This window comes from Vogesella sp. (genome assembly GCF_046297735.1).
GTDB lineage: Bacteria > Pseudomonadota > Gammaproteobacteria > Burkholderiales > Chromobacteriaceae > Vogesella > Vogesella urethralis.
This window is the reverse complement of sequence record NZ_JBKBHK010000004.1, coordinates 230687-285024: the sequence shown is the minus strand read 5'-3', so window position 1 is coordinate 285024 and position 54338 is coordinate 230687. Positions and strand designations below refer to the sequence as shown.

Sequence of the window (54338 nt, the reverse complement as noted above, 5' to 3'; positions counted from 1 at the left end):
CTGGCCGTAGAACATCTTGGGCCGGCCCTGGCGGTCCAGCTCCGGAATGCGGTCGAAGGTCACCATGTAGGTGATGACGGCGGCCATTACTTCCGGGATGGGCGGGCAGCCCGGCACCTTGATGATGGGCTTGTCCAGAATCACCTGGTGTACCGGCGTGGCGCGGGTGGGGTTGGGCTTGGCCGCTTGCACGCAGCCCCAGCTGGCACAGGAGCCCCAGGCGATCAGTGCCTTGGCGTCGGCCGATACGCGCTTCAGTTTTTCCACGAACGGCTCGCCGCCGGGGAAGCAGAACATGCCGTCTTCGTTCAGCGGCGGGTTGCCCTCGATGGCCACGATGTACTCGCCTTTGTGCTTGGCCATGATCTCTTCAAGGATGGCTTCGGCCTGGTGGCCGGCAGCGGCCATGATGGTGTCGTCGTAGTCCAGCGAGATCAGCGACAGGATGGCGTCCTTCGCCAGCGGGTGCGCCGAACGGATGAACGACTCGGTGCAACAGGTACATTCCAGCCCGTGCAGCCAGATCACCGGCGTGCGCGGTTTGGTTTCCAGCGCCTGGGCGATGCGCGGCACAAACGCCGAGCCCAGGCCCATCGAGGTGGCGGTGAGGCTGCAGAACTTCAGAAAGCTGCGGCGGGTAACACCCTGGCGCCGCATGGCCTGGTAGAAAGTCTCCATCGTGGTCTCTGCCTTATTCTGTTTTGTAGGGGGGTGGTAACAACATGGGTGGCGCCCTGTTACAAGAAGCGTGCCAGCTTGGCGGGGTGGGCAAGTGCTTGTTATGTAACGATTTTGTGGCGTGCCGAGTGGCGGGGTGGTAAGCGGCTTTGCAGTGGGTGCGGCCAACTGGTTGCCGGCTGTGCGGCGGGTGTGCTGGCGGGCAGGCAAAAAAATACCGGGCCGGCACAGGGGGGAGCCGGCCCGGTTGTTGTATGCGGTACAACCAGGTTTGGATGGAGGAGTGCGAGCGGCAATACCACTCGTGCAGCGCTCGCCGGGCAAGCGCTGCGCGCGGTGTACTGGCAGTTCCGGGTAGATAAGCCTATGCCGGCCGTTTTCAAGCCCGGCCGGCAACAGAATTACAGGCTGGACGCCAACAGCCAGGCGCCGCAGGCGGCAATGGCGGCACCGCCGGCACGCAGCCACAGGCTGGCGCGCGCCAGCACCGTGTTGCCGGCCAGCAAGCCGGCGCCGTGCAGCGTGGCGGTAGCCAGCACGAAACCGGCCATATAGCTGGCCAGGCTGCCGGCCGGGGCTTCGGCGCCGTGGGCGTGGCCGTGTACCAGCGCAAAGGCGGCAATCAGCGGCAAGCCGACGCTGGCCGGCACGCGGCTACCGGCGGCCACCATCAGGCCCAGCACCAGTACCGACAGCGCAATGCCCGGCTCTACCGCCGGCAGCGCCCCGCCGCCGGCACCCAGCAGGCAACCGGCCAGCATGGCCAGCACGAAGGTGGCCGGTGCCGCCAGACGCAGCTTGCCCGGCTGGCTGGCGGCCCACAGGCCGACGGCTACCATGGCCAGCAGATGGTCCAGCCCGCCTACCGGGTGTGCCATGCCGGTTAGCAGGTTGAAAGTATCGTTGTGGCCGGTGTGGGCCAGCGCGGGCAGGGCAGCGGCGCCCAGGGCGACGGCCAGCAGGCTGCGGGTGGGGGTCATCGGTGTCTCCGGTAGGTTGTCTTGTACCGCACGCGGCGGCTGGAGCTAGCCGCTTGCAGGAAACATGCCAGTTTGCCGCCGGCAGCGGCAAGTGGCTGATTCTTCAAGGGATGACGGCTGGCTGTAACGGGGGCGGTTACAGCGGCTGGCAAGCAGCTTTGCACTCTGGCCCGCCGGCTGGCAGCCGGCTTTGCTGGCGGGTGTCATCGCGCTGTCACGCCAGGGCGCTACAGTGGCAGCCGTTCTTCAGGTTTTGTCCCGATGCGTTTCTGCCTTGTGCGGCCTGCCATGCAGGCCGTTTTCTTTTGTTATGCCTGCGGTGGCAGCGGGCAGGCCAGCCCCAGCAAGACGCCGTCCTGGCGTACCACCTGAAAGCCCTCGCGCACATAGAAAGCAACCGCCCGGCTATCGTAGAAGGTACGCAGCCGCAGCTCGCGCCGCCCGGCGGCTTGCTGCCGTAGCCAGCCCAGCGCCTGCGCACCCAGGCCATGGCCTTGCCACGCGGGCAGCAGGTGCAGCTCGGCCACATAAACGGCGCCGGTTTCCAGCCGGTAGCCGATGATGCCGACGCGCGCGTCGCCCAATTGCAGCCAATGGAAGCGGGTGTCGGCGGCGCGCAGCCGGAAGGCGGCACTGTCCCAGGCCAGCTGGTGGCGCTGGTAGTGCTCGGCCATCGCGTTGCGGACAAGGCTTTCGATGGCAGTCAGGTCGTCGCTGCCGGCGGGCGGGAAGGTGAGTGATACGGGCATGGGGGTGGCGCCAGGGTTGGCCGCAATGGCAATAAAAACCGTCACGGTGATGTCATGTTGTGCATTTACAGTGCTGCCGAACAACAGCTTTGGCTGTTGCTGCTCTCCTTATCATCCTGGTCCTGATGCTGTAGACCCGCCCGCGCCAGCGGGCATTTTTTTTGCACGGGCTTTGATCTGGCAACTTGGCACACGGTTTGCCAGTGGTTATGTTAACGTGATTTTTCAGCCAAACAGAGGGAACGCCTGATGAATGCTGCCAAACGTATCAAGAAGCTGATGGATGCCGGCGCCGACCCGCATCAACTGGAAACCCTGAAGCACCTGGTACTGGCCCTGCAGCTGAAGCAGCCGTACGAGCTGCACCGCCTGTACGACATCGATTACCCGTTTTTCCAGATTGCCATGCAACTGCTGGAAGACTGGCGCCTGGGGCACCATATCGATGCCCGCAGCAAGCTGATGGAGCGCCTGTTTGGGGAGTACCCCGAGCTGATGCTGCCCAGCGAAGCCGAGCTGCACCCGGCCGCCACCGCGCCGGCTGTCGAGCCTGCAGCCGCACCGGTTGCCGCCCCGGCCACCGAGCCAGTAGCAGAAGCCGCCGTCACGGCAGAGAAACCGGCCGCCAAGCGCAGCCGCAGCAAGAAAGCCGCTGCCAAGCCGGCTAGCGAATAAGCGCCCTGCCATCCCCAAACGCCCCTGCATGCCCAGCGCCAGGGGCGTTTGTCATGCAGCCGGCAGCGTTAGCGTAAAGCAGGCACCGCCCTCAGCCAGGTTGGCCGCAGACAGCGTACCGCCGTGCTGTTCCACGATGCCGTAGCTGATCGACAAGCCCAGGCCGGTGCCTTTGCCCACCGGCTTGGTGGTAAAGAACGGGTCGAAGATGCGCGCCAGGTTGGCCGCCGCAATACCGGGGCCGTTGTCGGCCACGCTCAGCGCCACCCGGCCCTGCTCGCAGGCCAGCGTCAGCGTCAGCGCCGGGGCGGCTTGCGCTTCCACCGCGTCGTAGGCGTTCTGGATCAGGTTCACCAGCACTTGCTGCAGCTGGTTGGCGGAGCCGGTGACCCACTGTGCGTCGTCCAGCCCGTGGCAGTGCACGTTGACGCGGTGCGGCGCCGCCTGGCCCACCCAGTGCAGCGCGCGCTGCACCGCCTCGGCCAGGTTTACGCGCTGGCGGGTGTCGGTTTCGATGGCAGAAAAACGTTTCAGCGCGTCCACAATGGCGCTGCTGCGTTGCGCGCCTTCCATCAGCCCGTCCAGCAGCGACGGCAGGTCGGCCAGCAGGCGGTCGATCTTCAGCTGCTGGCGCAGCGCGGCGGCGTCGGGGTTGGCCGCGTGCACGGCGGCCAGGTACTGCTGCAGCTTGGCGGCGTAGCGCTGCATGGCGTGGGTGTTGCCGACGATGAAGCTGATCGGGTTGTTCAGCTCGTGCGCCACGCCGGCCACCAGCCGCCCCAGCGACGCCATCTTTTCGGCCTGCACCAGCTGCGCCTGCGCCGCCTTCAGTGCCTCGTGCGCCTGTTTCAGCTCGGCGTAGGCTTTCTTCAGTTCACCCACCGGGCGCCCCACGGCCACAAACCCGCTGTAGCGGCGTTCGCCGTCGTACAACGCGCTGACGTTCCAGGTGACGGGTATCGCCTCGCCGTTATGGGCGATCAGCGCGATTTCGATATCGCTACCCTCGGCGTTGCCGGCGGCCAACCGTTGCAGCAGCAGCTCGCGCTCGGCCTCGCCCGGCACCAGGTCGGTGAGCTTGCAGGCGGTGAGCAGGCTTTCGCTCAGCCCGGTTAGCGACACCATGGCGCGGTTCACCTGCCGTACCTGGCCCAGCGTGTCGCACACCACCATCACGTCGGTCATGGCTTCCAGCACGCCCTCGGTAAAGCGGTGCGCGTCGGCCAGCTCGCGGTGTTTGGCTTCCAGTGTTTCCTGCGATTGCACCAGCTCGGTGTACACCTGGTCCATGCGGCGTATCACGTCGATCCAGGCTTCTTCGGCCAGCTCGCCACCCAGACGGGTGGCTTCGGCGCTGCTGCTGAGTTTGTCGGGCATGGCTTTGCTCGTTTCTCTGTCTATCAGCTTGTTCTGTGAGCCGTGTGAATAGGGCCGGAGGGTGGACGGACGATAGTGAATCCGCGCTGCGGATGGTGATCAACATAGCCGGTTCCGCCCGGCGGACGGGGTACTTTCTTTTGCGTCGCCAAAAGAAAGTACCCAAAGAAAAGGCGACCCGGGGCTGCTCGAAACCCCGCGCCAAACGGCCCGCCCCAGGCGCCGCCGAACTCGCCCCTTGCTAACGGCGCGGGGCTCAAACAAATCGGCGTCTTAAAACCTGGGGCAAACCGTTTTGCCCGGCTCGCGCCAACGGGATGGGGCACGTGGCTAAGGTGTCTGTATTCGCTCATGGGGTAAAACCTGTCCTACTGCACCGTGCACACCTGGCACGGGTCGAAGCTGCGCACGATGTGCTGCACTGCCAGCGCCTGCGCGTCGTCGGCCACGGTGCCCAGCAGGGCGGCTTCCAGCGGGCCGGGCTGGCCGTCGCTGTCGCGCGGCGAGAAGTTCCAGGTGGTGGGGGCGATGATCTGGTAGCGCTGGATGCGGCTGCCGTCCAGCGTGACCCAATGGCCCAGCATGCCGCGTGCCGCTTCGGTCAGGCCTTCGCCACGGGCGTACAGCGGGTGCGCCGGCAGCGCAGTCTGGAACGGCGCGTCCAGCTCGATGGCGGCCAGCCACGCCTGCATCTGCAGCACCAGCAGCGCCATTTCGCGCACCCGGGCCAGTACGCGGGTGTACACGCTGCTGCCTTGCGCCTGCACCAGCGTGGTGGTCAGCCGGTCGCGGCGCAGCAGGGCGCGGGCGATGGCGCCGGTTTGCGCCGGCTGCCCGGCCAGACGCGGCGCCTTGCTCCAGCTGTAGGCGTCGGCTTTGTCCGGTACCGGCAGCGTGTCGTCGTCAAACGGGTGGGTGGGGCCGTAGTCCACCAGCCAGGCGTGGCGGCTGTGTTCGCGGATCTGCGCGGTATCCAGCACGTCAAGGCGGCCCTGCCGCCACACGCCGGCGGGCGCCCATGCGCTGCTGCCTTCGCCTTCCAGATAGGCCGGGCCGGCCAGCAGCGGTGCGTCGCAACGTCCCAGCGTGGCCAGGCCAAGGCTGTCGGCCAGCAGCAGAAAGCGCGCCAGGTCGGCCTGCGGCTGGTGGCCCACGTAGTCGGCCAGCGCCGCCGGGCTGTCCCAGGCGGCTACCTCTTGCAGCGGCACGCCGTAGGTGTGCTGTTCCAGAAAGCGGCGGAAGGCGGCCAGCCATTGCCCCAGCCGCACGCGTTCGGCGGCGCTGACGGTGCGGCTGACGCCGCCGGGCTGGATCACCATGGTGTGCGGCCAGTGCCCGGCCAGCGTGCCCATGAAGCGCATCAGCGTGGCGCGTGCGGCCAACATCGGCGCGTGGGCGCTGCCTTCCACTGCCTTGAAACGGGCGCGGATGTCGGCGTGCCAGCTATGGCCGGCGTAGGCGTCGCGGGCGAAGTCCGGCATGAAAAACAGGTAGAAGTGTGACAGGTGGTCGGCCACGTTTTCCACGGCGTGGATCAGGTTGGTGACGCGCTCGCCGTTGGCCGGTGGCGTCACGTGGTACAGCTGCGCCAGCGCGCGCGCGGCGGCCACCGACTGCGACACCGAGCAGATGCCGCAGATGCGCGGCACGATGGCCAGCGCGTCCATCGCCTGGCGGCCCACCAGAATGCGTTCGAAGCCGCGAAACAGCCCGCTGGTGGCTTCGGCGGCGGCTACCTTGCCGTTTTGCAGTTCCAGCGTCAGCGTCAGGTCGCCTTCCACACGGCCCAGCGGGCCCAGTATGCGTCGTGTCATGGGGTGTTTTTCTTGGGAAGCGAGGGCGGCATGGTCATGCGGTCCAGCGTGGCGTTGACCTTCACCCGCGTCGGCGTGGCCGACTTGGACAGCGTGGACAGCGCCACGAACCAGGCCTTGGGCATGTCGGTGGGCAGGCCCACCGGGAAGCCGGCAATCTTGGGCGTGTCGAAAAACGCGTGGCCGGGGTCGGCAAAGTCGGGTGCGGTGCAGTTGATGCACGGGTAGCCGCCGGTGAGGCAGGAGCCTTCGCCGTTCCACGGCCGGATGTTGCAGTCGGCGTGCGCCTGCGTGCCCTTGCAGCCGACAAACTCCATCAGGCAGCCTTGCTGGCCGGGCGCCTCGGCGCTGGCCTTGAATTCGTAAAACTCGTTCTTGTCGCAGCCGTGGTGTACCAGCTTGTCGGCGTAGAAGCGTGGCCGGCCCAGCGGGTCCAGGTCGCTGGCGGCCAGCGCGTCGGCGGCCAGCAGCGCCAGCGTTTCCAGCACCCAGCCCGGGTGGGTGGGGCAGCCGCTGATGTTGACGACCGGCAGGCCGCTGCTGCCGGCAAAACCCTCGCCCAGTAGGCCGCCCGGCTGGCTGCCCTGCCACGCCAGGCCGGTGGCGCCGGTGAGGTTGTCGCCGGCGGCGGTAATGCCGCCGTAAGCGGCGCAGGTGCCCACTGCCACTACGTAGCGGGCGCGGGTGGCCAGCGCGGCGATCTGCCGGTAATACGGCTGGTGTTCGCTACCACTGATGTGGAAGCGGCCGTCCGCCCCCAGCATCACCGAGCCTTCCAGGCACAGGATGTCGATGCCGTCTGCGGCCAACCCCGCCAGCAGCGGTGCCACCTCGTCGCCGCTGGCTTCGGTCAGCGACGGGTGATAGGCCAGGCGGATGCCGCTATCGGCCAGTGCGGTAAAGAAGTCGGGGCTTTCCGCGCACAGCGCCGACAGCGTACAGCCGCCGCAGCCGCCGCTTTGCAGCCAGACCAGGGTTTTGCTCGTCATGTCATTCCAGCCCGTAGCGCGTCAGCTTGCTGCGCAGGCCTACCCGCGACAGGCCCAGCTCTTCTGCCGCGCGGGTCTTGTTCCAGCGCTGGCGGGTGAGGGTTTCTTTCAGGATGCGCTTCTCCAGCGCCTCCAGCCGCGTTTTGAGGTCGCCCTCGATGCCGGCCAGAAACGCCAGCTCGGCCACCTGTTCTTCGGCAGCGGCCTGCAGCACCTCGGGTGACAGCAGCTCGGCGCCCAGCGCGTCGCCGTCGGCCAGCACCAGCATGCGGTTCAGCTCGTTGCGCAGCTGGCGCACATTGCCCGGCCAGCGGTACAGCCGCAGCGCGTCCTGCGCGTCGGCCAGCAGCGTCAGGCCGGGGCGCTGGTAGTGGCGGCGCGCTTCGTCCAGCAGTTTTTCGGCAATCAGCGGAATATCGGCCGGCCGTTCGCGTAGCGGCGGCACGGTGACGGCAAACGCCGACAGCCGGTAGTACAGGTCTTCGCGGAAGCGCCCCTCGCGCACCAGCTCGGCCAGCTTGCGGTTGGTGGCCGACACCACGCGCACGTCCACCTTCAGCGGGCGCGGGCTGCCCACCGGGCGGATTTCGCCTTCCTGCAGCACGCGCAGCAGTTTGGCCTGGAAGGCGGGCGAGGTTTCGCCGATTTCATCCAGAAAGATGGTGCCGCCGTCAGCCTGCTGGAACAGACCGATGTGGTCCTGATAGGCGCCGGTAAAGGCGCCGCGCTTGTGGCCGAACAGCTCGCTCTCCAGCAGCTGCTCCGGCATGGCGGCGCAGTTTTCCACTACGAAGGGGCGGTCGCGACGGTGGCTGGCGTAGTGCAGCGCCCGCGCCAGCAGCTCTTTGCCGACGCCGGATTCGCCCTCGATCAGCACCGCAATGTCGAAGCCGGCCACGCGCTCCAGCAGTTCGCACACTTTGTCCAGCGGGCTGCCGGCGGCGCGGGTGATGTTGGCCATCGCGTTACGGGCCTTCAGCTCGCGGCGCTTGCCATCCACCCGGCCTTGCAGCCACGGCGCCGAGGTTTTCAGCTCCACGTTCAACAGTTCGTTGTCCTGCTGCAGGCGGAACAGCTCGGCGGCGCCCTGTACGGTCAGCAGCAGGCTTTCCGGGTGCCAGGGTTTCAGCAGGTACTGGTAGATGCCGGCTTCGTTGACGGCGGCGATGATGTCGGCGTTGTCGGTGTAGCCGGACAGGATGATGCGCACCACCTGCGGGTGGCGCTCGCGCACGCGGCGCAGCAGCGCCACGCCGGTCATGTCCGGCATGCGCTGGTCGGTGACAATCACCTGGATGAATTCGCTTTCCAGGATGGCCAGCGCCTCGTCGGCACTGCTGGCGGTAAACAGCGTGAAGTCATCTTCCAGCGTGCGTTGCAGCGCTTCCAGCGAGCGGATTTCATCGTCCACCAGCAAAACGGTAGCTTGGGGGCTCATGGCGTGTCTTTCTGTAGCATGGGCGTATTGTAGCGGGGCCTAGCAAATGCGCGGCAGCATCTCGCCAGCCAGCCAGTCCAGCAGGCGCTCGCCGCCAAACGGCGTGCGCACGCGCACGAAGTGGTGCGGGTCGGCCACCACCTGGCCGATGTTGGCCGCATGGCGCCCCAGCGGGTGCGCCCGCAGCGCGGCCAGCGCGGCGTCGGCTTCGGCGGCGGGGCAGACGGCAATCAGCTTGCCCTCGTTGGCCACGTACAGCGGGTCCAGGCCCAGGAACTCGCAGGCGGCGCGCACCGCCGGTTGCAGCGGAATGGCGTCTTCCTGCAGCTGCATGCCCACGCCGGACTGGCGGGCGATCTCGTTCAGCGTGGTGGCCAGGCCGCCACGGGTGGGGTCGCGCATCAGGCGCAGGCCGGGGCTGGCCGCCATCAGCGCCGCCGCCAGCGTGTGCAGCGCGGCACTGTCGGACACGATGGGGCTGGCAAAGCCCAGGTTTTCGCGCTGGCTCATCACCGCCATGCCGTGCTCGCCCAGCGTGCCGGATACCAGAATCGCATCGCCCGGCCGCGCCTGGCTGCCGCACAGCTGTACGCCGTCGGCCACCACGCCAATGCCGGTGGTGCTGATGTACACGCCGTCGCCATGGCCGCGTTCCACCACCTTGGTGTCGCCGGTCACGATACGCACGCCGGCGTCCCGGGCGGCGGCGGCCATGCTGTCCACGATGCGCTTCAGGTCGGCCAGCGGCAGGCCTTCTTCCAGGATAAAGCCGGCGCTCAGGTACAGCGGCGTGGCGCCGCCCATGGCCAGGTCGTTCACCGTGCCGTGCACCGCCAGGCTGCCGATGTCGCCGCCGGGGAAAAACAGCGGCGAGATCACGTGGCTGTCGGTGGCGATGGCCAGGCGGCCGCCGGGCGGCGGCAGGATGGCCTGGTCGTTACCCTGCGCCAGGTAGTCGTTGCGAAAGGCCGGGGCGAACAGCTCGTCTACCAGCTGCGCCATGGCGCGGCCGCCGCTGCCGTGGGTCATGTCGATGCGGCCGTGGGCCAGGTCCAGCTTGCGGGGGTAGTGGCTCATGCCGGTTGCTCCTGCGGCGCGGTAAAGCGGCCGTAGTGGTAGTGGGCGGCGCAGGCGCCTTCGCTGGACACCATGCACGAACCCAGCGGGTTGTCGGGGGTACAGACAATGCCGAACACCTTGCAGTCCTGCGGCTGCTTTTGCCCGCGCAGGATGGCGGCGCACTCGCAGGCGCGGTGGTCCGGCACGTGGCGGTAGGGCAGGCCAAAGCGCAGCTCGGCGTCGAAGTCGGCGTAGTCGGGGTGGATGGCCAGCGCCGACTGCGGCACCTGGCCCAGGCCGCGCCATTCAAAGGTTGGCCGCAGCACCAGCGTTTCGGCCACCACGGCGCGGGCGGTGGCGTTGCCGTCGGTGGTAACGGCGCGGGTGAACTGGGTGGCCACGCCGGCCTCGCCACGGTTGATGCGCTCTACCAGCATCAGCACCGATTGCAGCACGTCCAGCGGCTCGAAACCGGCAATTACCACCGGCTTGGCGTAGGCGTCGGCCACCGCCTGGTACGGCGCGCTGCCGATCACGGTGCTGACGTGCGACGGGCCGATGAAGCCGTCCAGCTGCACCGCGTCGCCGGCAGCCAGCAGGTGCTGCATGGCAGGCGGGGTCAGCACGTGGTTGCAGAACACGCTGAAGTTGCGCAGCCCTTCGGCGCGGGCGGCTTTCAGTGCCAGCGCGGTGGGCGGGGTGGTGGTTTCAAAGCCGATGGCAAAGAACACCACCTGCCGCGCCGGGTTGTCGCGGGCGATCTGTAGCGCGTCGGCGGTGGAGTACACCATGCGCACGTCGCCGCCCAGCGCCCGCGCCTTGTACAGGCTGAGCTTGTTGCTGGCCGGTACCCGCAGGCAGTCGCCGTAGCTACAGACAATGGCGCCGTGCTGCAGCGCCAGCTCGATGGCGGAGTCGATACGACCGATCGGCAGCACGCACACCGGGCAGCCGGGGCCGTGGATCAGCTGCACCGCCGCTGGCAGCAGGCCGGTGAGGCCGTAGCGGGCAATGGCGTGGGTGTGGCCGCCGCAAAACTCCATCAGCCGGTAGTGGCGGCCGGGCTGTACCGCTTCGGCAATGCGGGCGGCCAGGCCGCGCGCCACGTCGCCGCAGCGGAATTCGTCTACGTATTTCATGGCTGGCCCTCCTGCGGCAGCGCGGCCAGCTCGTGCATCAGCGCCAGCGTTTTTTCGGCTTCGGCGGCGTCCAGCCGGCCGATGGCGTAACCCACGTGCAGGATCACGTAATCGCCGGGCTGCACGCCCGGCACCAGGGCGATGGATACGTCGCGCATCACGCCGTCCACCTCGACACGGGCGCTATCGCCCGCCAGTAGCTCTGTCACTTTCACCGGCATGGCCAGGCACATGGGTCAGTCTCCTTGTTGGCCAGTATCTGCCGTGCTACCCAGGCCTGGCCCACGGCCAGACCGCCGTCGCCGGCCGGCAAGGCCTGCGGGTGGTAGACGGCCAGTCCGGCCTGTTGTAATCGCGGTAGCAGCGCGGCCAGCAAGGTGCGGTTGGCAAAACAGCCGCCGCCCAGTGCCACCGTGCCGAGGTGGTGTTGTTGCGCGGCAGCCAGTACCCAGCTGGCCAGCGCCGCCGCCAGCGTGGCGTGCCACAGGCTGGCGAGGGCGGCGGCGTCGGGCTGGGCCAGCAGCTGCCGTAGCAGCGGCGCCAACTGCAACACGTTGGCCGCATCGGTATGCCAAGCCTCGGCCAGCGGCGCGCAGGGCTGCGCCAGCGCTTGCAGCCGCTGCGGCGCTTCGCCTTCGTAGCCTTGCTGCAGGCACACGCCGGCCAGTGCGGCGACCAGGTCGAAATAGCGGCCCATGCTGCTGCTGTACGGGGTGTTGATGCCGCGTGCCAGCTGCTGCTGTAGCAGCGGCCACGCCGGCTGGTGGCCAAAGCGGCGTTCGGCCTCGCTCGCCAAGCCTTGTTGTAGCAGCCAGGCGGCGGCCACGCGCCACGGTTCGCGCGCGGCGGTGTCGCCGCCGGGCAGCGCCAGCGGTGCCAGGTGGCCGATGCGCTGGCTGTGCGCGCCGTCTACCCGCAGCAGCTCGCCGCCCCAGGCGCCGCCGTCGTCGCCGACGCCGTGGCCGTCCAGCGCCAGGCCCAGTACCGGGCCGTGCAGCTGGTGTTCGGCGCACACGGCGCCGATGTGGGCGTGGTGGTGGCTAATGCGCAGCAGCGGCACCTTGGCCGCCGCGGCCAACTGCGCCGCCAGCTGGCTGGCAAAGTGCTCGCCGTTGTCGCAGGCGATGGCCTGAGGCGTGTGGCCGGCGTGCAGCTGCAGCGCGGCGATGGCGTGCTCCAGCGCCACGCAGGCGGCCGGGTGCGCCAGGTCGCCGACGTGGGCGCCAGGCAGCGCCGCGTTGCCGTATAGCAGCGCCGGCGCGTTTTTCAGGTAGCTGCCGGTGGCCAGCACGGTGGCGCCGTCGGCAGCCAGCGGTAGCACGTCCGGCACGTAGCCACGGCTGCGGCGCAGCGTGGCGCTGCCCAGCGCATCGACGCGCAGCACGCTGTCGTCGCTGCGAGCGTGGATGGCGCGATCGTGCAGCAAAAAGCCGTCGGCAATGCCGGCCAGCGCGGCGAGCGCTTCGTCGTTACTAATGGCCACCGGTGCGCCGCTGGCGTTGCCGCTGGTCATCACCAGCAGCATGGCTTGGGCGTTATCCAGCCAGCCGGTGCCGGCCGGGCGGCCGGCGGCCTCGTGCCACAGCAGCAGGTGCAGCGGCGTGGGCGGCAGCAGCACGCCCAGCTCGGCCAGGCCCGGCGCCAGCGCGTCCGGCAGAGGCGCGTCACCGCGCGGCAGCAGCACGATGGGGCGCGCCGGGCTGGCCAGTAGCGTGGCAGCGGCGGCATCCAGCTGCACCACGCCGTGCAGGCTGGCCAGGTTGGCCGCCATCAGCGCCAGCGGCTTGGCCGGGCGGTGCTTGCGCTGGCGCAGTCGGGCGATGGCGGCGGCGTTGCGCGCGTCGCAGGCCAGATGAAAGCCACCGCTGCTTTTTATCGCCACGATGCCGCCGCCTTGCAGCGTGGCCAGCGCCAGTGCCAGCGGGTCGCCGGCTTGCGGCGTACCCTCCGCGCCCAGGTAGTGCAGCTGCGGGCCGCAGGCCGGGCAGCAGGTGGGTTCGGCGTGAAAGCGGCGGCTGGCCGGCTGCTGGTAGTCGGCGTCGCAGGCCGCGCACAGCGCAAAGCCGGCCAGCGTGGTGGCGCTGCGGTCGTAGGGCAGGGCGCGGGTGACGCTGTAGCGCGGGCCGCACTGCGTGCAGTTGATGAAGGCGTGGCGCCAGTGGCGGCCAGCTGGCTGGCACAGCTCGGCCAGGCAAGCGGCGCACGGCGCGCTGTCGGCCGGTAGCCGCACCTGCGCCGTGTGGCCGCTGCTGGCAGCGATGACGAAATCCTGCCCGCCTTGTGGCGGCAGCGCGTGGCTGGTGAGGCTATCCACCTGCGCCTGCGGCGGCAGGCCGGCCAGCAGCTGCACGGCAAAGGCGTCCAGCTGCGCAGGCGGGCCTTCCACCTCGATCACCACCCCGCTGGCGTGGTTGGCCACGTGGCCGGCCAGCCCCAGCTTGCTGGCTACGCGCCACACGTGCGGGCGAAAGCCCACGCCTTGCACGCGGCCACGGGCGGTGAGGCAACGGCGTTGCAGCGTCATGCCTTAGCCCTGCGCCAGCCGGGCTTCCAGCGCGGCGACCTGGGCTTTCAGCTCGGCCAGCTGGTTTTGCTGGGCTACCCGCTCGGCGCGCAGGGCGCGGGCTTCGATCAGGCCACCGGCCAGCCACTGCAGCCAGGCGTCCATGCCGTCGCCGTTGCGGGCGCTCAGCTGCAGCACCTCGATGGCGGGGTTGACGCGGCGGGCGTAGGCGATGCAGGCATCGACGTTGAAATCCAGGTGCGGCAGCAGGTCGGTCTTGGTCAGCACCATCAGGCTGGCGGCGGCAAACATGTCCGGGTACTTCAGCGGTTTGTCCTCGCCCTCGGTGACCGACAGGATGGCCACCTTGTGCGCCTCGCCCAGGTCGAACGCCGCCGGGCACACCAGGTTGCCGACGTTTTCGATCAGCAGCAGGCTGTCGTCCTGCAGCGCCAGCGCGTCCAGCGCCTGGCCCACCATGTGCGCGTCCAGGTGGCAGCCCTTGCCGGTGTTGATCTGGATGGCCGGCGCGCCGGCGGCGCGGATGCGCTCCGCGTCGTGCGCGGTTTGCTGGTCGCCCTCGATCACCGCCAGCGGGGTGGAGGCGGCCAACCTTTGTACGGTTTCGGTCAGCAGCGTGGTCTTCCCGGAGCCAGGGCTGGACACCAGGTTCAGCGCGAAAATGCCGCGCTCGGCCAGGCGGCGGCGGTTGGCCGCCGCGTACTGGTTGTTCTTGCCCAGAATGTCCTGCTCGATCTTCACCATCCGCGCCTGGCTCAGCCCCGGTGCATGTGCGTGCGCCGGGCCGTGGCCGTAGTGGTGGCTGCCGTCGGCCAGCGTTACCGGCGTGCTGTCGGCGGCGTCGCTGGCCTCCGCGGCCGGCTGGGCGTGCGCGTGGGGGTGATCATGCTGGTGCGCGTGGCTGTGATCGTGGTCATGATGATGGTGATGGCCATGCGCGTGGGCGCCGGCGCGGCGCGGGCGGTACGGGTATTTGACGGCCGGTTTCTGGCCCTCGATGCTGACATTGCCTTCGGCGCAGCCACAGACGGTACACATGGGTGGGGTCCTTTCTTGTTCTGTTCGGTGTTGTGTTTTTCTTTGTGCGGGCGGTAACGGTGCTGGCAGGGCTTATTCCACCTCCAGCTCCGCCACGCGCAGTTCCTCGCCGCCGGTAACCTGTACCTGGTGGCGGCCACAGCTGGGGCAGGCGTCAAAGCGGGCGTGGATGGCGACTTCCTGGCTGCAGGCCAGGCACCAGCCACGGCCGGGTTCGCGCAGCAGGTGCACCTGCGCGCCGTCGGCCAGGCTGCCGCGCAGTACTACGTCCAGGCAGAAGGTGAGCGCTTCCGGCTCCACGCCGGCCAGCTCGCCCACTTGCAGCCAGATCTGTTTGACGCGGCGGAACTGCTGCGTTTGTGCGTGTTCTTCCAGCAGCTGCACGATGCCTTCGGCCAGCGACATTTCATGCATGGTGGCATTCCTTTTTATCGATATCTGCCAGTGTAAAGCCAACGCAGGGGTCGATCAGCAATAGCCTGCGGTGGATCTGCGCCGTGTCGCCCCCCGCTGCGGCCTGCGCCATGCAGCCTTGCGGATGGGCGTGCCACAGCGTGGGCGGCAGTACGCGGTAATGGCTGATGCGGCCATCGCCGCCCAGCGTGGCCAGGTGCAGCAGCGGGCCACGGGCGGTGTCCACCAGCGCCAGACCGCTGCCGGCCAGCGTACAGCTGTCGCTGCCCGGTTCGGTTTCGCCCAGCCAGGCGGCCAGTGCCAGCCAGCGCGCCAGCAGGCGGGCGGCGCTGACGTGGCCGGCGTCCAGCCACGCTTGCAGCAGCGGCTGGTAACGCGCCAACGCGCCGGTTTCCGCCGCCTGGCCGTACCAGGCCGGGGTGTGGCCGGCCAGCCAGTGCGGGTTGGCCGCCAGGTTGGCCGCGCTGTGCAGCCATTGCAGGGCGGGCACGGGTTCCGGCGCCGCCGCCAGCAGTTGCTGCAAGGCGCGGGCCGCGGCACTGTCGCCACTGGCCGCCCATTGCTGCCAGCCGGCCAGACCATACTGGCGCCAGATGCTGGGGTCGGTACCGAAGATACAGAACGCGGCCAACTGGCGGTAATCGTGCAGCGTGACAGCGCGGCCCAGCGCGGCGAGGGCGGCGGGGTCCACGGTTTGGCCGCAGGCCGGCGCCCAGTCCAGCAGCCAGCGGCGCAGCGTTTCGCGGATGGCTTCCAGCCGCACGGCGGCCAGCGCCTGCGTATCGGCCACGGCAGGCTGGCCGCTGGCAGCCGCCAGCGCCAGCGTAGCGGCCAGTTGCTGGGCGTGGCCGCACAGCGAAAACAATTGCGGCGCCAGCGCGATGGCCTCGGCTGGCGTGCGGCCGACAAACAGTTGCTCGGCGGCCAACCTGGGCCAGTGCACGCTCACCTGGCCGTGCCGGCGCTGCAAGGTGATGCCGTTCATGCGCCGCCCAGCCCGAACAAGCGGCGGCGGCTGAGGTCCGGCCCGGCCGGCGTGGCTGCTGGCGGTGCCGGAATCTCGAACAGCAGGCGCAGCACTTCGCTGGCGGTGTCGCGCGCCGATTGCTGGTCGGCAAACTGCGGCAGCGGCGAAAACAGCGAGCACATCAGGTAGGGGCCGATGCTGTCTTCGCTGCCGGGCAGGAACGGCATGATGCCCTCTGGCAGCGCCACCAGCCGTTCTTCACCGGCCGCGCCGTCCGGCAGCGGCGCGTCGGCGGGCAGCAGCATCAGGTTGATGAACCACGGCGTAATCAGCACGCCGGCCCACCAGCCCTGGTAGCGGCGGAAACCGACGCTTTCCACGCTGATGGCCGGGTTCAGGATGGGAATACCCTGCATGCGTGTGTGCTGGATGTGGCGGTAGGCCTGTTCCAGCGCGGCGCCGGGGTGCTGCAGCCAGCCGGCGCTGCTGTGGCGCGCGTTCATGGCAGCACCATGAACTGTTCGTGTGCGCCGTCGCATACCGGGCAGCGCCAATGCGCGGGCAGTGCGGCAAACGGCGTGCCTGGCGGTATCTGCCATACCGCGTCGCCTTGCGCCGGGTCGTACACCCACCAGCAGATCTTGCACTCCAGCCGCGCGTCGTCGGCCAGCTCGCCGGGCTTGCCCAGATAGCTGCCTTCAAAAGTGTTCATGCCACTTGCTCCCCGGTCAGCCAGTCCAGTGCCTCCTGCAGCCGGTCGATGGCGTCGGCCAGGTCGTCGGCGGCGGCCAGCGCTACCTCCGGCATGCGGGTGATTTCCAGCGTATCCAGCAGGATGCTGTTCATGCCGTTGAAGTACTGCACCCGCCACACGTTTTGCAGGCCGGTGGCCATCACCCGGCACTTGCCGTAGCCGCGCGAGAACACGCCGCTGTTGCCGCCGCCCAAGTTGGCGTCGATATAGGCCAGGTCTTCCGGCGTCATCGGCAGCAGGCTGAAGTTGATGACATGGTCTTCGTCGCCGTCCTGGTAGGCGGCAGCGCGCTCGGCTACCTCGGCCAGCACCGCCGGCGCGTTCATCAGCGCCACGCCGGCCGGGTCGAACGGCGTCAGTTCGCGGCGGCCGAAAGCGCGGGCCTGCTGCCACACGGCAGCGGGGATGGCGCAGGCTTCGATGCGGTCGGCCAGCGGCTGGCCGTCGGCGTCGGTTTCCAACACGCGCCACACGCCGGCAAATACCGATTCCTGGATCAGCAGCTCGTGGCCGTTGAGGCAGCGCACGCGGGCGCTGACTTCGCCTTCGCCCAGCAGCTGGCTGATCAGCGTACGGCCATCACTGTCCAGGCCGTTGAGCAGCAGCGACGGGTACGGTTCGCTCGTGCCGTCCCACGCCTGCATGCGGCGGATCAGCTCGGCCACCAGCGCCTTGGCGTCGCCCAGGTGGGCGGTTTCTTCGGCGGTGGGCAGGTAGGGCATGTCGAAGCCGTCCAGCTCGCGCGGCAGCGGCAGGTAGTTGAGGTCGGGGTCGACCGGCTGCGAGCCGGGGCCGATGCCGACCACCGGAATAGGGAAGGCTTTGGGCAGGATGAACTGGCTCATTGGCAAGCTCCGCTGGTGGGGCTGGTCACAGGAATGCCTACCGACGGCGGGCGGCGCGCCGGTGCGGCCAACAGTTCGGCAAAGCGGTGCACCACGTCGGGCCAGTCCATCAGGCCGACGATGACACCGGTGTACTGGCCGCCGCGCAGGAACACCAGCGCCGGGTACTTCAGCACGCCAAAGCGGCTGGCAAGCGTGCGGCTGGCGGCGGGGTCGGCCCAGCACACGTGCGGCGGGGCGCCGGGCAGGCTTTTCAGCACCTCGGGCACGATGATGGCGTTGTCGGCCACCTCGGGGTGCTGGTGCGGGTCGGCGTTCAGCATCAGCACCAGTTGCGGGTGTTCGGCGGCCAGCGCGTCCAGCTTGGCCGCGTCGGTCTGGCTGTAGCCCAGTGCGTCCAGGCGCAGGGCGACGCTGTCGAAAGTAGGGATATACGATTGCATGGTGGGTGGCCTTGCGTTGTCAGCTTGATGGGGTATCGGGTGTCAGCAGCGCCTGCAGGTGTGGCGGTAGCTGCGGCTCGCGGTGGTAGAGGTCGGCAAAGTGCTGCTCGGGCTGGTAGTTGCCGGCCAGCGCGGCTTCCAGCGCGGCGATGGCGGCCAGGATGTCGGCGGCGCGGGCGTCATCCAGCAGCTCGCGCGCGGCACCGGTGAATACCAGCAGCCACTGGCCGGTGGCCACCTCGCCCAGCAGGCGGGTGTCGATGTCGACCAGGCTGCCGTCGCGGTCGCGGCAGCGGGCGCTGAACCAGCCGGGGCTGACCACTTGCATCGGGGTGCCCATGCACATCAGTGTGGCTCCCCGTCGAACAGCACGCGGGCGTCACCGACGCGGCAGGCGCTGTCGGCGCTGGGGCGTTCGCTTTCGTAGCGCGTCATGTCCAGGCTGGCGTCGTTCAGGCGTGGGCCGTCACCGTTGGCGGGCTGTACCTGCACGCCCCATTCGGCCAAGGTTTGCACGGCAATGGCCAGGGCTTCCGGCAGCCGGGCGCGTACCGCCGGCGACAGGCTGCCGCCGTAGTCTTCCAGCTCGGCCGGCTGCACGCCGATCAGCGTGATGTTGGCCGGCAGTGCCCCCTTGAGCTCGGCCAGCGCTAGCACTTCGGAAAAACCGGTTTGGTGCAGGCTCATTTTCTTGGCAGTGAGGTAGGCGGGTACCGCGTCGTTGTGGAAGACGCGCAGCGTGGCCGGCGGCAGGCCGAAGTCGATGGCATCCAGGATCAGCAGATGGTCGGCCGCTTCCACATAGGGCAGCAGCAGCAGGCCCTGGGTGCCGCCGTCGATCACTTCCACGTTGGCGGGCAGGCTGTAGCCGGCGTACAGCGCCTCGGCACAGCGCACGCCGAAGCCTTCGTCGGCCCACAGCAGATTGCCTAGACCCAGTACCACGATGTGTGGCGTTGACATGTTTGCCTTCCCGGTGTGTTACGGAGGGCGTTACATATACAAAGGCCGTGCCAGCCAAGCACCGCATGTCGGGGCGCGCAGGGCCTTGATTTTATTGGCTTCTGGCGGCTGGCGCGGCAGGCGGGTTGGCAGGAATGGTTAGTTTGTTATCGTTTTGCTGTGGCTGAATGGAAGGAAGGTTTGCAGTGCCGGTCGGCAACTGCTGGTAGTGGCGCTGCTGGCGCGCCAGCCAGCCGCTGCGCTGCAACTGGCGAAAGCTGGCCTGGTAGCGGCGCACCAGTGCGCTGTCGCTGCCGGGGCTGAACGCCAGGTACAAGGGCTGTGCCAGCGCCGGCAGGCTGAAGGCCGGTTTGAGCGCGGCGAAGTCCAGCCCGGCCTGGGCGCTGCGGTATTGCAGTACCTGGCGGTGGCTGAACGGCAGCAGGTCGATGCGGCCGGCAAACAGCTTGCGGATATTGCTGAGGTCATCGCCGCTTTCCTGCAGGTTCTGCCCGATGACAAAACCCTGTTGCAGCAGGTACTGCATTTTCATGTCGCCGACGGTGGCGCCCAGCTGCCAGCGCCGTGCCTGCTCCAGCGTGCGGGCGTTCAGGTCGCGGCGTGCGGCCAACTGCCATACGGTAACGTCGCCGCTGGCGATCTGCCCCAGCCATTGGTAGCGGGGTTCGCGCTCGGCGGTGCGCGCCAGGCAGAAGATCAGCACGCCGGGGGTGGTTTCGGCGGTTTGGTAGGCGCGGGCCCATGGCAGGAACTGCACGTCCAGCGTGTCGCCGTTGCGGCGCGCCAGCTCGCGGGCGGTATCCAGCGCCAGGCCCAACGGTTGCGGGCTGGCACTCTGGAACGGGGGGAACTCGGTGGTGACGGCCAACACGCTGGCCGCCTGGCTCAGGGCAGGGCAACACAGCAGCAGGGCAAGCAGTGGTTTGGTCATCTGCGGGGCTATCAGCGCGGATCAGGGAGCAAGCATGGGCTAAAGTTTAAGTGCTATTTATCAATAAAGTACGTTTTCTTTTGCTTTTAATTGATGACATGTGCAGGCGGCGTAAGCTGCTGACGCAGGGTTGCCGTGGCAAGGGCATACTTCTAAGCTTTAGTCAGGTCTTTTTATAGGCGCGCGTCATGAATATTCCCTTGTCCGATTGCCTTTCCTTATTGCACCGCTGCCAGCACGGCGCGCTGGCTACCCACTCGCAGGCTTTGCCAGGGTACCCCTTTGTGACGTCGCTGCCATTTGCCATCGGCCCGGATCACAGCCCGTGGCTGTTGATGAGTGGTTTGGCCGAGCATTGCCGCAATGTACAGGCCGACCCGCGTGTCAGCTTGTTATTGCAGGCGCCTGCTGGCCAGGTGTGGGAGCAGGCGCGCATGACGCTCAGTGGTGAGCTTGTGCCGCAGCAGCCGTCCACGGCGCTGTTGGCCAGGCTGCTGCGCTATGCCCCGGCTTTCGAGCCGGTACTGGCGCTGGGCGATTTCCGCTTTTACCGCCTGCAGGTGCGCGCCATCCGTTATATCGGCGGGGTTGGGCGCATGGGCTGGGTCAGCACTACGGATTGGGATGCTTTACCGGTATTCGAGCTCGATACCGAAGCCACGCTGCTGCCGCAAGTTGCGGCCTGTAGCGGCGGCGTTAGCCTGCTGGGGGTGGACAGCTATGGTGTCGATTATTACCTGCACGATATGCGTCAGCGGCTGGATTTTGGTGTGCCAGTGGCACCAGCGCAGCTGCCGCAGCGGGTAGCCGATGCGCTGTCAGCCGGCGAGTTGCGCTGAAGCGGTGGCATTGGCATCGATGAAGCCGCACTGTGCCTGGATTGCTGCCATACTGAAAGTATGGTTGAAGATTGGTGTATTGATTTTGAAGTTAATCTGTAGCAAGGAGGCGCTTGATGACGGCAATAATGCGGCCGAATCACGTGTTATGGGGGCGTTTCAGCGCACCGTGCTGATTCCCTTGTCCTGCTGCAGGCGGGCTGCCGTTATGCCCAAGGCCATCACTGTTCATCGGCCGATGCTGCTGGCCGAGTTGTTTGTCTTGCTGGAGGCACCATGATGACTTTACCTGCAGACTGGCAGGCTGCGCTGCCGGTGCTGGACCGTCTTGGTACTGCCATCTGGCTGTACCAGTTCAGCCAGCAAACCATCATCTGGGCTAACCGTGCCGCTTTGCTGCTGTGGGATGCGCCCGATCTGCAAGCGCTGCAGCAGCGCGACTTCCGCATGAACAGCGAGGGTGACCGCCTGCGGCTGGCTAACTACCGGGATGCCTTTGCCCGCCAGCAAGTACGGCGTGAGACCTGGACCCTCTACCCGCGTGGTCGCCCGGTGCAGGTCAGTTGTTACTGTTCGCAGTTCTGCCCCGATTGTACTGATCTGATGCAAGTGGAAGCCAGCCAGCAAGACTTGACTACCGACACTTCGCGCGCACTGGAAATGTTGCGTCACGTGCGCGAGCTGGTGTCACTGTACGACATGCAGGGCCGCGTGCTGCTGCGCAACCCGGTGGCTAGCAACGTACTGCCTGGTGGCGATGATGCTTTTGCGGCCAACTTGAACGACTCGCGCCAGGCCGACGAGCTGCGCTCGGCAGTGTCGGAAAGCCGTGCCGTGCGCCGTATTGTCGAGGTGCGCCTGGCCGATGGCAGCCTGTCGCGCCATCAGATGCAGCTGTTGGAAGTCGCCGACCCCGCCACCGGTGAGCCGGCGCTGCTGGTAAGCCAGCACGATGTGGGCGACCGCGAAAAGCTGCTGCAATTGCAGCGCGAGCGCAGCGAGGAACTGCAAAGCATTCTGGATGCGTTGCCGTTGCCAATGGTGATTTCCGAGCTGGAAGGCGGCCGCGTGCGCTACGCCAACCGGCTGGCCATCGAGCTGTACGGTATCTGGCTGGGCAGTAGCGGCGAGCTGACGCCGGTTTCGGCTGCACTGTACGAGCAGCCGCAAGATCGCCAGCGCTTTCTGGACCTGCTGCTATTGCAGGGCATGGTGTCCGATTTCCAGACCGTGCTGCGTGACCGCATGGGGCAACGTTTTGAGGCCAGCCTGACCGGTTGCCTGGTGGACTATCGCGGCGTGCCCAGCGTACTGGCCAGCGTACTGAATATCTCGCATATCCGTGAACGCGAGCGTGCACTGGAAGATGCCCTGTTGCACGAGCACGAGTTGCTGGAAATGCAGCGCCGCTTCGTGTCGATGGTGTCGCACGAGTACCGCATGCCGCTGTCTGTCATCGATGGCATCGCGCAGCGCATCTTGCGTCACCCGGGGCAGTTCAGTCACGAAGCATTGCTGGCACGCATGCAGCGTACGCGCGACATGGTGAAGCATATGGTCACACTGACCGACAGTGTGCTGACGCTGAGCCGGCTGGAGTCCGGCCAGATCACGGTGGAGCAGCAGCCGGTGCGCTTGTTGCCGTTGTTGTCCGATCTGGTGGAACTGCATCGCGACATTTACCCGGCCGCCGACATTGCCTTGCAGGCGCAGGCGGAGTGCGTGCTGTGCGTGGATGGCGATACCGAATTGCTGCGCCTGATCTTTTCCAACCTCATCAACAATGCCATCAAGTACTCGCCCAACTGGCAGCGAGTGGAGATCGATGCATGCTGTCTTGGTCGCCGTGTCAGCATTAGCGTACGCGACTGGGGAGTAGGCATACCGGAAGACGAGCAAGGCCGTCTGTTCACCCGCTTTTTCCGGGCTAGCACTGCGCAAGGCATTCCCGGTATTGGTATTGGCCTTGTGCTGGTGAAGCAGCTGGTGCACATGCAGTGTGGTGACATCACGCTACAAAGCAGCGTCGGTAACGGCTCGGTATTTACCGTGACGCTGCCGCTCTCAAACAGTCTGGGGGAGCCTGATCCGTTGGCAAGCAGTAATGGGTGAGCGGGATAGTAGCGTGCCTGCATTATGGCAACAGGCCCGCCGGGTAAGGGCGGGCCTGTTGCGTGTTGACGGCAAGATTGGCCGCAGGCGGCCAGCCATTCTGCCTTACTGGGCCTTGGCGGCTTCCAGTGCGATGTTCAGTTTCACTTCATCGCTGATGGCCGGAATGTAGGTTTTCATGCCGAATTCGCTACGCTTGATGGTGGCGACGGCGTTAGCCCCCCAGTTTTCCACACCGGTCATCGGGTGTTTGGCCTTGGTCACGTTCACCAGTTTCAGGGTAACCGGCTTGGTTACGCCCAGCAGGGTCAGGTTGCCTTTTACTTCAGCCGGTTTGCCGTTCTTGAACTCGACGGCGGTGGATTTGTAAGTCAGGGTCGGGTACTTGGCCACGTTGAAGAAATCGGCGCTCTTCAGGTGCTTGTCGCGGTCGCCCAGGAAGGTTACCAGCGAGTCGGCGTCGATGGTGATGTCCACGCTACCGGTTTTGGCGGCTTCATCCACGGTCAATTTGCCGGCGATTTTGGTGAAAGTACCGGTCTGGGTAGACAGGCCAAGGTGGTTCACTTCGTAGCTGGCGTAGGTATGGGTGGGGTCAACGTTGTAAGTTACCGGGGCGGCAAAAGCGGCACCAGCGGTGGCAAACAGGGCGGCAAACAGGGTAGTACGCAACATGTTTCTCTCTCCAGAGTAGGGGTGGGGGTTACGGGTTGATCAGTACCAGACGGAACTTCAAGTCCACATTGTCGGCAACGGTGCCGGTATCGCTCCAGCTGCCTTCACCGATCTTGAATGCCAGGCGCGAAATCGGCAGCGTGCCGTCCACGGTCAGTGTCTTGCCCTGGGCGGTGGCGGTAAACGGGGCGCTGACGTCGCGGCTGATGCCTTTCAGCGTCAGCTTGCCGCTCACCTGGTAGCGGTTGTTACCCAGCGACTTGATGCTGGTGGACACAAAACGGGCCTGCGGAAACTGGGCGGCGTTGAACCATTCTTTCTTGCGCGCTTCGGCGCTGGCTTCGCCGGTGGGCAACGCGATGCTGCCCACGTCGATGCTGATGTCGGCTTTGCCGGCCTCTGCTTGCGCCGGGTTGAATACAACGTTGGCCGCAAACTTCTTGAAGCTGCCAGACATCGGCACGCCCATCTGTTTCAGGGTAAAGGCCAGTTGGCTCTTGGTCAGGTCGACGGGCTGGGCGAAGGCCGGGGCAGCCAGCAGGGCTGCCAGCGGCAGAAGCAATGCTTTTTTCATGGGTGGGTTCCTGTGTGTGCCACGCGGGGTTAGCCGCGCAGGCTCATGCGGCTCAGCAGGCCGTCCTTGTCGATAAAATGGTGTTTCAGCGCGGCGGCCACGTGGCCCAGTACCGCCAGCAGCAGCACGGTATTCAGCAGGCCGTGGATCTGGCCAAGCTGTGGCGCCAGCTCCGGGTTGGCCGCAATCAGGTCGGGCACTTGCCATACACCGAACATCACCACCGGAATGCCGTAAGCCGAGCTCATCAGCCAGCCGGACAGCGGAATGGCAATCATCAAGACGTACAGCAGCAGGTGACCGGCGTGCGCCACCAGGCGGGCGGCGGCGGACATGCTGTCCGGCAGCGCCGGGGCGCCTTTGGCCAGGCGCACCACGATGCGGATGGCTACCAGTAGCAGCACGGCCATGCCAGCCCACTTGTGGTAGCTGATCAGCTGGAACTTGGCCGGCGACAGCGGCAGGCTGTGTACGTATTTGCCGAAGGCGAAGGTACAGACGATCAACACGGCCATCAGGCCATGCAGCACGATCTGCGCGGAGTGGTAACGTGCGGCTTGCTTCATTCTGCTTGCTCCAGTTTCTTGCCGATGGCGGCCCGGAGGGCTGCCAGCAGCGTGATGTGGTGCGCCAGTTCGGCGTCGTCCAGATAATCCATGGCCGCCCCGCAGTGTTCAATCACGTCGGGGAAGGCTTCGTTGAATACGGCCTCGCCAGCCGGTGTCAGTGCCACGAACAGGCTGCGGCGGTCGTGCTCCGGTACGGTGCGCGTGATCAGGCCTTTTTCCAGCAAGCGGTCCAGCACACCGGTGAGGGTGCCCTTGGTGATCAGCGTGCGTTCCGACAGCTCGCGGCAGCTCATGCCTGCGGTGTTGCCCAGCGTGGCGATGACGTCGAATTGCGGGTGCGTCAGGCCGTGCAGGCGGATGCGTTGCGTACTCAGCTGCTCGAATGCCTGGTAAGTGCGAACCAGTTCGCGTACCAGCGGAATCGAGCGGTGCAGGGCGGTCTTTTGTGTCATCTGACGCGTCTCCGAGTAAGTTTTGTGTAGGATAGTTCCAGTTAGTACTAAAAAAAATCAATCTTTTCTGCAAAACAATTTCAGTAAAACTGAAGAAGCTTTGTCGGCTTTGGGCGAGGCAAGCGGGCAGCAAAAAGCCACCTTGCGGTGGCTTGCTTTGGGGGCGTTACGGCTAGGCGGCGGTGCCGCGTTGCGCGCGCTCTTCACGCGGGGTGATGCCGAAATGGCTGCGGTAGGTGCTGGAAAAGTGCGGGCCGCTGGAAAAGCCGCACGCCAGGCCGATCTGCACGATGGATTTGCTGGTTTGCTGCAGCAGCTGGCGGGCGCGGCTCAGGCGCAGCTCCAGATAGTACTTGGATGGCACGGTGCCCAGGTGCTGCTTGAACAGCCGCTCCAGTTGGCGGCGCGACACGCCGACGTAGTAGGCGATGTCGTCGGTGGTCAGCGGTTCTTCGATATTGGCTTCCATCAGGCTGACTGCCTCGGTCAGCTTGGGCTGGCTGCCGCCGATGCGGGTAGCCAGCGGAATGCGCTGCCGCTCGCTGCCCGGGCGCAGCCGCTCCATGCTGAACACTTCGGACAGCGTGGCTACAAATTCCTGGCCCAGGTTGGCCGCCACCAGCGCCATCATGAAATCGAAAGTGGCAGCGCCGCCGGCACAGCTTAAACGCTGGCCATCCTGTTCAAAAAGATTGGACGATACGATGACGTCGGGGAACTCGTCGGTCAGGCGGCTGATTTCCTGCCAGTGGATGGTGGCACGGTGCCCGGCCATCAGGCCGGCGCGCGCCAGCCAGTAGCTGCCGCAGCCCACGCCTGCCAGCAGCATGTGTTCGGTCAGCTGGCCGCCGATGGCCTTGGCCAGCTCGTCGGCAGACACGTCGATGCCTACCTCGTCGGCCAGCACCACCAGCACGTCCAGCTTGGGGGCGTGCGCCAGCGGCAGATCCACCGGCATGCGCATGCCGTTGCTCATGGTGACCATCTCGCCGGTCAGCGACAGCGGCAGGAATTCGTAGGCGCGCCGTTCGGCCAGCTGGTTGGCGCGGGTCAGCACCTCGGTGGCGATGGCCAGGTCGGCCATCGAGGCATGGGGCAGGAGCAGGAATCCGAAGCGGACCGGTTTGTTCTGGGCAGTATTGGTGGCCATATCCGTGAGCTGGGTACCGTGCCGGGGCAGCGGGGTGAATCAAGCGCGCATTGTGTCTTGCGCGCCGGTAGCAGGCAATACGCGCTGCGCAAAAAGCAGCCGGCGTGGCGCGATGCCATAAAAAAACGGCGCCATGCAGGTTTTGTAGCCTGCATGGCGCGGGGGAGGCAAGCCGGGCTTACTTCAGGCTGCCGGACAGGAACTGCGCCAGGCGCTCGCTCTTCGGTTGTGCCAGCACTTCGCGCGGATTGCCTTGCTCTTCGATACGGCCCTGGTGCAGGAAGATCACGTGGTTGGACACCTCGCGAGCAAAGCCCATTTCGTGGGTCACCACCACCATGGTGCGGCCTTCGCGGGCCAGGTCCTGCATCACGCGCAGCACTTCACCCACCAGCTCCGGGTCCAGCGCCGAGGTCGGCTCGTCGAACAGCATCACTTCCGGTTCCATCGCCAGTGCGCGGGCAATGGCCACCCGCTGCTGCTGGCCGCCGGACATGTGCGACGGGTACTTGTCTTCCACGCCTTTGAGGCCAACCTTGTCTAGGTACTTGCGGGCGCGGGCGATGGCTTCGTCCTTCGGCACGCCCAGCACATGGACCGGCGCTTCGATGATGTTTTCCAGCACCGTCATGTGCGCCCACAGGTTGAAGTGCTGGAACACCATGGCCAGCTTGGTGCGGATACGTGCCAGCTGTTTGGCGTCGGCGGCCTTCAGCGCGCCGTTGCGCTTGTCGGTGGTCAGCGCCAGTTGCTCGCCGGTGACGGCAATGCTGCCGCTGTTCGGCTGTTCCAGCATGTTGATACAGCGCAGGAAGGTACTCTTGCCGGAGCCGGAAGAGCCGATGATGCTGATCACGTCGCCGGCGTGGGCGGTCAGCGACACGCCTTTCAGGACTTCGTGGCTGCCGTAGCTTTTGTGCAGGTCCTGCACGTGCAGTTTGATGTTGGATGTCTGGTTCATGCTGAGAGCAACTTTCCGGTTTTGAAGGCTTCGGCGCTGGCAACTTTGGCCAGCCACTGTCCTGCAATGGCGTAATGACGGCTGTCGGTGGCGTACAGCATGCCGCCACGGTTGGCGCGCAGTGCGGTGACGCGGTCGTTGATCGGGTCGATCACTTCGGCCAGCAGCTGGCCGGGTGCCACCTCGGTGCCGGGGGCAACGTGGTAGTGCACCACGCCGGCGTGCGGTGCCAGCAGGCTTTCCGACCCGGCCAGCGGCGTGGCGGGGTACACCAGTGCCGGCAGCGGGGCGACGTCGCCGCGGATAATGCCGCGGTAGGTCAGGAAGGCCAGCAGCGCGTCGGCGTCCTGCGCTGCCAGCGCGTGGCTGACATCGGCCTGGCCGCGCAGCTCCACGGTCACCGACAGGCAGGCCATGTCGATGGCGGCGTCGAGCCCGGCTTCCTGCACCAGGTCGCGCAGCTGCCACCACAGCTGGCTGCAGGCTTCGTCGAACGGGTTGTCGCCGGAGTCTTCGGCCAGCAGCGTGGCCGCAGCGCCGGTGTAGCGCGCCAGCGGCTCGCACTGCGGCCACAGCGGGGTGCCGGTGTACAGGTGCAGCGCGGCGTCCAGATCGCAGTGCAGGTCCAGTACCACGTCGGCGTCGCAGGCCAGCAGCATCAGCGTCTTGCGCTGTGCCGCCAGCTCACTGGCCGGCTCGATGGCGGCCACCATGCTGCGCAGGTGCTGGCGCACCAGACGGGTGTTGGCCGCCGCGTCCGTGCCCAGTTGCTCGCGCAGCAGTTCGAACAGCTGGCGGGCGAAGGCCGGGTAGTAACGGTTGAAGTTCTGGCCACTGCCCAGCTCGAAGCGGCCCAGTGCCACGCCGTTCAGGTTCTGGTCCAGGCCGATGGGGTTGGCCACCGGCACCAGGATGATCTCGCCGGCCAGGCGGCCTTCGGCTTCCAGTGCGGCCAACCTTTGCTTCAGGTGCCAGGCGGTCATCATGCCCGGCAGTTCGTCGGCGTGCAGGCTGGCCTGGATGTAGACCTTCTGGCCGCTGCCCGGGGTGCCGAAATGGAAGCTGCTGATGCTGCGCTGCGTGGTCAGGCTGGGGGACAGCAGCGGGTGATCCTGTCGTTGCATGCCGGTCTCCTTAGTGCTTGCGCGGGGCCAGGTAGGCCAGCCAGCGTTTTTCGGCCAGCTTGAACAGCCAGACGAAGATGAAGGTCAGCACCAGATAGAAGCAGGCCGCCACGATGAACGGTTCAAACGGCATGTAGGTGTCGCTGAACACGCGGCGTGCCACGCCGGTGAGGTCGGCCAGCGTCACCAGGCCGGCAATGGAGGTGGACTGCATCATCATCACCACCTCGTTGCTGTAGGCGGGCAGGGCGCGGCGCAGCGCCGACGGGATGACGATGCGGCGCATCATCAGCCATTTGCTCATGCCCATTGCCTTGGCGGCTTCGATCTCGCCGTAGTGGGTATTGCGGATCTGGCCGGCAATGATCTCGGTAGTATAAGCGGCGGTGTTCAGCGTGAATGCCAGGATGGCGCAGGCGTAGGCTTCGCGCAGGTATTCCCACGCCCAGCTATCGCGCACCCAGTCAAACTGCGACAGGCCGTAATAGATGATGAACAGCTGCACCAGCAGCGGCGTGCCGCGGAACACATAGGTGTACAGCCATACCGCACCGGCAACAGCGCGGTTTTTCGATACGCGCATCAGCGCCAGCGGTACCGCCAGCAGCAGGCCGCAGGCCAGCGACAGGAACAGCAGCTCCAGTGTCAGTTGCAGGCCGTCGCTGGTGGACAGCATTGGCGCGCCGTCGGCGCCGCCCAGGAAGGCGGGGAATTTTTCCACGATCAGGTTGAAGTCGATCACAGTTCATTCTCCCGTACGCCCAGCGAGTAGCGCTTTTCCAGACGCTTGAGGGCAAAGTCGGACACGCTGGTGATGGCCAGGAAGATGGCACCCACCACGGCGTACACGGTAAACGGTTCCTGGGTAATCGATTTAGCGGTGTCGGCGCGGTACATCACGTCGTTCAGGCCGATGACCGATACCAGGGCGGTGGATTTCACCAGTACCAGCCAGTTGTTGGAAAAACTGGGCAGGGCAAAGCGCACCATCTGTGGGAAGGTAATGCGCAGAAACACACGCAGCGGGCTCATGCCGTAGGCCAGGCCGGCTTCCATCTGCCCCTTGGGTACCGCCATGATGGCGCCACGGAAGGTTTCGGTCATGTAGGCACCGAAGATGAAGCCGATGGTCATCACGCCGGCGAAGAAGGAGTTGATCTCCGGTGCCGGCCAGCCCATGCGGGTACAGAAATCGTTGATCAGCATCTGGCCGCCGAAGAACAGCAGCAGCATCCACACCAGGTCGGGCACGCCGCGTACCACGGTGGAGTACAGCTCGGCCAGCCAGACCAGCGGTTTGGACGGTGCCATCTTGAACATGGCACCAATCAGCCCCAGCACCACGGAAACCGCCAGCGACGCTACTGCAACCTGCAGCGTCAGCACGGTGCCTTCCAGAATGCTGGGAAGATAACCCTGTAGAAACATTGTCTTACTCCGTTGTTCCTGCCTGATGGGGCATGCGGCCAACCCGGGCAGGCCGGCCGCAGCGTTGGCTACGGTTGCCGCCTGTTATTTGCCGTAAATGTCGAAGCTGAAGTACTTCTTCTGGATCTTGTCGTAGCTGCCGTCGGCACGGATCTGCTTCAGCGCCTTGTTGATGCGCTCCAGCAGGGCTTTGTCACCCTTGCGTACCGCAATGCCGGCGCCGATGCCGAAGTATTTCGGATCGTTATACTCGGGGCCGACCAACGCAAAACCCTTGCCATTCGGCGTCTTGACGAAGTCCACGTCACCCACGGCCGCGTCCACGAACGCCGCGTCCACGCGACCGGCTTTCAGGTCGAGGAACGATTCCGGCGCCTTGCCGTAGTTCACCAGCTTGGCACCCCGCTTCACAAAGTGCTCGCGGGCGTATTTTTCCTGGATGGAAGAGCGCAGCACGCCGATCTTCTTGCCCTTGAACCAGGCGTCGTTGATCTGGGTACCGTCGCGCGCCACCAGGCGGCTCGCCATGTTGTAGTACTTGTCGGAGAAATCCACCGCTTTCTTGCGCTCTTCGGTGATGTTCATCGAGGCGATCACGGCGTCGAACTTCTTGGCGTTCAGCGCCGGGATGATGCCGTCGAAGTCTTGCGGCAGCACTTCGCACTGCACCTTCATCGCCGCGCACAGCGCCTGGGCGATGTCCGGATCAAAACCGGTCATCTTGCCGTCGGCCCCCTGTTTGGAGAACGGCGGGTAGCTGGCGTCGGTGGCAAAACGCAGGGTTTCTGCGTGGCTGGCAGTGGTCAGGGCGAGCGCAAGCGCACCCAGCACAAGCAAGGGCTTCTTCATGTTTCTCTCCGGCACGGTGATGTGTTTTTCTGGTTTTGGGGATGAAAAACCCTGCCTCGGGCAAGAGGCAGGGCGGGGCAGGCAGGGTTAATTGCCGTAAACGTTAAAGTTGAAGTACTTGTCTTGTACTTTCTTGTAGCTGCCATCCTTGCGGATTTGGTCGATGGCTTTGTTCAGGCGTTCGGTCAGGGCGGTATTGCCTTTTTTCACGGCAATGCCGGCACCGCGGCCGAAGTATTTCGGGTCGTTGTAGTCGGGGCCAACGAAAGCATAGCCCTTGCCCTGCGACGACTTCAGGAAGTCGGTATCGCCCACTACCGAGTCAACGAATACACCGTCGATACGGCCGGACTTCAGGTCCAGGAAGGCTTCCGGCACCTTGCCGTAGGCCACCAGGGTGGCACCGTTTTTGGCCCAGAAGTCTTTGGCAAATTTTTCCTGGATGGATGCGCGCAGCACGCCGATTTTCTTGCCCTTGAAGCTGCCCTGGTCAACCTTGGTACCTTCCTTGGCGATCATGCGGCTAGGGGTGTGGTAGTACTTCTTGGTGAAGTCCACCGCTTTCATGCGCTCTTCGGTAATCGACATCGACGACAGGATGGCGTCGAACTTGTTGGCGTTCAGCGCCGGAATCAGACCGTCCCAGTCTTGCGGCACGATCTGGCAGGTTACTTTCATCGCATTGCACAGCGCGTAGGCGATATCCACGTCGAAGCCTTGCAGCTTGCCATCGGCGCCTTGCTTGGCAAACGGCGGGTAGTTGCCGTCGATACCGAAGCGCAGGGTTTCAGCTTGTGCCGACATGCCGGCGGCGGACAGGGCCATGGCGGCCAGGAAGAGTACTTTTTTCATGCTGCTATAACTCACTTTGAAGATGGTTAACCCCGTTGGCCGGGCCCGGGTTGGGGTGCCGCTTGGCGACAGCCCAGCCGCGTCCGGCGCGGACCTTACCTTGGTTGCAATTTGTTGTTTTCGCGCCCTCTCTGGCGGAGGGACGGCGAAATCTTTGCATGCAAGCGGTAGCGGCACAATCCGCCCCGGCCGTGGTCTTAACCGTAAGCCCGAAGGGGGCGCATTCTACTGGCTTTTTCTTTTGGAGGGAAATGTGTTTAAAAACAAAATGTTAAGATGTTTTTATGACATATTGCCGTTTTTTTACGGCTGTTCATTTTGTAATTTGCCGTCGCATTGCTATAAGGCAAAAAGTGCAAGAATTGTCAAACCGGCATTTTAAATGCCTTTGGCATTGTGCGCTGCGGTTGGTGAATGTATACATTGATGTCGCAATAAGGAAATCCCTAGGGTGTGGGCACTCTTACAATGCGCTCACACAACACCTGTGTTCCCAAAACAAATACGAGAAGCAACATGTCGCTTACCAACAAGACCGAATTCCTGTGCCTGATCGAAGACATTCAGGCCATCGCAGAGCAGAAACTGTCCCAACAGGCCGCTGCCAGTCTGGGTACCTTTGTTCCGCTCTATTTTGAAGAATCCGAACACGAAGACCTGAGAAGCTTCTCGCCGCAGGACCTGTTCGGCGCGGCCATGGCGCATTTCGAGTTTGCCAGCAAGCGTGCGGCTGGCCAGGCCAAGGCCCGCATCTATAATCCTGATTTCGAACGTGACGGCTGGCAGAGCACCCACACCGTGATCGAGATCGTGAACGATGACATGCCGTTCCTGATCGATTCGGTTGCCATGTTGCTGGCACGCCATAACCTGAACCTGCACCTGCTGGTGCATCCGGTACTGTCGGTTGGCCGCGATGGCGCCGGTCAGATTGCCGAACTGAAGCGCACCGAAGACCGTAGCTTGCCGCTGGAATCGTTCATTCACGCCCAGGTAGACCGCGTTAGCGACGCGGCCGTACTGCGTGCGCTGCAAGATGACCTCAACCATGTGCTGTCGCTGCTGCGCCGTGTGGTGGACGACGAGCCGCAAATGCGCGAAGTGGTAGCAGGCCTGCGTGCCGATCTGGCCGCCATTAAGGGCGAGCGCGAACGCGAAGCTGCCGAGGCGGTGGTCTTCCTTGACTGGATGGCGGCCAACCATTTCATTTTCATGGGTTACTGCGACTACGACCTGGTGAAGCGCGACGGCAAGGACAGCCTGAAGATCGTCAAGAATACCGGCTTGGGTTTCCTGAAAGACCAGGGCAGCAAAGAGTACTCCGAGAGCTTCGAGGCGCTGCCGCAAGACCTGCGTGAGCTGGCGCACCAGCCGCAGCTGTTGATTCTGAACAAATCGCAGTCGCGCTCGGTGCTGCACCGTTCCGCCTACATGGATTTCGTTGGTATCAAGCGCTTCAACAGCAAAGGTGAGGTGATCGGCGAGCGCCGCTTCCTGGGCCTGTACACGGCCAGCGCTTACCAGCAGTCGCCGAAGGATATCCCGCTGCTGCGCGAAAAAGTGGCGCACGTCGTCACCACCTGCGATTACGTGGATAACAGCTACAAGGCCAAGACGTTGGGTTTCGTGCTGGAAAGCTACCCGCGTGACGAGCTGTTCGAGATCCCGGCCGAAACCCTGACCCCGATCGTGGAAGGCATCGTCAACTTGCAAGAGCGCCCGCGCGTGCGCCTGTTCACCCGCAACGACCGCTATCACCGCTATGTGAGCTGCCTGGTTTTCGTGCCGCGTGACAGCTTCAACACCGAAATCCGCCTCAAGATCGAACGTGTGCTGATGAACGCCTTCAATGGTGCATCCGCTGAATTCAGCGTGCAGATCAGCGATAGCACCCTGGCGCGCGTGCACTACATCATCCGCACCCAGGGCGGCCACCTGCCGCAGTACCGTACCCACGAGCTGGAAGCCGACATTGCCCGCGTGGTACGCGGCTGGCAGGAAGAGCTGCACCATCAGCTGATCGAAACCCACGGCGAAGAGAAGGGCAACCTGCTGTTCAACCGCTACCGTGGCGCGTTCCCGGTGGCCTACCGTGAAGAATTTGCCGCCCGCAATGCGGTGCTGGACATCCAGCTGATCGAAGACGCGGCTGCCAGCCAAGGTATTAGCATGAAGCTGTACCGCGCGTTTAACCGTGGCCAAGGTTACAACCTGAAACTGTTCCGTGGCGGCGAACCGCTGGGTCTGTCTGCCAGCCTGCCGATCCTGGAAAACATGGGCGTGCAGGTACGCGACGAGCACCCGTACCGTATCGAACTGAACGACACCACGGTGTGGATCAGCGACTTCGGCCTGGAGCTGGGCGGTGCTGCCGAATCGATGCAGGATGAAGCTATCCAGAAAAACTTCCAGGCCTTGTTGTCGCGCGTGTTTGCCAAGCACGTCGAGAACGACGGCTTCAACCGTCTAGCGGTAGTGGCTGGCCTGGACTGGCGTGAAATCACGCTGGTGCGCGCACTGGCCAAGTACCTGCGTCAGGGCGGCCTGACCTTCAGCCAGAGCTATATCGAAAACTGCGTAGCGCATTACCCGGAAATCACCCGTCGCCTGGTACAGCTGTTTGCTGCCCGCCTGCACCCCACCGCTTTTGACGACGCGCGTGCCGCAGCCTTGCAGGAAGAGCTGAAAGACCTGCTGGACGGCGTGGCCAACCTGGACGAAGACCGCATTCTGAACGGTTTCCTGCAGGTGATTCTGGCAACCCGCCGTACCAACTTCTGGCAGAAAGACAGCAGCGGCGAGTTCAAGTCGTACGCGTCGTTCAAGCTGGAATCCAACCTGATCTCCTTCCTGCCGCAACCGCGTCCGATGTTCGAGATCTGGGTGTACAGCCCGCGTGTGGAAGGCGTGCACCTGCGCGGCTCCAAAGTGGCCCGCGGCGGCCTGCGCTGGTCCGACCGCATGGAAGACTTCCGTACCGAAGTGTTGGGTCTGGTAAAAGCCCAGATGGTGAAAAACTCGGTGATCGTGCCGATGGGCTCCAAGGGCGGTTTCGTCGGCAAGCAACTGCCGGCGCCGAGCGACCGTGAAGCCTTCATGGCTGAAGGTATCGCCAGCTACAAGACCTTCATTTCCGCGCTGCTGGACGTGACCGACAACCTGGTGAACGGCCAGATCGTACCGCCGGTAGACGTGCGTCGCCTGGACCCGGACGATCCGTACCTGGTGGTGGCTGCCGACAAGGGCACCGCAACCTTCTCCGACATCGCCAACAGCATTTCCGAAGCCTACGGCTTCTGGCTGGGTGACGCGTTTGCGTCCGGTGGCTCTGCCGGTTACGACCACAAAGGCATGGGCATTACCGCCCGCGGCGCGTGGGAATCGGTAAAACGCCACTTCCGTCATTTGGGCATCAACACCCAGGAGCAGGACTTCAGCGTGATCGGTATCGGTGACATGGCCGGTGACGTATTCGGTAACGGCATGCTGCTGTCCGAGCACATCTGCCTGAAGGCCGCGTTCAACCACCTGCACATCTTCCTGGACCCGACGCCGAACGCTGCGGTGAGCTTTGCCGAGCGTGCCCGCCTGTTCAACCTGCCGCGTTCCAGCTGGGCGGACTACAACCGCGAGCTGATCTCGGAAGGCGGTGGCATCTTCGAACGCTCTGCCAAGTCCATCCCGCTGTCGCCGCAAGTGAAGGCATGGCTGGAAACCGACAAGGACAGCATGGCGCCGAACGAGCTGATCCACGAACTGCTGAAGGCCAAGGCCGACCTGCTGTACAACGGCGGTATCGGTACCTACGTGAAGGCGTCCACCCAGAGCCACGCCGACGCCCGCGACCGCGCGTGCGACCCGGTACGTGTCAACGGTAACCAGCTGCAGGTCAAAGTGGTAGCCGAAGGCGGCAACCTGACGTGCACCCAGCTGGGCCGTGTCGAGTTCGCGCTGGCCGGCGGCCGCATCTGCACCGACGCCATCGACAACTCGGCCGGTGTGGACTGCTCCGACCACGAAGTGAACATCAAGATTCTGGTAGGCGCCGTCATGCAGTCTGGCGACATGACGCTGAAGCAGCGTAACGACCTGCTGGCCGAGATGACCGAGGAAGTGGGCCATCTGGTACTGCGCAACAACTACCTGCAGACCCAGATCCTGGCCATCAACCGCAGCCATGCCGCGTCCATGCTGAGCACCCACGCCCGCATGATCACGCACATGGAAAAAACCGGCGAGCTGAACCGCGAGATCGAGTACCTGCCGACCGACACCCAGATCAACGAGCGTCGTCTGGCGCGTCAGGGCCTGACCCCGCCGGAAGTGGCCGTACTGCTGGCGTACAGCAAGATTTCGCTGGACCAGGCCATCCTGCGTAGCGATGTGCCGGACGATGCCGACTTCCTGCCGGTGCTGGTGAACTACTTCCCGCAGCCGCTGCAGCAACGCTTTGGCGAGCAGATGAAGCGCCACCACCTGAAGCGCGAGATCATCGCCAACCAGCTGGCCAACCTCATCATCAACCGCATGGGCACCACCTTCGTGTTCCGCCTGCAGGAAGAATCGTCGTTCTCGGCCGCCGACATCGCCCGCGCGTTCTGGATTGCCAGCCGCGTGTTCGACGCCGAAAGCCTGTGGACCCGCATCGAGCAGCTGGACAACCAGGTGTCTGCCGACCTGCAGGTAGAGATGATGGTGATGGTGCGTACCCTGGTAGAGCGCGTGGTGCGCTGGGTACTGCGTAACCGCCGCAACGCAGGCTCGGTCAATGCCGTCATCGAGCAATACGCGGCCAAGGTACAGGCGCTGCTGGCCAAGCTGCCGCAGCTGATCAGCGCCGATACCTACCCGCAAGTAGCCCGTCTGGAAAAACGCCTGAACCAGCCGAACGTACCGGCCGATCTGGCCAGCGTGCTGGCGCGTCTGGAGTTTGCCGTACCGATGATGGACATCATCGAAATCGGCGAGGGTAGTGCGCTGTCGCTGGACGACGTGGCGGCCAACTACCTGCAACTGGGCCGCGACCTGCAACTGGACTGGCTGCGCGCCGCCATTACCCAGCTGCCGCGCGACAACCGCTGGCAATCGCTGGCGCGCAGTGCGCTGCGTGACGACCTGTACCGCCAGCATCGTTCGCTCACCCAGAGCGCGATGGCGGTGTCGCAAGACGCTGATTTCGTGCCGCAATGGCTGAAACAGCGTGCGACCGACGTCGAGGCTTGCCAGCAGATGTTTGCCGAGCTGCAATCGTTTGAAGCGCTGGACCTGGCCATGTTGTCTGCCGGCATGCGCGAGCTAAACAACCACCTGCTCGCTTAAGTCACCCCGTTTCGTATTACTCCCTTACAAGCCGACCGCAAGGTCGGCTTTTTTTTGTTGTCAGTACGCGACAAACAAGCGTTTGACATGGCTGTGCACGTCTGCCGCGCTTTGGTGCACTTCGATGCCGAAGCGGCAATAAATACGGCAGATTCTTTTCGATAAATGCTTTATGCATGCACTTTAAATGTGCGTGCGACCTTGCTGCTATTTCGATGGCGCAGAATTTCGTAAAAAAGCTGCATCAGGTAGTTTGTTTTATTAAACGGGGCGATTAAATTAATGGACACCTGTACACAGAGACAGGGGGACAAACCAGCGCCGCAGTCAGTGTCTTGACGCTTTACTTCGTTATTGATGCTGGTTAATCTGATAAAAAACGAAACAACATTCCGCATGGCGGAACATCTCAGGAAGGACAAGATGAGCGAGAAACACATGGCCTCCGACACCCTGGTCAGCTTTCGCGGGGTGCAGAAGAGCTACGACGGCGAATCCCTGATCGTCAAAAATCTGGATCTGGATATTCGCAAAGGCGAATTCCTCACCATGCTTGGGCCGTCCGGCTCTGGCAAAACCACCTGCCTGATGATGCTGGCCGGTTTCGAAACCCCCACCCACGGCGAAATCCGCCTCGGCGACAAGCTGTTGAACCACGTGCCGCCGCACAAGCGCAACATCGGCATGGTGTTCCAGAACTACGCGCTGTTCCCGCACATGACCGTGGCCGAGAACCTGGCTTACCCGCTGACCATTCGCAAGATGAGCAAATCCGAGATTGCCGACCGCGTGAAGAAAGCGCTGGGCATGGTGAAGCTCGACGCGCTGGCCAACCGCTACCCCGGCCAGATGTCCGGCGGCCAGCAGCAACGCGTGGCGCTGGCCCGTGCGCTGGTATTCGAACCGCAGCTGGTGCTGATGGACGAGCCGCTGGGCGCACTGGACAAACAACTGCGCGAGCACATGCAGCTGGAAATCAAGCATATCCACGAGAACCTGGGCATTACCGTGGTGTACGTTACCCACGACCAGGGTGAGGCGCTGACCATGTCCGACCGCGTGGCGGTATTCAAGGACGGCATCATCCAGCAGATCGATGCGGCCAACGTGCTGTACGAAAAGCCGGTCAACTCTTTTGTGGCCAACTTCATTGGCGAGAACAACACCCTGCACGGCGAAGTGGTAGCAGTACAAGACCAGCACTGTACCGTGCGCCTGGGCAATGGCCAGACGGTACAAGCGTCGGCTATCTGCGTGAAGCAGGCCGGCGACGCTACCTCGATGTCCATCCGCCCCGAGCGCGTGCGCCTGAACCGCCACGCCGAAGCCTGCGAGAACCGCCTGCAAGCCAAGCTGGCCGAGTTCATCTACTTCGGCGATCACGTCCGCCTGCGGCTGGATGTGGCTGGCCAGACCGGTTTCATGGTGAAAGTGCCGGCCGGCGAGCTGGATAGCAGCTGGAAAGTAGGTGACAGCCTGGATATAGGCTGGATGGCGCGCGATATCCGTGCGCTGGATGCATCGGTTTACACACACTAAAAAAGCCCGACCACACGGGTATCTTCAACGTCCTGCAAAGCGATTTCCCCAGAGGAGAATGACCATGAATAAAAACACCCCGCGCCTGATTGCCCTGTCCGTCGTTGCTGCCTTGGCTGCGCCGGCCATGGCCAAAGACCTCACCGTGATTTCTTTTGGCGGTGCCAACAAGGATGCACAGGTCGTGGCCTACTACCAGACTTTCGAGAAAGCTACCGGCCACAAGATTACCGCTGGTGACTACAACGGCGAGATGGCCAAGATCAAGGCCATGGTCGACGCCAAGAAAGTGACCTGGGATGTGGTGGAAGTGGAATCGCCGGAGCTGCTGCGCGGTTGTGAGGAAGGCCTGTTCGAGAAAATCGACTGGTCCAAGGTGGGCAACAAAGCCGACTTTGTGAAGCCGGCCGTTTCTGAATGTGGCGTGGGCATTTTCGTGTGGTCCACTGCCATGGCCTACAACGCCGACAAGCTGAAAACCGCGCCGCAAACCTGGGCCGATTTCTGGGACGTGAAAAAGTTTCCGGGCAAACGTGGCCTGCGCAAGGGTGCCAAGTACACGCTGGAGTTTGCGCTGCAGGCTGACGGCGTGAAACCGGCTGACGTGTACAAAGTACTGGCTACCAAGGCCGGTGTAGATCGTGCCTTCAAGAAACTGGACCAACTGAAGCCGCACATCCAGTGGTGGGAAGCCGGTGCCCAGCCGCCGCAGTTCCTGGCCTCCGGTGACGTAGTGATGAGCTCGGCCTACAACGGCCGTATCGATACCGCACAGCGAGAAGGCAAAAACCTGAAAGTGGTGTGGACCGGTAGCGTGTACGACGTCGACTCTTGGGCCATTCCGAAAGGTTCGCCGAAGCTGAAAGAAGCGATGGAGTTCATCAAGCACGCCAGCCTGCCGCAACATCAGGCGGTGTATTCCAACAAGATCGCTTACGGCCCGACCAACCTGAAGGCTATTCAGCGCGTTGACCCGAAGTCGGCCTCCAACCTGCCGACCTGGCCTGCCAACCTGAAAAACGCGCTGGCCCTGGACGTGAACTTCTGGGTTGAGCACGGTGAAGAGCTGGAAGAGCGCTTCAACGCCTGGGCTGCCCGCTAAGCTGCTGCCTGTTGCCTGAACTATCCCGCCTAGCCCCACCGGGCTGGCGGGATTTTGCCGGAAGTGATACCCACCATGTCCCAAACCCTTTCCGTCAAAACACCGTTGACGGCGGCCGATGGCGAGCCGTTGACCGTGAAACTGGCGCGCGAGCGCCGCAACAAGCAGCTGAAAGCCGTTGCCTTGGTTGCCCCGCTTGCCATCTTTCTGCTGCTGACCTTTCTGGTCCCCATCTTCATGCTGCTTGGTCGCAGCGTGGATAACCCGGAGGTAGTGACCCATCTGCCGACAACCAGCAAGCTTATCGCCAGCTGGGATCGTCGCGCGCTGCCATCCGAAGAAGTGTTCCAGGCCATGGCCCGCGATCTGACCGCGGCCAAAGAAGCCAAAACCGTTTCCGAGGTGGCCAAGCGTCTGAACATGGATATCAGCGGTTTCCGTTCGCTGATCCAGAAAACCGCACGCAAGATGCCACTGGAGTTGGCCGCAGGCGAGAGCATGCGAGATCGCTTTATCCAGCTGGACGAACGCTGGGGCGACCCCGACCACTGGCACGTGATCGCCAAGAACGCCAAGCCCTGGACGCCGTACTACCTGTACAGCTCGCTGGACCTGCGTGAAACCAAGGCCGGTACGCCGGAACTGGTGCCGGAAGAAGAGCGCGCTTTTGTCAGCATTTTTGGCCGTACGCTGTGGATCAGCTTCTGGGTGACGGCATTTTGCCTGCTGCTGGGTTATCCGCTGGCCTATTGGCTGGCCAACCTGCCGGCACGCCAGAGCAACCTGCTGATGATTCTGGTATTGCTGCCGTTCTGGACCTCGGTGCTGGTGCGCGTGGCGTCGTGGATCGTGCTGCTGCAGCGCGAAGGCCTGATCAACAGCGCGCTGATCAATCTGGGCATTATTGGCGAGCCGCTACAGCTGGCATTTAACCGGGTTGGCGTTTACATCGCCATGGTGCACATCCTGTTGCCGTTTGTGATCCTGCCAGCTTACAGCGTGATGAAGAGTATTCCGCCTACCTATATGCGCGCTGCCATTTCGCTGGGTGATCATCCGTTTGCCGCTTTCTGGAAGATCTACTTCCCGCAGACGGTGGCCGGTGTGGCAGCTGGTGCCTTGCTGGTGTTCATCATGTGTATCGGCTACTACATCACCCCGGCGCTGCTGGGCAGCCCGGAAGAACAAATGGTGAGCTACTACGTGGCGTTCTACACCAACGTCACCATCAACTGGGGCATGGCCGCCGCGTTGGGCAGCCTGTTGCTGATCGCCACCATGACGCTGTACGCGGTGTACAGCAAGCTGGTGGGTGCCAACAAACTGAGTCTGGGGTAAGAAGACATGCTGCCAACTTATGCTTCGCCTATCGAGCGCATCTGGTACTGGAGCTTCCGCATTTTCTGCGTGCTGATCCTGATCTTCCTGGTGTCGCCACTGCTGGTGATCGTGCCGCTGTCGTTCTCGGCCGATACCTTCCTGCTGTACCCGATCAAGTCGTTCTCGCTGCGCTGGTACGAGGAATTCTTCGGCAACGAGGTATGGCTGACCTCGCTGAAGAACAGCTTCATCGTGGCGCCGGCTGCCACGCTGCTGGCGACCACGTTGGGCACGCTGGCCGCCGTGGGCCTGACTTCGTCAGACTTCCCCGGCAAGTCGGTACTGATGAGCGTACTGATCTCGCCGATGGTGGTGCCGGTGGTGATCGTCGGGGTAGGGGCCTACTTGTTCTTCGCCCCACTGGGCCTGTCCAACAGCTATCTGGCGTTGATTCTGGTCCACACCGCACTGGGCGTGCCCTTTGTGGTGATTACCGTGTCGGCCACGCTGCGCGGCTTCAACGCCAACCTGATCCGCGCCAGTGCCAGCCTGGGTGCCAACCCGATCACCACCTACCGTCGCATCGTGCTGCCGCTGATTGCACCGGGTGTGATTTCGGGTGCGCTGTTCGCTTTTGCCACCTCATTCGACGAAGTGGTGGTGACGCTGTTCCTCGCCGGCCCGGAGCAGACCACGCTGCCGCGCCAGATGTTTGGCGGTATCAAGGAAAACATCAGCCCGGCTATCGCCGCCGCGGCCACGGTGCTGATCCTGTTCTCCATCGCTTTGCTGCTGACCTTGGAATGGTTGCGTGGCCGCGCCGAGAAGACGCGCACCAGCGCAGCCTGATGCCAAGCCGGTGCCAAGCAAAAGCCCCTGCCGGTTGGCAGGGGCTTTTTTGTGGCTTCAGGGTTGGCCGCAGCAGCTTAGAAAAGTTCGATATCGCCTTCGTAGCTGGTGTGGGGCGCAATATTGCCCTGTTGCAGCAGCTGGTCGTAAGCGCATACCTGGTTGCGGCCGTGTTCCTTGGCGTAGTACAGCGCGCGGTCGGCCTGCTCCACCACATTGGCCGGCAGCATCTGGCCCAGGATGCCGACGTGACCGATGCTGATGGTGATGTGGCCAATCTGCGGGAAGATGAAGCCGGCAATGTCCAGTCGCAGTTGTTCCAACCGCATGTGGGCCAGTGCCGGTTCGCCGCGCAGGATAATGCCGAACTCCTCGCCACCGTAACGGTACAGTTGGGCGTAGGGACCCAGGATCTGTTCCATGTGATGCGCGACCAGTAGCAGCACCTCGTCGCCGACAATGTGGCCGTAGCGGTCGTTTACCAGCTTGAAGTGGTCGATGTCTACCAGCGCCAGCGTTTGTTGGCCGTTGCCTTGCTCCAGCAGTTCGTACAGACGGGCATCAAAGGAACGGCGGTTGAGCAGGCCGGTTAGCATGTCGCGCTCGGCGTCATACAGCAGGCGCAGATAGTTTTCGTGTATGCGGACCATGCCACTGAGAAAGCTGGCTTCTTCTTCCAGCAGCGGGCGGTGCTCTATCTGCAGCAACGCAATGATGCTGTTTTTCTGGTACACCACCTGCCACACGTGTCCGCCATATTGCCACGGAGCACGGTTGTCACGGCCAATGGCAATAGCCTTGCGAGCTTCGTCACCCGCTGCCAGCCACCCGCTGTCTTCTGGTGTGACCAGGCGATCGTTGCCGTCGTTGACTTGCAGCAGTTTCAGTTCCGGCTCGGTTTCGGGGTTGCGCACGCCGTACAGCGAGATGGTATTGCAGCCCAGAAAGTTGCCCAGCAGCTCCAACAAAGCCCGCTCCAGCTCGCGTAACTCGCGCTGCGAGGTCATCTTGGCCATTTGCTCCATCAAGGTCGCAATACTGGCGGGCGTGTAAGAGGCATTCATAAGCTTTTGGGGGTGTTACTGGCGTCCGGTGCTGCCAAAGCCGCCACTGCCACGTTCCGTATCGATAAATTCTTCTACGATATTAAACCCAACCTGGACCACTGGCACGATAATCATCTGAGCGATGCGCTCCATCGGCGCCAGGGTGAAGGCAGTATTGCCACGGTTCCATACCGACACGAACAACTGGCCCTGGTAGTCGGAGTCGATCAGGCCGGTGAGGTTGCCCAGTACGATGCCGTGTTTGTGGCCGAGGCCGGAGCGCGGCAGGATCATTGCAGCCAGGCCCGGGTCGGCCAGGTGGATGGCCATGCCGGTGGGCACCAGTACGGTTTCACCGGGCTGGATCACCATCTCGGCTTCGGTGGCAGCGCGCAGGTCCAGGCCGGCGGAACCGGAGGTGGCGTAAGCGGGCAGATTGTCTTTCAGGCGGGCGTCCATAATCTTGACGTCGATCACGGGTTTCATGCGTTTTTTATTCCTTGTGGGGTAAAAGCCGGGCCAGGTGCTGCACGATGGCGTGTGCCACCTCGGCCTTGGGCATGTCTGGCAGCGGATGGTGCCCGGCATCGTCCAGCAATGTCACGCTGTTACTGTCGGCACCCATCGCCTGCTGGGCCAGGTTGGCCACCAGCAGCGGCACCTTCTTGCGGCGGCGTTTCTGGTCGGCGTAAGCCAGCAGGTTCTGGCTTTCTGCGGCAAAGCCCACACAGAACGGTGCCGCCGGCAGGCCGGCCACCGTGGCCAGAATGTCCGGGTTTTCTTCCAGTTCGATTATCGGCAGGCCTTCACCCTTCTTGATTTTGTGCTCGGCGCGGTTCTTCACGCGGTAGTCGGCCACCGCCGCCACGCTGATGAAGATGTCGCTGCGGCCAACCTCGCCCAGTACGGCCTGGTACATGTCCTGCGCGCTCTGTACCGCGATGGTGCGCACCAGCGTTGGCGGAGTCAGGGCGGTGGGGCCGCTGACCAGCGTCACCTCGGCACCGGCGTCGCGGCAGGCGCGGGCCAGTGCGTAACCCATCTTGCCGGAGCTGATATTGGTGATGCCGCGCACGGTATCGATCGGTTCGTACGTCGGGCCGGCCGTCAGCAACACTTTCTTGCCTGCCAGCGGCTTGCTGCTGAATACACCGCCCAGCAGGTCGAACACTTCTTCCGGCTCCAGCATGCGGCCGGGGCCGGTCTCGCCGCAGGCCTGCACGCCGTGCGCCGGGCCCCACACCTGTACGCCGTCGGCCTGCAGCTGGGCCACATTGCGCAGGTTGGGCGGGTTTTCCCACATCTGCCGGTTCATTGCCGGCACTACCACCAGCGGGCAGGTACGGGCCGCGGCCATGGTGCTGATCAGGTCGTCACACGCACCGTGTGCCAGCTTGAAAATACAGTCGGCAGTGGCCGGTACGATCAGGAACACGTCGGCACGGCGCGACATCTCGATATGCGCCATCGCGTTGTGCGGGCGCGGATCCCAAATGTCGGTATAAACGGCGTTGCCAGACAGTGCCTGAAAGGTTGCGGGGGTGACAAAGCGTGTAGCCGCTTCGCTCATTACCACTTCGACGTGATGGCCAGCCTTGACCAGCAGCCGGGTCAGTTCGGCTGACTTGTAGGCTGCAATGCCGCCGGTAATGCCAAGAAGGATGCGTTTTTGTGCCATGTTGCGGCCTGCTTGTGGGGGTGCAAGGCGTGATTGTAGCCTAATGCTGCAGCTGCACCCAATGCTGCGCGTAGCGGGCAGATAAAAGCGTTTTTATCGAAGGCTGCTGCGGGCACACACTGCCTTGGTCGATATGCATAGGGGATTGCAATGCCGATCACCGACTGGCCCGCCGACGAGCGGCCACGCGAAAAACTGTTGTTGCATGGTGCCCATACCTTGTCAGATGCTGAGTTACTGGCGATATTCTTAAGAACAGGTATCAAGGGTTGCTCGGCTGTTGATATGGCCAGATTGATGATGCAACGCTTTGGCAGCTTGGGGCGCCTGCTCAGTGCCAGTCCGGATGCCTTTCAGCAGCAGGCTGGCCTCGGGCCTGCAAAGTACGTGCAATTCATGGCGATGCACGAGCTGGCGCGACGGTTGCTGGCTGAGCAGATGGCAGAGGCCGATGTGCTCGATAGCCCCGATGCCGTGCGTCGTTACTTGCGGCTGGCAATCGGACAGCGTGATGTTGAGGTGTTTTACGGGCTGTTCCTGTCGGCACAAAACCGTGTGCTGGCGGTCGAACAACTTGCATGCGGTTCGCTGACCGAAACCCGGGTCTACCCGCGGGAAGTGGTGCGGCGGGCTTTGTTTCATCATGCGGCGGCGGTGATCGTGGCGCACAATCATCCTTCCGGTGTGGCAGAACCGTCTGCGGCAGACCGGGCGCTGACAGACCGTCTCAAGCAGGCTTTGCAGTTGGTCGATATCAATTTGCTGGACCATTTGGTGGTAACGGGTGCGCACGCCGAATCGCTGGCGGAGCGTGGGTGGGTGTAGCGGTGGCCACGTGGCTGCCGTTGCGGTGGTGGTACGGTCAGCCGGTCTGGCCGCTGCACAAGGAGCAAGCCATGAACATCCTGCGTTTGATGAACCAGTCCGATTACATTCAGGTCAACAACCAACTGGTAAAACCCGAATTCATGTACGCCTCGGAAGACTATGCCGACGATGACGACATCGTGCTGGAAGCCCACCTCAGTGAAGCCGACATCGTGCTGACGGTGGCCGATCTGGAAGACGCCACGCCATTGGCAGACGGCGCGTACTGGATAGAAAGTGTTGGCTACATCCGTTTTCTGAGCCGGCAAGCGCTACATTGATATACCTGTGTTTCCCGCCGCAGCCGCCCATGCAGGGCGGTTTTTTTTGTTCACTTCGCATGCCAAATGCCTGCCTTGTATACAATCAATTAGCATTTGATCTGGCGCAAGTTGCTTTCGATAATCATTGCTACATTACCCCCTTCAAAGTGTGCCACTCTGCGGCACCGAGCGAGGATGGTCATGAACAAGATTCGAATTGCCATGGTGGGGGCGGGCGAAACAGCCACGCCGCTGTTGCGCCAATTGCTGGACGCACCGTTCGTGGAGCTGATCGGTGTAGCCGAATTGAATATGGCGTTGCCAGGTGTGGCGCTGGCGCGCGAACGCGGCATTCCGGTAACGGATAACTTCATCGAGCTGGCCGAGCAAGGCGAGCGCGTAGACATCATCATCGACCTGACCGGCTCGCGCAAAGTCCGCGAAGACCTGCGCCGTTTCATGCAGTTTGCCGGCAATGCGCATACCGTCATCATGCACGAGCGTATTGCGCTGCTGATGATGTCGCTGTCGGCCGGGCAACTGGTGGAAACCCGTCACGAGTCGTTGAGCTACTGAAGGCAGAGATCGATGCAGTGTCAGCCAGTGCGCTACCGTACCGGCTGAATTGAAGGGCGTGCGCAAGCACGCCCTTTTTTCGTGCGGCCAACCTTGGCGCCTGTTCAAAGTCTTTTCACGGCTGCGGCGGGTAGCCACCGGCCCCGCAGGGCGGGCTTGGCAAACCGCCATCTGCGGCCTTGGCCGCCTTGGCCTTGGCATGACCAAGGCCGGCAGCGTCCGCCTAGCATCTGGCCCTTTGCCAGGTCAGCGCAGTCGCTAAAAAACCTTGCACAGGCGCTTAGCCGAAACCGCGTTTTTTCAGCGCCAGGTACAGCATGCCGGCGGTGATGGCGTCGTTCAGCGCATCGTGGCGCGGCAAGGCCGGCACCTTCAGGTCGTCGATCAGCGTGGCCAGCTTCAGGTCGATATGGCTGTCCGGCTGCTGGCGCAGCTTGTAATCGTAATAGCGGCCCGATACCTCGATCTGGCGGTTGGGCAGCTTGATGCCGGTCAGCGGCTGTACGTACTTGTTCAGCACCGCCACGTCGTATTCCAGGTAATAGCCCAGCAGCGGGCGGCCACCGATGAAGTCCAGCAACTGCGCCACCGCTTCCTGCGGTGCCAGGCCTGCCGACACGTCGCGCGGGCGCAGGCCGTGGATGCGCACGCTGCCGGCGTCCGGTCTGCGTTCCGGCTTTACCAGCACGTAGAACGATTCGCTGCTGACAATACGTTGGCCGCGTATTTTCACCGCGCCGATGGACAGCAGCTCGGCCTCGCGCACGTTGAGGCTAGTGGTTTCGCAGTCCACGCTGACCAGTTCGTCTTCCTGTGGTTGCAGCAAGGCGGCAAAGCGCGGGTCTTTCAGACGCTGGGCGGCCCAATGCCGTTTCAGGGCGCCGATCATGCCACCGCTCCCAGGCGAAACTGGTGGCGCAGCAGGTTCTTGAACTTTTTCACCAGCCCCAGCGCGTCTTTCAGCAGGTCTTTTTCCAGTGTGGACAGCCGGTCCGGCCGGATCAGGTTGCTGGCAGCGCGGCCGTCGGCCAGGTCGGCCAGGCCGTGGCTCAGCCTCAAACCCAGCAGGAAGGCCAGCGTCTCGCTGATGTCGTTGGCAAAGTCGCGCTCCAGATGGCCCAGTTCGGCCAGCCGTTGCAGGCGGTCGAAGGTGTTGCAGGCGGCAATCCCGTGGCGCAGCGCCAGCGAGCGGATGCCGTGCACGATGGGGAAAATGCCGCCCTTTTTTATGTCCAGCGTGGCTTCGCCGTTTTTCTCCCGCGTCAGCAACTGGTCAAAGAAGCCTAAAGGCGTATCGAACTGTTCGATGGCGCGGGCAAAGCGGGCGTAGAAGCTTTCGTCATCCGACAGCAGGCTGTGCAGGTAGTGTTTGCACTGCGCCAGCAGCGCGTGGTCGCCGGCCACCGCTTCGGCGTCCACGAAGATGGCCAGGTTCATCAGCGAGTCGGCGTCCGGCAGGTACAGCCAGCGGTACAGCTGGTCGCGCATGCCTTGCTCCGGCTGGCACCATTGCGGGTTGTTCACCATGATGCGGCCCGGGCACGGCGGGTAGCCAAAGCGCGCCAGCGCGTCGCTGAAGGCCTGGCAGGCGCCTTGCAGCGTGGGGTGGTCGAAGCCGTCGCGGATGATCAGCGCGTTGTCCTGGTCGGTTTTCAGGATTTGTTCGCCGCGGCCTTCGGAGCCCATCACGATCAGGCAGCTGTTGTTCACTACTTCCGGCATGGCAATCAGCTGCCAGGTGCGCTCGAACAGGCGCGCGTTCAGCGCCTGCACCAGCCGCCCTAGCTGCGGCGCTTTCACGCCGTGGCTGGACAGCATGCCCACCAGGCGGGTGATCTGGCCGGCAATGTCGGCTAGCTCGTCCAGCGATTCAGCGCGCTCCAGCTTGTGCGCGATCAGGTGCGAGTGGTTGGAGAAGTAAGACAGGATGTCCACCTGCGCCAGAATGCCCACCGGCTCGCCCTTGTCCATCACCACCAAGCGGCGGATGTTGCGCTGGGTCATGGTAAGCAGGGCATCGAACAGGAAGCCGTCGATGTCGGTGGTGATCAGCTGGAAATGGCACACCTGGTGCAGTGGCGTACCCGGGGTGAGGCCGTTGAGCAGGGTGTCGCGGAAGTCGGTGGTGGTAAACATGCCCAGCTGGCCCATATGGCGCACCAGGATGGATTTGCTCTTGCGCTGCTTCATGATGCGTGCCGCATCGAGGAGGGTGTCCTGACCGTCGACAAACACCGGCAGCCGGCTACAGGCGTCGCGCACGATGGCGGTCATCAGCGTTTGCAGTTCGCGGGTGCCGGCGCTTTGCGCCAGTGCGCCGAATTTCTGCGACACGCTGGCGTAGAAGAAGGCGCCAAAGCGCGGGTTGCTTTCGGTCAGCTGCATGACCACGCTGCGCGGCAGCGTGTAGACCAGCGCCTCCTCGTGTACCACGAAGCGCTGTGTGGCTTGGCCAGCCACCATGGCGCGGGCGTCGAAGGTGTCTTGCGTATGGTAGACGGCCAGTACTTCGTCATCAGCCATCTCGCGTACCACGCCTTTGATCAGCACGTACAGCGTGTCCACGCTGTCGCCGGGGGCCATGATGACTTCGTCGTTATCGAAGAAGACGATGTCTGCGGCGTTTTCCAGCGCCAGGCGCTCGTGCGGGCTGAGGTGGGTAAACGGCGGGTGGGTGAAGTCGAAGCGGCTCATGCGGGCAGGTCCGGTCAGTGACTGATGGCTTCAGCATACGGCGCTATCGAAACACGTGACCAGACCCGGCAGGGTCAATGCTGTCAGCTTTGCGCTGGATCAGACGCCGTTGCGTCATTCCCGCAGCAGCTGGCCGGTCGGGTAGCCGGTAGCGTCACGCTACGGCGGTGTACGCGGCCATCCACGAACAGCGCCAACTCGCCGTCCTGCATGGCGGTCCACGTTTCGTTGTCGGTCAGTGGCACGGTGGCGATCACCGCCACACGGTCGTCGGGGGTGGTGACGGTAGAGAAGTCGACGGTCACGTCGTCGTCCACCAGGTGGGCGGTGGGAAACGGCGCCTGGCGCACGATGTAGTGCAGTTTGGTGGAGCAGTGGGTAAACAGCCACTGGCCGTTGGACAGCATGAAGTTGAACACGCCGTAGCTGCGTAGCGTGGCGGCCAACCCTTCGATGGCCTCGAACAGTTCGTCTAGCGACGGCGGCTGGCACCAGCGCTGGCGCAGTTGTTCCATGATGTAGCAGAACGCGGCTTCGGAGTCGGTGCCGCCCACCGGCTGGTAATGGCAGCCGGCTGCCGGGGCAAAATCTACCAGGTTGCCGTTGTGGGCAAATATCCAGTATTGGCCCCACATCTCGCGCTGGAACGGGTGGCAGTTGGCCAGGTTGACCTCACCTTGCGTGGCCTTGCGGATGTGGGCGATGACGTTTTGCGACTTGATCGGGTACTGCCGCACCAGCGCCGCTACAGGCGAGTCGGCCGACGGTTTGTCGTCCAGGAACAGCCGCACGCCGCGGCCTTCGAAAAAGGCGATGCCCCAGCCGTCGGCGTGGTGGTCGGTCAGGCCGCCACGGCGGTGGAAGCCTTCAAAGGAAAACAGGATATCGGTGGGCGTATTGCAGTTCATGCCCAAAAGCTGGCACATGGCGGGATCTCTGGCTGTTGATACAGCCATTGTTCCATGCGTTGCTGGCAGCGCCAAGCCCGTTGGCCACGGTAGCGGCGTTGGGCGGGCTTGTGATTTGTGAGAAAATCCCGATATCAGACCCTCTGGTAGCAATGTGCTACCCGGCAGCGCAGAAAGGCAAGGCATGACAACCATCGTCGTGGTAAGCAAGGGCAAGCAGATTGCCATTGCCGCCGACAGCCAGACCACCTTCGGTGACGACCAGAAACTGCTGGCCGCCTACGATGCGTACAGCAACAAGATCTTCCGTGTGGGCGACAGCTACCTGGCCATTGCCGGCTCCGCCGCACATGATCTGGTGCTGCAAGCGGCGCTGAAGGGCATGAAGTCGCGCGACTTCAGCAGCCGTGCCGGCCTGTTTGAAACCTTCCGCAAGATTCATCCCAAGCTGAAGGACCATTTCTTCCTGCGGCCGGAAGAGGAAGAAGACGACCCGTACGAATCCAGCCAGATGATGGTGCTGGTGGCCAACGGCCACGGCATTTTCGGCGTGTACCCGATGCGCGAGGTGTACCAGTTCTCGCGTTTCTGGGCCATCGGCTCCGGGCGCAAGTTCGCCATGGGCGCCATGCACGCGCTGTACGACAGCCCGCTGGACGCGGCCGGCATTGCCGAGGCGGCTATCCGCGCCGGCTGCGAGTTCGACGCCAGCTCCTCGCTGCCGCTTACCCTGTATACCCTTGAAAAAGAGAAGGACACCCATTCATGAGCCAACACAATACACTGCAACGCTTCCTGTTCGACGGCATACCGGTACGCGGTGCGCTGGTTCGCATGGACGGCGCCTGGCAGGAAGTGCTGGCGCGCCATAACTACCCGGCCGCCATCCAGAACGTGCTGGGCCAGATGCTGGCCGCCAGCAGCCTGTTGGCCGCTAACCTGAAATTCGACGGCACGCTGATCATGCAGCTGCACGGCAAGGGCGCGCTGCGCCTGGCCGTAGCCGAGTGCACCAGCGAACGCACCGTGCGTGCCTCTGCCCGCTACGACGACGGTATCCACGACGCACCGCTGGCCGAGCTGCTGGGCGAGGGTGGCACCTTCGTGATGACGCTGGAGCCCAAGGACGGCGAGCCTTGGCAAGGCATTGTGGCGCTGGAAGGCGACAGCATCAGCCAGATGCTGGAAAACTACATGCGCCGCTCCGAGCAGGTGGAAACCATGCTGCTGCTGGCCTGTAACGACCAGACCGCCGCCGGCCTGCTGCTGCAGCGCCTGCCGGACGGCCACGGCGACGCCGAAGGTTGGCCGCACGTACAGGCGCTGGCGCAAACGCTGCAGCAGGACGAGCTGCTGTCGCTGGACGCGCTGGACATCCTGTACCGTCTGTACCATCAGGAAGCGGTACGCGTGTTCGACCCGGAGCTGGTGAGCTTTGCCTGCAACTGCAGCGAAGAGCGCGTCGGCAACATGCTGAAGCTGCTGGGCGGCGAGGAAGTGGCCAGCGTGGTGCTGGAGCAGGGCAGCATCGAAGTGGGCTGCGAATACTGCGGCCAGCGCTACGTGTTTGACGACGAAGACGTCAACACCTTGTTCGGCATGGACGTGATCAACGCGGTGCGTAGCGAGCAGCAGCGCCACTGAGCCTGACGGCTGCGCTGATGACAACCCGCCTGCTGGCGGGTTTTTTCATGCCCGCCCATTGTTGCGGCCAACCTTGCCGCCCAGCCGCAGGCAACAAAAAACCCGCCGTGCGGCGGGTTTGTCATGCAAGGGCGGGCAGTTACAAGCCAACACCGGCGTGGATGCGGTCGTGCATCTCGTCCACCCAGTCTTCAAACTCCACTTCGTGCATGCCCAGGTAGGCGATCAGTTCCTCGGAGCGGTCTTTCCAGCCCGGGTCGCCGTTCTGGTCGGTACTGGTACGCCAGATGTGTTGTGCGGCACGCGCTACCGCCACCATCATTTTGTGATTGTGGTCCAGCATGGTATCGGTACTGTCGTTGAACAGCTCGGCATTGTGTTGCAGCAAGATGGCCTGGCAAAAGTCGTCCGGCATATTCCAGGTGCGGGCTACCAGGTAGCCCACCACGTCGTGGCTGGTGCCGTGGAATTCCTGCTCGATCTTGCTGACCTGGCGGTCGCGTGCCTGGGTAATCAGCCGCAGTGTGCGCTCGTAATTGGAGTAGCGCATCAGCATCACGGCAATGCCGCAGCCGCGGAACAGGGCAAAGGTCTGGCACTCGTCGCTGGGGCGACCCAGCTTTTCGCACAAGGCCGCCGCCATGGCGGACTCGTGCATGGTGCGTTCCCAGAACTGTTCGATGACCGGTGGCGAATTGCTGGTCAGCGTCAGGCGCAGCAGCAGGCCATGCACCAGCTGGACGATATTGCGTTCGCCCAGCAGGTTGACGGCTTGCAGGATGGACGTGAGGGTGCGGCCGCTGCCGAAAAAGGGGCTGTTAGCCGCTTTGAGGATGGCGGCAGACAGGCCAAGGTCGCTACCGATCACGTCTGCCACGTCCATCAGGCTCATGTCCGGGTTGCTGCGCAGGGCAACCAGTTTGTCGAGCATGGCAGGGCGCGGCGGAATGACCAGATTGCGTACCAGGTCGGCGGTGGTGCTGGCGTCGAATTGAGGGACCTTCATTGCTAAGGATCCGGTAGGGGCTAGATTATAGAATTTCAAATCATTCTAGCAGTGCCGCCCGCCTATTTCATGGAGAAATCAGGGTTTCCAGCACCTTTTTTTGCAATGCGTCCGGATGGGCGGTCACCCGCAGCACGTGCTGCATGGCTGGATGGGGCGGCCGGTGCACGGCAACCCCTTGCGCCCACAGGGCTTTTTGTCTGGCCAGCGCGGCATCGGCGTCCGGATAGACGATGGCCAGGAAGTTGGTATGCGATGGGATGATGTGCAGCCCGCCTTGCTGCAAGGCTTGCTGCAGCTGTTCGCGCAGCGCCAGCGTGTCGGCAATCAGCCGCTGGCTGCAGGCCGGCTGGTCCAGCGCTGCAACTGCCGCAGCTTGTGCCACGCTGGAGGTGCCGTACTGGGTGCGGATCTGGTCGGCCTTGGCCACCCACTCGGCCGGGGCCAGCGCGTAGCCGATGCGCAAGCCGGCCAGACCGTGTGCCTTGGACAGCGTACGCAGGCGGGCGGTGTCGGGCAGCGTGCCCTGGCGCTCGGCCTGGTCGCAGAAGTCGATATAGGCTTCGTCCAGCAGCAGGAAGGTGTCTGACGGCAGCGCGGCACGCAGCGCGGTGATGTCGGTCAGCGGCAGATAGCTGCCGGTGGGGTTGTCGGGGTTGGCCAGGTACAGCAGCGCCGCCTGGTGCTGCTGCACGGCGGCCAGCAGCGCCGGCAGGTCGTTCACCAGGCTGTCACCGTGCTGTGCGTACGGCACTTCCACCACGCGGGCGCCCACGCCTTCGGCAAAGTAGCGGAAGGTAGGGTAGGTGCCGGCGGTGCACACCACCACGTCGCCGGGCGACACCCGCGCGCGCAGGAACAGGCCGATCAGGCTGTCGGCACCGGCGTCCGCCACCACGTTGGCCGCATCCACGCTGTTCAGCACGGCAGCGCGCTGGCGGATGGCGCCGGCGTACGGGTCGGGGTACAGCCGCGCCAGTTCGTACAGCGCCTCGCCCCATTGCTGGCTGACGCTATGCCCGGCGATGGCCATGCTTTCGTTGGAGCCGATGCGGCTGTCGATGCGGCGGCCGATCAGGGCTTCCAGCTTGGGCAGGCCGGGGAACGGGTTGGCGATGGTGACGTCTTGCAGGTGGCGGGCGTAGCGTGGCATGGCGGTGTCCATAAAAGCTGATGGCATGACACTAAGGCAAAACGCGGCGGCGTGCCATGCCGGTTATGCATAAGCAAAGAACGCAGCCAGCGTATCGGCCAGCGCGGCCGGTTGCTCCCACTGGATCATGTGGCCGGCGTTGGCGATGGTGGTTTCCGTCAGGTTGGCAAAGCAGGCGCGGCGTTCGGGCAGCGTATCGAATACGCCCTTCGCCATCGGGTGGTCCCACATGTCGCCGCCGATCACCCACAGCACCGGCGCGCTGATGCGCTGCCAGCAAGCCTTGGCTTCTTCCAGCCGGTACAGCACCGGGTTCACCATCTTGTGGCGAGGGTCGGCACGGTATTGCCACTGGCCGTCCTGCTGCCGGCACAGCGCGGCCGCCATGTGCTGCGCGTAGGGCAGGGCCATGCGCGGGTTGCGCGCCTGCAATTTGGCGGCGACGTCGTCCAGGCCGCTGACGGCGGTAAAGGCCGGCGCCTGCTGCTTTTCGCGCAGCCAGCGCGCGTAGCGGCCCGGGGCCTCAGCCGGGCGGGTGGCGGCCAGGCCGAAGCCTTCTACCAGTGCCAGCCGGGCCACACGTTCCGGACGTATGCCGGCGTACAGGCCGGCCACCATTGCGCCCATGCTGTGGCCTACCAGGTTGGCCGCATGGTGCGGGCTGTAGTGCTGCAGCAGCGCGTCCAGGTCGGCCAGGTAGTCGGGCGAGTAGTAGCTGCCGCTGTTCCACCCGCTGTGGCCGAAGCCGCGCCAGTCGGGTGCCACGATCTGCCAGTTGCCGGCCAGGTGGTCGGCAACAAACTGGAAGGTGTCGGCACAATCCATCCAGCCGTGCAGCATTACCAGCAGCGGGGCGTCGTGCGGGCCCCAGCGCCGGACGTGATAGGCGTGGCCGTTGAAGGTGTGCTGTTCGCTGCGCGGCAGGTGCAGGGGCTGGTAGGGGGAGGTGAGGCTCATGCAGAATCGCAACCTGGATCAATCGGGGACGCCTAGTGTACGCACAGCACGGCGA

General features: G+C 64.1%; 55 protein-coding genes (1 of these 55 cut by a window edge). 14 read left to right on the top strand and 41 right to left on the bottom strand.

Features of this window, described 5'->3' with window-relative positions; all coding sequences use genetic code 11:
- The 3 genes from ACK4FZ_RS07300 to ACK4FZ_RS07290 form a co-directional block, all read right to left on the bottom strand.
- Positions 1 to 678, bottom strand: partial view of a hydrogenase small subunit gene (locus tag ACK4FZ_RS07300; protein WP_144372874.1) — the 5' portion only. Its footprint begins 432 nt before the window's first position; 678 of the gene's 1110 nt are visible here — the first part of the coding sequence; its start codon is at positions 676 to 678; the stop codon falls past the left edge of the window.
- 401 nt (positions 679 to 1079) lie between these two features.
- A complete protein-coding gene (locus tag ACK4FZ_RS07295; protein WP_409819348.1) occupies positions 1080 to 1658 on the bottom strand; it encodes a HupE/UreJ family protein in 579 nt (192 codons plus the stop codon).
- A gap of 308 nt (positions 1659 to 1966) precedes the next feature.
- Positions 1967 to 2407, bottom strand: coding sequence for a GNAT family N-acetyltransferase (locus ACK4FZ_RS07290; RefSeq protein WP_409819345.1), 441 nt, complete (start codon positions 2405 to 2407; stop codon positions 1967 to 1969).
- Between the two features lie 249 nt (positions 2408 to 2656).
- Between ACK4FZ_RS07290 and ACK4FZ_RS07285 the strand changes: the two genes are divergently transcribed.
- Entirely contained in the window at positions 2657 to 3082 is a 426-nt protein-coding gene (locus tag ACK4FZ_RS07285; protein WP_409819342.1) for a hypothetical protein, read from the top strand.
- Positions 3083 to 3133: 51 nt separating this feature from the next.
- Here ACK4FZ_RS07285 and ACK4FZ_RS07280 read toward each other — a convergent pair whose 3' ends face one another.
- The 18 genes from ACK4FZ_RS07280 to ACK4FZ_RS07195 form a co-directional block, all read right to left on the bottom strand.
- Entirely contained in the window at positions 3134 to 4459 is a 1326-nt protein-coding gene (locus ACK4FZ_RS07280; RefSeq protein ID WP_409819339.1) for a sensor histidine kinase, read from the bottom strand.
- Between the two features lie 368 nt (positions 4460 to 4827).
- Positions 4828 to 6273 (bottom strand): nickel-dependent hydrogenase large subunit, encoded by a 1446-nt coding sequence (locus ACK4FZ_RS07275; RefSeq protein ID WP_409819336.1) that lies wholly within the window; start codon positions 6271 to 6273, stop codon positions 4828 to 4830.
- Complete coding sequence (locus tag ACK4FZ_RS07270) at positions 6270 to 7262, bottom strand: hypothetical protein (RefSeq protein ID WP_409819333.1); 993 nt, start codon at positions 7260 to 7262, stop codon at positions 6270 to 6272. The genes ACK4FZ_RS07275 and ACK4FZ_RS07270 overlap by 4 nt, the downstream gene beginning before the upstream one ends.
- A gap of 1 nt (position 7263) precedes the next feature.
- On the bottom strand, positions 7264 to 8700 hold the full coding sequence (locus tag ACK4FZ_RS07265) for a sigma-54-dependent transcriptional regulator (protein WP_144372867.1): 1437 nt from the start codon (positions 8698 to 8700) through the stop codon (positions 7264 to 7266).
- Between the two features lie 39 nt (positions 8701 to 8739).
- Positions 8740 to 9777 carry a hydrogenase expression/formation protein HypE gene (gene hypE, locus ACK4FZ_RS07260; RefSeq protein ID WP_017508547.1) on the bottom strand — a complete coding sequence of 346 codons (1038 nt, stop codon included), beginning with the start codon at positions 9775 to 9777 and terminating at the stop codon, positions 8740 to 8742.
- Positions 9774 to 10898 carry a hydrogenase formation protein HypD gene (hypD, locus tag ACK4FZ_RS07255; protein ID WP_409819329.1) on the bottom strand — a complete coding sequence of 375 codons (1125 nt, stop codon included), beginning with the start codon at positions 10896 to 10898 and terminating at the stop codon, positions 9774 to 9776. Before hypD ends, hypE begins: the two co-directional genes overlap by 4 nt.
- Positions 10895 to 11131, bottom strand: a complete 237-nt coding sequence (locus tag ACK4FZ_RS07250; RefSeq protein WP_409819326.1) for a HypC/HybG/HupF family hydrogenase formation chaperone — start codon at positions 11129 to 11131, stop codon at positions 10895 to 10897. The genes hypD and ACK4FZ_RS07250 overlap by 4 nt, the downstream gene beginning before the upstream one ends.
- Positions 11110 to 13422, bottom strand: coding sequence for a carbamoyltransferase HypF (hypF, locus tag ACK4FZ_RS07245; RefSeq protein WP_409819323.1), 2313 nt, complete (start codon positions 13420 to 13422; stop codon positions 11110 to 11112). Before hypF ends, ACK4FZ_RS07250 begins: the two co-directional genes overlap by 22 nt.
- Before the next feature lie 3 nt (positions 13423 to 13425).
- The gene (hypB, locus tag ACK4FZ_RS07240) at positions 13426 to 14460 is read right to left on the bottom strand and encodes a hydrogenase nickel incorporation protein HypB (RefSeq protein WP_409819321.1); all 1035 of its coding nucleotides are present in this window, start codon (positions 14458 to 14460) and stop codon (positions 13426 to 13428) included.
- Positions 14461 to 14532: 72 nt separating this feature from the next.
- Positions 14533 to 14874, bottom strand: a complete 342-nt coding sequence (hypA, locus tag ACK4FZ_RS07235) for a hydrogenase maturation nickel metallochaperone HypA (protein ID WP_409819319.1) — start codon at positions 14872 to 14874, stop codon at positions 14533 to 14535.
- Complete coding sequence (locus ACK4FZ_RS07230; protein ID WP_409819317.1) at positions 14867 to 15859, bottom strand: hypothetical protein; 993 nt, start codon at positions 15857 to 15859, stop codon at positions 14867 to 14869. Before ACK4FZ_RS07230 ends, hypA begins: the two co-directional genes overlap by 8 nt.
- Positions 15856 to 16344, bottom strand: coding sequence for a [NiFe]-hydrogenase assembly chaperone HybE (hybE, locus tag ACK4FZ_RS07225; protein WP_409819314.1), 489 nt, complete (start codon positions 16342 to 16344; stop codon positions 15856 to 15858). Before hybE ends, ACK4FZ_RS07230 begins: the two co-directional genes overlap by 4 nt.
- Positions 16341 to 16553 (bottom strand): rubredoxin, encoded by a 213-nt coding sequence (locus ACK4FZ_RS07220; protein ID WP_409819311.1) that lies wholly within the window; start codon positions 16551 to 16553, stop codon positions 16341 to 16343. The genes hybE and ACK4FZ_RS07220 overlap by 4 nt, the downstream gene beginning before the upstream one ends.
- Complete coding sequence (locus ACK4FZ_RS07215) at positions 16550 to 17440, bottom strand: hydrogenase expression/formation C-terminal domain-containing protein (protein ID WP_409819309.1); 891 nt, start codon at positions 17438 to 17440, stop codon at positions 16550 to 16552. Before ACK4FZ_RS07215 ends, ACK4FZ_RS07220 begins: the two co-directional genes overlap by 4 nt.
- Positions 17437 to 17883, bottom strand: a complete 447-nt coding sequence (locus ACK4FZ_RS07210) for a hypothetical protein (RefSeq protein ID WP_409819307.1) — start codon at positions 17881 to 17883, stop codon at positions 17437 to 17439. The genes ACK4FZ_RS07215 and ACK4FZ_RS07210 overlap by 4 nt, the downstream gene beginning before the upstream one ends.
- Positions 17884 to 17902: 19 nt before the next feature.
- Entirely contained in the window at positions 17903 to 18229 is a 327-nt protein-coding gene (gene hypC / locus ACK4FZ_RS07205) for a HypC/HybG/HupF family hydrogenase formation chaperone (protein ID WP_409819304.1), read from the bottom strand.
- Positions 18229 to 18846 carry a HyaD/HybD family hydrogenase maturation endopeptidase gene (gene hybD / locus ACK4FZ_RS07200; protein ID WP_409819301.1) on the bottom strand — a complete coding sequence of 206 codons (618 nt, stop codon included), beginning with the start codon at positions 18844 to 18846 and terminating at the stop codon, positions 18229 to 18231. The genes hypC and hybD overlap by 1 nt, the downstream gene beginning before the upstream one ends.
- A 91-nt stretch (positions 18847 to 18937) precedes the next feature.
- Positions 18938 to 19777 (bottom strand): substrate-binding periplasmic protein, encoded by an 840-nt coding sequence (locus ACK4FZ_RS07195; protein WP_409819299.1) that lies wholly within the window; start codon positions 19775 to 19777, stop codon positions 18938 to 18940.
- 188 nt (positions 19778 to 19965) lie between these two features.
- On the opposite strand from ACK4FZ_RS07195, the gene ACK4FZ_RS07190 reads away from it, so the two are divergent.
- From ACK4FZ_RS07190 to ACK4FZ_RS07180, 3 genes are read left to right on the top strand one after another with little or no spacing between them, the layout of a single operon-like run.
- Positions 19966 to 20616 (top strand): HugZ family protein, encoded by a 651-nt coding sequence (locus ACK4FZ_RS07190; RefSeq protein ID WP_409819296.1) that lies wholly within the window; start codon positions 19966 to 19968, stop codon positions 20614 to 20616.
- Positions 20617 to 20635: 19 nt separating this feature from the next.
- Positions 20636 to 20896, top strand: a complete 261-nt coding sequence (locus tag ACK4FZ_RS07185; protein ID WP_409819294.1) for a hypothetical protein — start codon at positions 20636 to 20638, stop codon at positions 20894 to 20896.
- Positions 20893 to 22728: an ATP-binding protein gene (locus ACK4FZ_RS07180; protein ID WP_409819293.1), complete on the top strand. Its 1836-nt coding sequence runs from the start codon at positions 20893 to 20895 to the stop codon at positions 22726 to 22728. Before ACK4FZ_RS07185 ends, ACK4FZ_RS07180 begins: the two co-directional genes overlap by 4 nt.
- 105 nt (positions 22729 to 22833) lie before the next feature.
- Here ACK4FZ_RS07180 and ACK4FZ_RS07175 read toward each other — a convergent pair whose 3' ends face one another.
- From ACK4FZ_RS07175 to ACK4FZ_RS07125, 11 genes are all read right to left on the bottom strand, one after another.
- Positions 22834 to 23403 (bottom strand): YceI family protein, encoded by a 570-nt coding sequence (locus tag ACK4FZ_RS07175; RefSeq protein ID WP_409819291.1) that lies wholly within the window; start codon positions 23401 to 23403, stop codon positions 22834 to 22836.
- A gap of 28 nt (positions 23404 to 23431) precedes the next feature.
- The gene (locus ACK4FZ_RS07170) at positions 23432 to 23977 is read right to left on the bottom strand and encodes a YceI family protein (RefSeq protein WP_409819289.1); all 546 of its coding nucleotides are present in this window, start codon (positions 23975 to 23977) and stop codon (positions 23432 to 23434) included.
- A gap of 29 nt (positions 23978 to 24006) precedes the next feature.
- Positions 24007 to 24543, bottom strand: a complete 537-nt coding sequence (locus tag ACK4FZ_RS07165; RefSeq protein ID WP_409819288.1) for a cytochrome b — start codon at positions 24541 to 24543, stop codon at positions 24007 to 24009.
- Positions 24540 to 24998: a MarR family winged helix-turn-helix transcriptional regulator gene (locus ACK4FZ_RS07160; protein WP_144372848.1), complete on the bottom strand. Its 459-nt coding sequence runs from the start codon at positions 24996 to 24998 to the stop codon at positions 24540 to 24542. The genes ACK4FZ_RS07165 and ACK4FZ_RS07160 overlap by 4 nt, the downstream gene beginning before the upstream one ends.
- A gap of 172 nt (positions 24999 to 25170) precedes the next feature.
- Entirely contained in the window at positions 25171 to 26148 is a 978-nt protein-coding gene (locus ACK4FZ_RS07155) for a GlxA family transcriptional regulator (protein ID WP_144372847.1), read from the bottom strand.
- A 178-nt stretch (positions 26149 to 26326) separates the two neighbouring features.
- On the bottom strand, positions 26327 to 27109 hold the full coding sequence (locus ACK4FZ_RS07150; protein ID WP_409819283.1) for an ABC transporter ATP-binding protein: 783 nt from the start codon (positions 27107 to 27109) through the stop codon (positions 26327 to 26329).
- A complete protein-coding gene (locus ACK4FZ_RS07145; protein ID WP_409819281.1) occupies positions 27106 to 28233 on the bottom strand; it encodes a succinylglutamate desuccinylase/aspartoacylase family protein in 1128 nt (375 codons plus the stop codon). Before ACK4FZ_RS07145 ends, ACK4FZ_RS07150 begins: the two co-directional genes overlap by 4 nt.
- A gap of 10 nt (positions 28234 to 28243) precedes the next feature.
- Positions 28244 to 28975: an ABC transporter permease gene (locus tag ACK4FZ_RS07140; RefSeq protein ID WP_409819279.1), complete on the bottom strand. Its 732-nt coding sequence runs from the start codon at positions 28973 to 28975 to the stop codon at positions 28244 to 28246.
- Positions 28972 to 29661 (bottom strand): ABC transporter permease, encoded by a 690-nt coding sequence (locus tag ACK4FZ_RS07135; protein WP_409819276.1) that lies wholly within the window; start codon positions 29659 to 29661, stop codon positions 28972 to 28974. Before ACK4FZ_RS07135 ends, ACK4FZ_RS07140 begins: the two co-directional genes overlap by 4 nt.
- An 84-nt stretch (positions 29662 to 29745) precedes the next feature.
- Positions 29746 to 30510, bottom strand: coding sequence for an ABC transporter substrate-binding protein (locus tag ACK4FZ_RS07130; RefSeq protein ID WP_409819274.1), 765 nt, complete (start codon positions 30508 to 30510; stop codon positions 29746 to 29748).
- 87 nt (positions 30511 to 30597) lie between these two features.
- Complete coding sequence (locus ACK4FZ_RS07125; protein ID WP_409819272.1) at positions 30598 to 31362, bottom strand: ABC transporter substrate-binding protein; 765 nt, start codon at positions 31360 to 31362, stop codon at positions 30598 to 30600.
- 516 nt (positions 31363 to 31878) lie between these two features.
- Between ACK4FZ_RS07125 and ACK4FZ_RS07120 the strand changes: the two genes are divergently transcribed.
- From ACK4FZ_RS07120 to ACK4FZ_RS07100, 5 genes are all read left to right on the top strand, one after another.
- Positions 31879 to 36681: an NAD-glutamate dehydrogenase gene (locus ACK4FZ_RS07120; RefSeq protein ID WP_409819269.1), complete on the top strand. Its 4803-nt coding sequence runs from the start codon at positions 31879 to 31881 to the stop codon at positions 36679 to 36681.
- 423 nt (positions 36682 to 37104) lie between these two features.
- A complete protein-coding gene (locus ACK4FZ_RS07115) occupies positions 37105 to 38220 on the top strand; it encodes an ABC transporter ATP-binding protein (protein ID WP_409819267.1) in 1116 nt (371 codons plus the stop codon).
- 64 nt (positions 38221 to 38284) lie between these two features.
- Entirely contained in the window at positions 38285 to 39322 is a 1038-nt protein-coding gene (locus ACK4FZ_RS07110) for an ABC transporter substrate-binding protein (protein WP_409819264.1), read from the top strand.
- Positions 39323 to 39397: 75 nt separating this feature from the next.
- Positions 39398 to 40660, top strand: a complete 1263-nt coding sequence (locus ACK4FZ_RS07105) for an ABC transporter permease (RefSeq protein ID WP_409819263.1) — start codon at positions 39398 to 39400, stop codon at positions 40658 to 40660.
- Positions 40661 to 40666: 6 nt separating this feature from the next.
- Positions 40667 to 41491, top strand: coding sequence for an ABC transporter permease (locus ACK4FZ_RS07100; RefSeq protein WP_409819261.1), 825 nt, complete (start codon positions 40667 to 40669; stop codon positions 41489 to 41491).
- Between the two features lie 77 nt (positions 41492 to 41568).
- Here the strand turns inward: ACK4FZ_RS07100 and ACK4FZ_RS07095 are convergent, their stop codons facing one another.
- From ACK4FZ_RS07095 to coaBC, 3 genes are read right to left on the bottom strand one after another with little or no spacing between them, the layout of a single operon-like run.
- On the bottom strand, positions 41569 to 42555 hold the full coding sequence (locus ACK4FZ_RS07095) for a GGDEF domain-containing protein (RefSeq protein ID WP_409819258.1): 987 nt from the start codon (positions 42553 to 42555) through the stop codon (positions 41569 to 41571).
- Between the two features lie 15 nt (positions 42556 to 42570).
- Positions 42571 to 43023, bottom strand: coding sequence for a dUTP diphosphatase (gene dut / locus ACK4FZ_RS07090; RefSeq protein WP_409819256.1), 453 nt, complete (start codon positions 43021 to 43023; stop codon positions 42571 to 42573).
- A gap of 7 nt (positions 43024 to 43030) precedes the next feature.
- A complete protein-coding gene (coaBC, locus tag ACK4FZ_RS07085) occupies positions 43031 to 44215 on the bottom strand; it encodes a bifunctional phosphopantothenoylcysteine decarboxylase/phosphopantothenate--cysteine ligase CoaBC (RefSeq protein WP_409819253.1) in 1185 nt (394 codons plus the stop codon).
- A 150-nt stretch (positions 44216 to 44365) separates the two neighbouring features.
- Between coaBC and radC the strand changes: the two genes are divergently transcribed.
- The 3 genes from radC to ACK4FZ_RS07070 all read left to right on the top strand — a co-directional run bounded on the left by radC (position 44366) and on the right by ACK4FZ_RS07070 (position 45921).
- Positions 44366 to 45040 carry a RadC family protein gene (radC, locus tag ACK4FZ_RS07080; protein WP_409819251.1) on the top strand — a complete coding sequence of 225 codons (675 nt, stop codon included), beginning with the start codon at positions 44366 to 44368 and terminating at the stop codon, positions 45038 to 45040.
- Positions 45041 to 45111: 71 nt separating this feature from the next.
- Positions 45112 to 45363 carry a hypothetical protein gene (locus ACK4FZ_RS07075; RefSeq protein WP_409819249.1) on the top strand — a complete coding sequence of 84 codons (252 nt, stop codon included), beginning with the start codon at positions 45112 to 45114 and terminating at the stop codon, positions 45361 to 45363.
- A gap of 183 nt (positions 45364 to 45546) precedes the next feature.
- Entirely contained in the window at positions 45547 to 45921 is a 375-nt protein-coding gene (locus tag ACK4FZ_RS07070) for an oxidoreductase (protein WP_409819246.1), read from the top strand.
- A 280-nt stretch (positions 45922 to 46201) separates the two neighbouring features.
- On the opposite strand, the gene ACK4FZ_RS07065 is transcribed toward ACK4FZ_RS07070, so the two are convergent.
- The 3 genes from ACK4FZ_RS07065 to ACK4FZ_RS07055 form a co-directional block, all read right to left on the bottom strand.
- The gene (locus tag ACK4FZ_RS07065; protein ID WP_409819243.1) at positions 46202 to 46810 is read right to left on the bottom strand and encodes a 3'-5' exonuclease; all 609 of its coding nucleotides are present in this window, start codon (positions 46808 to 46810) and stop codon (positions 46202 to 46204) included.
- On the bottom strand, positions 46807 to 48615 hold the full coding sequence (locus ACK4FZ_RS07060; protein WP_409819240.1) for a putative nucleotidyltransferase substrate binding domain-containing protein: 1809 nt from the start codon (positions 48613 to 48615) through the stop codon (positions 46807 to 46809). The genes ACK4FZ_RS07065 and ACK4FZ_RS07060 overlap by 4 nt, the downstream gene beginning before the upstream one ends.
- Positions 48616 to 48698: 83 nt before the next feature.
- Entirely contained in the window at positions 48699 to 49541 is an 843-nt protein-coding gene (locus ACK4FZ_RS07055) for a class II glutamine amidotransferase (RefSeq protein WP_409819238.1), read from the bottom strand.
- A 166-nt stretch (positions 49542 to 49707) separates the two neighbouring features.
- Here ACK4FZ_RS07055 and ACK4FZ_RS07050 point away from each other — a divergent pair, with 166 nt between their 5' ends.
- Both ACK4FZ_RS07050 and hslO read left to right on the top strand, forming a co-directional pair.
- Positions 49708 to 50292 carry an MFS transporter gene (locus ACK4FZ_RS07050; protein ID WP_409819236.1) on the top strand — a complete coding sequence of 195 codons (585 nt, stop codon included), beginning with the start codon at positions 49708 to 49710 and terminating at the stop codon, positions 50290 to 50292.
- Entirely contained in the window at positions 50289 to 51167 is an 879-nt protein-coding gene (gene hslO / locus ACK4FZ_RS07045) for an Hsp33 family molecular chaperone HslO (RefSeq protein ID WP_409819233.1), read from the top strand. The genes ACK4FZ_RS07050 and hslO overlap by 4 nt, the downstream gene beginning before the upstream one ends.
- A 139-nt stretch (positions 51168 to 51306) precedes the next feature.
- Here the strand turns inward: hslO and ACK4FZ_RS07040 are convergent, their stop codons facing one another.
- The 3 genes from ACK4FZ_RS07040 to ACK4FZ_RS07030 form a co-directional block, all read right to left on the bottom strand.
- Positions 51307 to 52173 carry an HDOD domain-containing protein gene (locus tag ACK4FZ_RS07040; protein WP_409819230.1) on the bottom strand — a complete coding sequence of 289 codons (867 nt, stop codon included), beginning with the start codon at positions 52171 to 52173 and terminating at the stop codon, positions 51307 to 51309.
- A 67-nt stretch (positions 52174 to 52240) separates the two neighbouring features.
- The gene (locus ACK4FZ_RS07035; protein ID WP_409819228.1) at positions 52241 to 53326 is read right to left on the bottom strand and encodes an aminotransferase class I/II-fold pyridoxal phosphate-dependent enzyme; all 1086 of its coding nucleotides are present in this window, start codon (positions 53324 to 53326) and stop codon (positions 52241 to 52243) included.
- A gap of 63 nt (positions 53327 to 53389) precedes the next feature.
- Entirely contained in the window at positions 53390 to 54283 is an 894-nt protein-coding gene (locus ACK4FZ_RS07030) for an alpha/beta fold hydrolase (protein WP_409819226.1), read from the bottom strand.
- Positions 54284 to 54338: the final 55 nt, after the last annotated feature.

Coding starts and splice junctions, on each gene's coding strand:
- ACK4FZ_RS07295 (WP_409819348.1), bottom strand. CDS start 1,658: ATGACCCCCACCCGCAGCCTGCTGGCCGTCGCCCTGGGCGCCGCTGCC.
- ACK4FZ_RS07290 (WP_409819345.1), bottom strand. CDS start 2,407: ATGCCCGTATCACTCACCTTCCCGCCCGCCGGCAGCGACGACCTGACT.
- ACK4FZ_RS07285 (WP_409819342.1), top strand. CDS start 2,657: ATGAATGCTGCCAAACGTATCAAGAAGCTGATGGATGCCGGCGCCGAC.
- ACK4FZ_RS07280 (WP_409819339.1), bottom strand. CDS start 4,459: ATGCCCGACAAACTCAGCAGCAGCGCCGAAGCCACCCGTCTGGGTGGC.
- ACK4FZ_RS07275 (WP_409819336.1), bottom strand. CDS start 6,273: ATGACACGACGCATACTGGGCCCGCTGGGCCGTGTGGAAGGCGACCTG.
- ACK4FZ_RS07270 (WP_409819333.1), bottom strand. CDS start 7,262: ATGACGAGCAAAACCCTGGTCTGGCTGCAAAGCGGCGGCTGCGGCGGC.
- ACK4FZ_RS07265 (WP_144372867.1), bottom strand. CDS start 8,700: ATGAGCCCCCAAGCTACCGTTTTGCTGGTGGACGATGAAATCCGCTCG.
- hypE (WP_017508547.1), bottom strand. CDS start 9,777: ATGAGCCACTACCCCCGCAAGCTGGACCTGGCCCACGGCCGCATCGAC.
- hypD (WP_409819329.1), bottom strand. CDS start 10,898: ATGAAATACGTAGACGAATTCCGCTGCGGCGACGTGGCGCGCGGCCTG.
- ACK4FZ_RS07250 (WP_409819326.1), bottom strand. CDS start 11,131: ATGTGCCTGGCCATGCCGGTGAAAGTGACAGAGCTACTGGCGGGCGAT.
- hypF (WP_409819323.1), bottom strand. CDS start 13,422: ATGACGCTGCAACGCCGTTGCCTCACCGCCCGTGGCCGCGTGCAAGGC.
- hypB (WP_409819321.1), bottom strand. CDS start 14,460: ATGTGTACCGTCTGTGGCTGCGCCGAAGGCAATGTCAGCATCGAGGGC.
- hypA (WP_409819319.1), bottom strand. CDS start 14,874: ATGCATGAAATGTCGCTGGCCGAAGGCATCGTGCAGCTGCTGGAAGAA.
- ACK4FZ_RS07230 (WP_409819317.1), bottom strand. CDS start 15,859: ATGAACGGCATCACCTTGCAGCGCCGGCACGGCCAGGTGAGCGTGCAC.
- hybE (WP_409819314.1), bottom strand. CDS start 16,344: ATGAACGCGCGCCACAGCAGCGCCGGCTGGCTGCAGCACCCCGGCGCC.
- ACK4FZ_RS07220 (WP_409819311.1), bottom strand. CDS start 16,553: ATGAACACTTTTGAAGGCAGCTATCTGGGCAAGCCCGGCGAGCTGGCC.
- ACK4FZ_RS07215 (WP_409819309.1), bottom strand. CDS start 17,440: ATGAGCCAGTTCATCCTGCCCAAAGCCTTCCCTATTCCGGTGGTCGGC.
- ACK4FZ_RS07210 (WP_409819307.1), bottom strand. CDS start 17,883: ATGCAATCGTATATCCCTACTTTCGACAGCGTCGCCCTGCGCCTGGAC.
- hypC (WP_409819304.1), bottom strand. CDS start 18,229: ATGTGCATGGGCACCCCGATGCAAGTGGTCAGCCCCGGCTGGTTCAGC.
- hybD (WP_409819301.1), bottom strand. CDS start 18,846: ATGTCAACGCCACACATCGTGGTACTGGGTCTAGGCAATCTGCTGTGG.
- ACK4FZ_RS07195 (WP_409819299.1), bottom strand. CDS start 19,777: ATGACCAAACCACTGCTTGCCCTGCTGCTGTGTTGCCCTGCCCTGAGC.
- ACK4FZ_RS07190 (WP_409819296.1), top strand. CDS start 19,966: ATGAATATTCCCTTGTCCGATTGCCTTTCCTTATTGCACCGCTGCCAG.
- ACK4FZ_RS07185 (WP_409819294.1), top strand. CDS start 20,636: ATGAAGCCGCACTGTGCCTGGATTGCTGCCATACTGAAAGTATGGTTG.
- ACK4FZ_RS07180 (WP_409819293.1), top strand. CDS start 20,893: ATGATGACTTTACCTGCAGACTGGCAGGCTGCGCTGCCGGTGCTGGAC.
- ACK4FZ_RS07175 (WP_409819291.1), bottom strand. CDS start 23,403: ATGTTGCGTACTACCCTGTTTGCCGCCCTGTTTGCCACCGCTGGTGCC.
- ACK4FZ_RS07170 (WP_409819289.1), bottom strand. CDS start 23,977: ATGAAAAAAGCATTGCTTCTGCCGCTGGCAGCCCTGCTGGCTGCCCCG.
- ACK4FZ_RS07165 (WP_409819288.1), bottom strand. CDS start 24,543: ATGAAGCAAGCCGCACGTTACCACTCCGCGCAGATCGTGCTGCATGGC.
- ACK4FZ_RS07160 (WP_144372848.1), bottom strand. CDS start 24,998: ATGACACAAAAGACCGCCCTGCACCGCTCGATTCCGCTGGTACGCGAA.
- ACK4FZ_RS07155 (WP_144372847.1), bottom strand. CDS start 26,148: ATGGCCACCAATACTGCCCAGAACAAACCGGTCCGCTTCGGATTCCTG.
- ACK4FZ_RS07150 (WP_409819283.1), bottom strand. CDS start 27,109: ATGAACCAGACATCCAACATCAAACTGCACGTGCAGGACCTGCACAAA.
- ACK4FZ_RS07145 (WP_409819281.1), bottom strand. CDS start 28,233: ATGCAACGACAGGATCACCCGCTGCTGTCCCCCAGCCTGACCACGCAG.
- ACK4FZ_RS07135 (WP_409819276.1), bottom strand. CDS start 29,661: ATGTTTCTACAGGGTTATCTTCCCAGCATTCTGGAAGGCACCGTGCTG.
- ACK4FZ_RS07130 (WP_409819274.1), bottom strand. CDS start 30,510: ATGAAGAAGCCCTTGCTTGTGCTGGGTGCGCTTGCGCTCGCCCTGACC.
- ACK4FZ_RS07125 (WP_409819272.1), bottom strand. CDS start 31,362: ATGAAAAAAGTACTCTTCCTGGCCGCCATGGCCCTGTCCGCCGCCGGC.
- ACK4FZ_RS07120 (WP_409819269.1), top strand. CDS start 31,879: ATGTCGCTTACCAACAAGACCGAATTCCTGTGCCTGATCGAAGACATT.
- ACK4FZ_RS07115 (WP_409819267.1), top strand. CDS start 37,105: ATGAGCGAGAAACACATGGCCTCCGACACCCTGGTCAGCTTTCGCGGG.
- ACK4FZ_RS07110 (WP_409819264.1), top strand. CDS start 38,285: ATGAATAAAAACACCCCGCGCCTGATTGCCCTGTCCGTCGTTGCTGCC.
- ACK4FZ_RS07105 (WP_409819263.1), top strand. CDS start 39,398: ATGTCCCAAACCCTTTCCGTCAAAACACCGTTGACGGCGGCCGATGGC.
- ACK4FZ_RS07100 (WP_409819261.1), top strand. CDS start 40,667: ATGCTGCCAACTTATGCTTCGCCTATCGAGCGCATCTGGTACTGGAGC.
- ACK4FZ_RS07095 (WP_409819258.1), bottom strand. CDS start 42,555: ATGAATGCCTCTTACACGCCCGCCAGTATTGCGACCTTGATGGAGCAA.
- dut (WP_409819256.1), bottom strand. CDS start 43,023: ATGAAACCCGTGATCGACGTCAAGATTATGGACGCCCGCCTGAAAGAC.
- coaBC (WP_409819253.1), bottom strand. CDS start 44,215: ATGGCACAAAAACGCATCCTTCTTGGCATTACCGGCGGCATTGCAGCC.
- radC (WP_409819251.1), top strand. CDS start 44,366: ATGCCGATCACCGACTGGCCCGCCGACGAGCGGCCACGCGAAAAACTG.
- ACK4FZ_RS07075 (WP_409819249.1), top strand. CDS start 45,112: ATGAACATCCTGCGTTTGATGAACCAGTCCGATTACATTCAGGTCAAC.
- ACK4FZ_RS07070 (WP_409819246.1), top strand. CDS start 45,547: ATGAACAAGATTCGAATTGCCATGGTGGGGGCGGGCGAAACAGCCACG.
- ACK4FZ_RS07065 (WP_409819243.1), bottom strand. CDS start 46,810: ATGATCGGCGCCCTGAAACGGCATTGGGCCGCCCAGCGTCTGAAAGAC.
- ACK4FZ_RS07060 (WP_409819240.1), bottom strand. CDS start 48,615: ATGAGCCGCTTCGACTTCACCCACCCGCCGTTTACCCACCTCAGCCCG.
- ACK4FZ_RS07055 (WP_409819238.1), bottom strand. CDS start 49,541: ATGTGCCAGCTTTTGGGCATGAACTGCAATACGCCCACCGATATCCTG.
- ACK4FZ_RS07050 (WP_409819236.1), top strand. CDS start 49,708: ATGACAACCATCGTCGTGGTAAGCAAGGGCAAGCAGATTGCCATTGCC.
- hslO (WP_409819233.1), top strand. CDS start 50,289: ATGAGCCAACACAATACACTGCAACGCTTCCTGTTCGACGGCATACCG.
- ACK4FZ_RS07040 (WP_409819230.1), bottom strand. CDS start 52,173: ATGAAGGTCCCTCAATTCGACGCCAGCACCACCGCCGACCTGGTACGC.
- ACK4FZ_RS07035 (WP_409819228.1), bottom strand. CDS start 53,326: ATGCCACGCTACGCCCGCCACCTGCAAGACGTCACCATCGCCAACCCG.
- ACK4FZ_RS07030 (WP_409819226.1), bottom strand. CDS start 54,283: ATGAGCCTCACCTCCCCCTACCAGCCCCTGCACCTGCCGCGCAGCGAA.